At 35.2% G+C, this 57,671-nt stretch carries 46 protein-coding genes (2 of these 46 cut by a window edge); 26 read left to right on the top strand and 20 right to left on the bottom strand.

Annotation, left to right across the window (positions count from 1 at the left end; genetic code table 11):
- The 3 genes from mgtE to A8B35_RS14250 all read left to right on the top strand — a co-directional run.
- Window positions 1-496, top strand: partial view of a magnesium transporter gene (gene mgtE, locus A8B35_RS14240; RefSeq protein WP_075603228.1) — the final stretch only. Its footprint begins 869 nt before the window's first position; the window shows 496 of its 1,365 coding nt (coding positions 870-1,365); its start codon lies beyond the left edge, outside the window; the stop codon is at window positions 494-496.
- Window positions 497-724: 228 nt separating this feature from the next.
- Window positions 725-1,075, top strand: a complete 351-nt coding sequence (locus tag A8B35_RS14245) for an HNH endonuclease (protein ID WP_075603229.1) — start codon at window positions 725-727, stop codon at window positions 1,073-1,075.
- A gap of 254 nt (window positions 1,076-1,329) precedes the next feature.
- On the top strand, window positions 1,330-2,073 hold the full coding sequence (locus tag A8B35_RS14250) for a L,D-transpeptidase family protein (RefSeq protein WP_075603230.1): 744 nt from the start codon (window positions 1,330-1,332) through the stop codon (window positions 2,071-2,073).
- A gap of 324 nt (window positions 2,074-2,397) precedes the next feature.
- On the opposite strand, the gene A8B35_RS14255 is transcribed toward A8B35_RS14250, so the two are convergent.
- Window positions 2,398-4,767, bottom strand: a complete 2,370-nt coding sequence (locus tag A8B35_RS14255) for an ABC transporter permease (protein ID WP_075603231.1) — start codon at window positions 4,765-4,767, stop codon at window positions 2,398-2,400.
- A gap of 52 nt (window positions 4,768-4,819) precedes the next feature.
- Window positions 4,820-5,038, bottom strand: a complete 219-nt coding sequence (locus A8B35_RS14260) for an ATP-binding cassette domain-containing protein (protein ID WP_083634463.1) — start codon at window positions 5,036-5,038, stop codon at window positions 4,820-4,822.
- A gap of 1,267 nt (window positions 5,039-6,305) precedes the next feature.
- On the opposite strand from A8B35_RS14260, the gene A8B35_RS14265 reads away from it, so the two are divergent.
- The gene (locus A8B35_RS14265) at window positions 6,306-7,019 is read left to right on the top strand and encodes a DUF6261 family protein (RefSeq protein ID WP_075603232.1); all 714 of its coding nucleotides are present in this window, start codon (window positions 6,306-6,308) and stop codon (window positions 7,017-7,019) included.
- Between the two features lie 57 nt (window positions 7,020-7,076).
- Here A8B35_RS14265 and A8B35_RS14270 read toward each other — a convergent pair whose 3' ends face one another.
- Both A8B35_RS14270 and A8B35_RS23385 read right to left on the bottom strand, forming a co-directional pair.
- Entirely contained in the window at window positions 7,077-8,768 is a 1,692-nt protein-coding gene (locus tag A8B35_RS14270) for a Na/Pi cotransporter family protein (protein ID WP_075603233.1), read from the bottom strand.
- A gap of 323 nt (window positions 8,769-9,091) precedes the next feature.
- Complete coding sequence (locus tag A8B35_RS23385) at window positions 9,092-9,250, bottom strand: hypothetical protein (RefSeq protein WP_171973215.1); 159 nt, start codon at window positions 9,248-9,250, stop codon at window positions 9,092-9,094.
- Between the two features lie 77 nt (window positions 9,251-9,327).
- Between A8B35_RS23385 and A8B35_RS14275 the strand changes: the two genes are divergently transcribed.
- From A8B35_RS14275 to A8B35_RS14310, 8 genes are all read left to right on the top strand, one after another.
- A complete protein-coding gene (locus A8B35_RS14275) occupies window positions 9,328-9,927 on the top strand; it encodes an HD domain-containing protein (RefSeq protein ID WP_075603234.1) in 600 nt (199 codons plus the stop codon).
- Between the two features lie 5 nt (window positions 9,928-9,932).
- Window positions 9,933-10,265 carry a hypothetical protein gene (locus A8B35_RS14280; protein ID WP_075603235.1) on the top strand — a complete coding sequence of 111 codons (333 nt, stop codon included), beginning with the start codon at window positions 9,933-9,935 and terminating at the stop codon, window positions 10,263-10,265.
- Window position 10,266: 1 nt separating this feature from the next.
- The gene (locus A8B35_RS14285; protein ID WP_075603236.1) at window positions 10,267-11,175 is read left to right on the top strand and encodes an NAD(P)-dependent oxidoreductase; all 909 of its coding nucleotides are present in this window, start codon (window positions 10,267-10,269) and stop codon (window positions 11,173-11,175) included.
- Between the two features lie 126 nt (window positions 11,176-11,301).
- Window positions 11,302-12,168 (top strand): peptidylprolyl isomerase, encoded by an 867-nt coding sequence (locus A8B35_RS14290; RefSeq protein ID WP_075603237.1) that lies wholly within the window; start codon window positions 11,302-11,304, stop codon window positions 12,166-12,168.
- 3 nt (window positions 12,169-12,171) lie between these two features.
- A complete protein-coding gene (locus A8B35_RS14295) occupies window positions 12,172-12,978 on the top strand; it encodes a peptidylprolyl isomerase (protein WP_075603238.1) in 807 nt (268 codons plus the stop codon).
- Between the two features lie 6 nt (window positions 12,979-12,984).
- Window positions 12,985-14,292, top strand: a complete 1,308-nt coding sequence (locus tag A8B35_RS23035; RefSeq protein WP_245820792.1) for a peptidylprolyl isomerase — start codon at window positions 12,985-12,987, stop codon at window positions 14,290-14,292.
- 80 nt (window positions 14,293-14,372) lie between these two features.
- Window positions 14,373-15,392: a phenylalanine--tRNA ligase subunit alpha gene (pheS, locus tag A8B35_RS14305; RefSeq protein WP_075603239.1), complete on the top strand. Its 1,020-nt coding sequence runs from the start codon at window positions 14,373-14,375 to the stop codon at window positions 15,390-15,392.
- Between the two features lie 108 nt (window positions 15,393-15,500).
- Window positions 15,501-17,102, top strand: a complete 1,602-nt coding sequence (locus A8B35_RS14310) for a cation:proton antiporter family protein (RefSeq protein WP_075603240.1) — start codon at window positions 15,501-15,503, stop codon at window positions 17,100-17,102.
- A gap of 121 nt (window positions 17,103-17,223) precedes the next feature.
- Here the strand turns inward: A8B35_RS14310 and A8B35_RS14315 are convergent, their stop codons facing one another.
- Entirely contained in the window at window positions 17,224-17,637 is a 414-nt protein-coding gene (locus A8B35_RS14315; RefSeq protein WP_075603241.1) for an OsmC family protein, read from the bottom strand.
- A gap of 236 nt (window positions 17,638-17,873) precedes the next feature.
- Between A8B35_RS14315 and A8B35_RS14320 the strand changes: the two genes are divergently transcribed.
- The 4 genes from A8B35_RS14320 to A8B35_RS14340 all read left to right on the top strand — a co-directional run bounded on the left by A8B35_RS14320 (window position 17,874) and on the right by A8B35_RS14340 (window position 21,746).
- Entirely contained in the window at window positions 17,874-18,581 is a 708-nt protein-coding gene (locus tag A8B35_RS14320; protein ID WP_075603242.1) for a Crp/Fnr family transcriptional regulator, read from the top strand.
- Window positions 18,582-18,707: 126 nt separating this feature from the next.
- Window positions 18,708-19,964: a peptidase U32 family protein gene (locus A8B35_RS14325; protein WP_075603243.1), complete on the top strand. Its 1,257-nt coding sequence runs from the start codon at window positions 18,708-18,710 to the stop codon at window positions 19,962-19,964.
- Window positions 19,965-20,251: 287 nt separating this feature from the next.
- Window positions 20,252-21,046, top strand: a complete 795-nt coding sequence (locus A8B35_RS14335; RefSeq protein WP_075603245.1) for a DUF2797 domain-containing protein — start codon at window positions 20,252-20,254, stop codon at window positions 21,044-21,046.
- 37 nt (window positions 21,047-21,083) lie between these two features.
- Window positions 21,084-21,746: a potassium channel family protein gene (locus tag A8B35_RS14340; RefSeq protein ID WP_075603246.1), complete on the top strand. Its 663-nt coding sequence runs from the start codon at window positions 21,084-21,086 to the stop codon at window positions 21,744-21,746.
- Window positions 21,747-22,011: 265 nt separating this feature from the next.
- On the opposite strand, the gene A8B35_RS14345 is transcribed toward A8B35_RS14340, so the two are convergent.
- From A8B35_RS14345 to A8B35_RS14370, 6 genes are all read right to left on the bottom strand, one after another.
- A complete protein-coding gene (locus A8B35_RS14345) occupies window positions 22,012-23,262 on the bottom strand; it encodes a hypothetical protein (protein WP_075603247.1) in 1,251 nt (416 codons plus the stop codon).
- A 78-nt stretch (window positions 23,263-23,340) separates the two neighbouring features.
- A complete protein-coding gene (locus A8B35_RS14350) occupies window positions 23,341-24,081 on the bottom strand; it encodes a DUF6261 family protein (RefSeq protein WP_075603248.1) in 741 nt (246 codons plus the stop codon).
- A 710-nt stretch (window positions 24,082-24,791) separates the two neighbouring features.
- The gene (locus tag A8B35_RS14355) at window positions 24,792-28,211 is read right to left on the bottom strand and encodes an efflux RND transporter permease subunit (RefSeq protein ID WP_075603249.1); all 3,420 of its coding nucleotides are present in this window, start codon (window positions 28,209-28,211) and stop codon (window positions 24,792-24,794) included.
- Between the two features lie 23 nt (window positions 28,212-28,234).
- Window positions 28,235-29,362, bottom strand: coding sequence for an efflux RND transporter periplasmic adaptor subunit (locus A8B35_RS14360; RefSeq protein WP_171973216.1), 1,128 nt, complete (start codon window positions 29,360-29,362; stop codon window positions 28,235-28,237).
- A gap of 58 nt (window positions 29,363-29,420) precedes the next feature.
- Entirely contained in the window at window positions 29,421-30,833 is a 1,413-nt protein-coding gene (locus A8B35_RS14365; RefSeq protein ID WP_075603251.1) for a TolC family protein, read from the bottom strand.
- Window positions 30,834-30,881: 48 nt separating this feature from the next.
- Complete coding sequence (locus A8B35_RS14370; protein WP_075603252.1) at window positions 30,882-31,508, bottom strand: TetR/AcrR family transcriptional regulator; 627 nt, start codon at window positions 31,506-31,508, stop codon at window positions 30,882-30,884.
- A 141-nt stretch (window positions 31,509-31,649) separates the two neighbouring features.
- Between A8B35_RS14370 and A8B35_RS14375 the strand changes: the two genes are divergently transcribed.
- The 4 genes from A8B35_RS14375 (at window position 31,650) to A8B35_RS14390 (ending at window position 36,383) form a co-directional block, all read left to right on the top strand.
- Window positions 31,650-32,618, top strand: coding sequence for a hypothetical protein (locus A8B35_RS14375; protein WP_075603253.1), 969 nt, complete (start codon window positions 31,650-31,652; stop codon window positions 32,616-32,618).
- 595 nt (window positions 32,619-33,213) lie between these two features.
- Window positions 33,214-34,509, top strand: a complete 1,296-nt coding sequence (locus A8B35_RS14380) for an O-acetylhomoserine aminocarboxypropyltransferase/cysteine synthase family protein (protein WP_075603254.1) — start codon at window positions 33,214-33,216, stop codon at window positions 34,507-34,509.
- 62 nt (window positions 34,510-34,571) lie between these two features.
- Window positions 34,572-35,768, top strand: a complete 1,197-nt coding sequence (locus A8B35_RS14385) for a homoserine dehydrogenase (protein WP_075603430.1) — start codon at window positions 34,572-34,574, stop codon at window positions 35,766-35,768.
- 174 nt (window positions 35,769-35,942) lie between these two features.
- Window positions 35,943-36,383: a DUF4395 domain-containing protein gene (locus A8B35_RS14390; RefSeq protein ID WP_075603255.1), complete on the top strand. Its 441-nt coding sequence runs from the start codon at window positions 35,943-35,945 to the stop codon at window positions 36,381-36,383.
- Here the strand turns inward: A8B35_RS14390 and A8B35_RS14395 are convergent.
- A complete protein-coding gene (locus A8B35_RS14395) occupies window positions 36,380-37,240 on the bottom strand; it encodes a LytR/AlgR family response regulator transcription factor (protein ID WP_075603256.1) in 861 nt (286 codons plus the stop codon). The two genes, A8B35_RS14390 and A8B35_RS14395, sit on opposite strands and share 4 nt — an antisense overlap.
- Before the next feature lie 423 nt (window positions 37,241-37,663).
- Here A8B35_RS14395 and A8B35_RS14400 point away from each other — a divergent pair, with 423 nt between their 5' ends.
- On the top strand, window positions 37,664-40,165 hold the full coding sequence (locus A8B35_RS14400; RefSeq protein WP_075603257.1) for a mechanosensitive ion channel domain-containing protein: 2,502 nt from the start codon (window positions 37,664-37,666) through the stop codon (window positions 40,163-40,165).
- Here the strand turns inward: A8B35_RS14400 and A8B35_RS14405 are convergent, their stop codons facing one another.
- The 8 genes from A8B35_RS14405 to A8B35_RS14435 all read right to left on the bottom strand — a co-directional run bounded on the left by A8B35_RS14405 (window position 40,166) and on the right by A8B35_RS14435 (window position 49,358).
- Window positions 40,166-40,636, bottom strand: coding sequence for an aminoacyl-tRNA deacylase (locus tag A8B35_RS14405; protein WP_075603258.1), 471 nt, complete (start codon window positions 40,634-40,636; stop codon window positions 40,166-40,168).
- A 146-nt stretch (window positions 40,637-40,782) separates the two neighbouring features.
- On the bottom strand, window positions 40,783-42,114 hold the full coding sequence (locus A8B35_RS14410) for a glucose-6-phosphate isomerase (protein WP_075603259.1): 1,332 nt from the start codon (window positions 42,112-42,114) through the stop codon (window positions 40,783-40,785).
- 77 nt (window positions 42,115-42,191) lie between these two features.
- Window positions 42,192-43,187, bottom strand: a complete 996-nt coding sequence (locus A8B35_RS14415) for an NAD(P)H-dependent glycerol-3-phosphate dehydrogenase (protein WP_075603260.1) — start codon at window positions 43,185-43,187, stop codon at window positions 42,192-42,194.
- A gap of 92 nt (window positions 43,188-43,279) precedes the next feature.
- The gene (lysS, locus tag A8B35_RS14420) at window positions 43,280-45,007 is read right to left on the bottom strand and encodes a lysine--tRNA ligase (RefSeq protein WP_075603261.1); all 1,728 of its coding nucleotides are present in this window, start codon (window positions 45,005-45,007) and stop codon (window positions 43,280-43,282) included.
- Window positions 45,008-45,433: 426 nt separating this feature from the next.
- Entirely contained in the window at window positions 45,434-45,646 is a 213-nt protein-coding gene (locus A8B35_RS23200) for a hypothetical protein (protein WP_171973217.1), read from the bottom strand.
- Entirely contained in the window at window positions 45,579-45,785 is a 207-nt protein-coding gene (locus A8B35_RS23920; protein WP_075603262.1) for a hypothetical protein, read from the bottom strand. The genes A8B35_RS23200 and A8B35_RS23920 overlap by 68 nt, the downstream gene beginning before the upstream one ends.
- A 194-nt stretch (window positions 45,786-45,979) precedes the next feature.
- The gene (locus tag A8B35_RS14430; protein ID WP_075603263.1) at window positions 45,980-47,800 is read right to left on the bottom strand and encodes a T9SS type A sorting domain-containing protein; all 1,821 of its coding nucleotides are present in this window, start codon (window positions 47,798-47,800) and stop codon (window positions 45,980-45,982) included.
- Window positions 47,801-47,849: 49 nt separating this feature from the next.
- Window positions 47,850-49,358, bottom strand: coding sequence for a T9SS type A sorting domain-containing protein (locus A8B35_RS14435; protein ID WP_075603264.1), 1,509 nt, complete (start codon window positions 49,356-49,358; stop codon window positions 47,850-47,852).
- Window positions 49,359-50,148: 790 nt separating this feature from the next.
- Here A8B35_RS14435 and lipA point away from each other — a divergent pair.
- The 5 genes from lipA to A8B35_RS14460 form a co-directional block, all read left to right on the top strand.
- On the top strand, window positions 50,149-51,012 hold the full coding sequence (lipA, locus tag A8B35_RS14440; RefSeq protein ID WP_075603265.1) for a lipoyl synthase: 864 nt from the start codon (window positions 50,149-50,151) through the stop codon (window positions 51,010-51,012).
- A 2-nt stretch (window positions 51,013-51,014) separates the two neighbouring features.
- The gene (lipB, locus tag A8B35_RS14445) at window positions 51,015-51,716 is read left to right on the top strand and encodes a lipoyl(octanoyl) transferase LipB (protein ID WP_075603266.1); all 702 of its coding nucleotides are present in this window, start codon (window positions 51,015-51,017) and stop codon (window positions 51,714-51,716) included.
- A gap of 152 nt (window positions 51,717-51,868) precedes the next feature.
- Window positions 51,869-53,590 (top strand): single-stranded-DNA-specific exonuclease RecJ, encoded by a 1,722-nt coding sequence (recJ, locus tag A8B35_RS14450; RefSeq protein WP_075603267.1) that lies wholly within the window; start codon window positions 51,869-51,871, stop codon window positions 53,588-53,590.
- Between the two features lie 181 nt (window positions 53,591-53,771).
- The gene (locus A8B35_RS14455) at window positions 53,772-54,605 is read left to right on the top strand and encodes a hypothetical protein (protein ID WP_245820793.1); all 834 of its coding nucleotides are present in this window, start codon (window positions 53,772-53,774) and stop codon (window positions 54,603-54,605) included.
- 158 nt (window positions 54,606-54,763) lie between these two features.
- Window positions 54,764-57,671: the 5' portion of an ATP-binding cassette domain-containing protein gene (locus A8B35_RS14460; RefSeq protein ID WP_075603268.1), read on the top strand. The gene runs 212 nt beyond the window's last position; 2,908 of the gene's 3,120 nt are visible here — the first part of the coding sequence; it begins with the start codon at window positions 54,764-54,766; its stop codon lies off the right edge, out of view.

A 57,671-nucleotide genomic window follows, 5' to 3' on the forward strand; every position in this document is an offset into this window, starting at 1 on the left:
GTTATTAATTGGTATGTTTGGTGGTATATTAGGTTCGCGCGTTGTAGGTGGCTTCGTGGGCATTCTCGACGAACATCCACAGTTATCCTTCTTTATGGGATTAATTGCCGCAATGGGCGGAAACATAGGTATGCAATCATCAGCAATTATTGTACAATCCTTGGCAAGTGGTAACATGGGACTTGAAACTACCTGGGGCAAACTACTTAAAGAATTGGCCATTGCCTTTTTAAATGCCTCGGTATTAGCAGCCCTAATATTCACATATAATTATCTCATAGGAGCAAACATAGCACTTACTTACACTGTTTCAATTGCCATGTTCTCAGTAGTTATATTTGCCTCCTTATTCGGAACCTTTATTCCATTGGCCATGAACCGCATGAAAATTGATCCGGCCGTTGCCACAGGACCCTTTGTAACAACACTCAACGATATTATTGGCATGTTCCTATACCTTACCATAGGTACCCTATGTTTTTCAATATTTGGTTAATCTAATAATTTGGGCGTGCCCCTGTCGGGTCGGGCTTTACACTCATACTCCTCGCGCTAAAAAAGCGCTGTGGGGTAACCGTTTCAATCCCTCACGCTCCGCCCTTGAAGCTTACGGCGGGGTGTTCATAGTACTTGGTATGTTGGTTCTGTAAACTTTTCTAAATGCATCACAATAGTTTTATATTTGGAGTATAGAAGTGTTGACAACATAAAAACAACTAAAAATATGGCTAATAGGTGGGGAATACCAAAAGAAGTAGAAGAGTATGTTGTAAAAAGGGATTTGATATGTGTTTATTGTGGCGTTGATTTTTCTAAAAATCACGACTCAAGAAAGACAAAACCATCATGGGAACATATCGTTAATGATATTCGTATTTCAACCATAGATAATATTGCATTGTGTTGTATTTCATGTAATGCTAGTAAGGGTGCAAAGTTGCTTGTAGATTGGCTCGACGGAAAATATTGTAAAACAAAAGGTATAAATAAAGAGACGGTAGCGCAAGTGGTAAAAGATGCACTTAAGAAGCCGCCTACCCATGCTAGCCCCTCCCTCAGCGCAGCACCAAAGTAAAAATTTGCACGTTCGGCATAGCGTCTCGCTATGTCGTATGCCATAAGGCTTCTAGCCTTTGTTTTGTACAAAACTTATATTTTTGCATTTTTATTTAGTTGGCCAGAGGCCTGAGAAGAACAACGAAGCGAGACGCTTCGCTGAGCGGGGGGGGTGTTCATAGTATTTGGTATGTTGGTTCTGTAAATATTGTTTTTATATTTGGTTTAGAGTCGTATGCGCTATATATGATATAATAAGTTAGAAACCATTTTATGAATAAGTTAGTACTAATCTTAACAGCCTTACTTTTCTTGTCTTTGATGCCAGGAAAGTTTAAAGAAAATCAAAAGCGATATTCTAGGGTAAGAACTGCTTATGCAGAAAAGGAGGCTGGAGTAATTAAGCTTCTTACAGAAAAGTCAGTTGAAATAGAAAAGCTAGAGATTTATTTGCGAGCGTTTAAGTATGAGAAGGAGATAGAGTTATGGGCAAGAAATAAGGGAGAAAAGAAGTTTAAACTAATTAAGATCTATGATGTATGTAGAACTTCCGGGAGGCTTGGCCCTAAGCGTAAGGAAGGGGATTTTCAAATTCCAGAGGGTTTCTACCATATAGACGCATTTAATCCAGCCAGTTCATATTATCTTTCAATGCGAATTAATTATCCAAACAAATCAGATCGTATACTTGGTTATAAACAGAAATTAGGAGGTAATATTTGTATTCATGGAAATTGTGTAACTATAGGATGTTTGCCAATAACTGATAATGAAATAAAGGAATTGTATTTGTTTTGTATAGAAGCGAAAGATTGTGGCCAGAGTAACATTCCAGTTACAGTGTATCCAGCTAGACTGACAAATAATAATTATAAAAATTTAGTTGAGAAGTATAATTCTGAGAAAGATAAAGTAAATCTATGGACAGATCTAAAAGCGGCATATGACAAGTTTAGCGAATCAAAAAGTTTACCAACTGTGACTTTTTTACAGAGTGGGAGACATGAAATAAAATAAGAATGGTTTGTAAGCAATTGGAATAATCAACCATGCTAGCCCCGCTACCGCACGTGTCCCCACGTGTGGTAAATTATAGATAAGTAAACAATAAATGAGTCGTAATTATAAGTTCCATAATCCAGTAGGAGTATAATTTGTAAGCTTTACAGTAGTAGAGTGGTTAGACGTATTTACACGTAATGAGTATACTGCAAGGTTGATCGCAGTCAGGGAAGCGTAAACGTAAAAATCTAGTTTGTTTTCCCTTTGCATTACCATAAACCACATGAATAAGTTTCATTATACGCTTTAATGTCCATACATAGCCATATAAAAACGAAATCAATTATAATTAAATACTCGAGATAGGTTACTGTTAGCGGCTTTTAATACCTGGCCAAGAATAGTTGTCAGAACAATAAATGTGATACCTATTACAACCCAAACAAATAAGATATAAGGTATCAAAATATGATAAGAGTACTCTTGTAGCCATCTATTCATGCTAAGATAGGCTAAAGGAATAGCCAATATGCTAGCTTTGCCAATCTGTATAATATAAGCCTTGAAGAATATATATATAATATCTTTTATATCTGCCCCTACTGCCTTACGTATTGCAATTTCTTTACGACGATATTCTGTTGTTGTAATAGCTATCGCATACACACCACATAAAGTAATTAGTAACAATACTATAGTTAATAATACAAATATTATTAAGCCAGTTTGCTCTGAATAATTAAGTTGTTCATATAATGTTCTAACAGAAATTAGTTTTACTTGGGATAATGAATTATTATATTTGCTAAGGATAGTGTTCACTTGTTTTAATACATTATCCCTTTGGCCTGCAATAGTTCGGATATAGTAATTGTTTGATGGGTAGTTCGATGTTATAAATATGGTGGGATAAATACGCTTGCGAAGCGAAAGTGTATGAAAATCCTTTACAACACCAACTATTCTATATTCTTCCTTATTTCTTAAGGTCATCGATATTGTAGAGCCTACAGGTTCTTTAATTCCCATTAATTTTACGGCCTCTTCGTTAAGTACTATCGCATGCTGACTTGATTCATTTAACCATTTCCCCTGAAGCATATTCACTCTAAATGTTTCAGAGAATTGACTATCAACGGTGATAAAATTAAATGAATATTTTTCTGTTGGAGATTTTCCTTTCCATTCAACATCATCAATTAGGCTAAATGGATTAATATTATGCTGAGGGGTGAAATTTGCATCTGTGATATTCTTAATCTGCGGAATTGATCTTAACTCATTAAGAAGAGCTGTTCTTTCACTATTATTAATAAAGGGATCTAGGTTAGATAAATATAATATATCATCCTGATTAAATCCTAGATCTTTATTGTTGATAAAATGCATTTGCATCGAAACAACTAGTGTTGATACAATAAATACAATACTAATAGATAGTTGAATGTTAACAACCATATGTTGCATTTTTGATTGTCTAACTTTATTGATCTCGACTCCTTGTTTCACAGCCAACCTACTTAGCCGATAAGCTAAGAGGAATCCAATTATTACCATAAATAATAGCATGGTTATAATGCAAATGGAAAAGATCATAATTAATTTAGATAAATCAATAACAATACTTAGATGAGTTGAAAATATTGAGGAAGTTATAATTAAAAAGAAACAGCAAAACAGTACTGCTAACAGAACAGGTATAGTAAATTCTAGTATAATATGGTATATTATTTGTCTTTTTGATGCTCCGTGAATGTGGCGTAATCGAAAAGAATGAATACGCTGATAGTAAAAATGGAAGTACAAGTTTGTGAAATTAAAAATAGCACTAAGAACCAAAAGTGCCCCAGCTATTAGGATTAGGTAGATGAATTGTATTGTGAATGGTGCATCTTGAGTTAAATTGTGACGTATATCACAGATCGGCATCATTAATATATTAATGTTTTCATTTGCGTAGGATTGTGAGGGGAAGTTATATAGCTGTTCCTCCATGTCATGAATATCTGTGTTTGAGTGAAGCTTTACAAACATCTGTAAAAATGCATAGTCCCATATTTCATTGCCAGATTTCTCAACAAAAGATTTCTGAAGTGCTATTTGTTCATGCGATAAAATTGCCTCAAATGATATATTGGTATTTAAAGGAGGATTTTTTATTACAGCTGTGACTGTATAAGGAGAATCGTTTTCTAAAAGATGTGTTCCTTTTATTTGTTTTCCAATTGCATTTTCTACACTTCCAAATAGACGAATAGCTATTGCTTTAGTAATTACAATATTGTTATTTATTTGTAAAGGATTTTTAGTATCCCCACTAATAATAGTATTGGGAAATACGCTAAAGAAGGTACTATCTGTGATAAGTGTATTTAATTTCACATGTGGTATTTCTTTAGTACTAAAGCTATTTTGGTCCGTATAGAAAACAGTTGCATTCTCTATTGAAGCAAACCGTTCAGGTAACTTTTTAGCTAAAATTCCAGATGTTAGGTTGTTTATTTTACCACTTTGTTTATCTAGTGAATAGATCTGGTAAATATTCTCTGAATAGGGGTAAAAATCATCATAAGAAGTTTCATATTTAAGCCAATAAAGTGTTGGTATAAAACATGCAAGTGCCAATGCTAAACCCAAAATACTTATGAATGAGTGGGTTTTGTATTTCCATATATTTGATAGGCTATGTTTCAGTATAGAAGATGTCATAAAAGTACGTTTTATTAGTATATGATAAACGGATAATGGATTAAAGAAAAGTTTAATAACTCGCTACCTCTTTTCCATTAAAGTAGTATTTACCTTTTGAAAGATTATTTAGTAAACCAATAATGTTTAATAGTGTAGGTTTACCGCACCCCGTTGGACCCATAATGGCTGAGAATTCGCTTTCTTTAAGATATAAAGATGCGTTATTTAAAGCGGTTGTTTCAACATCTTCGGTATAGAATACTTTTGACAATTGTTCTGTTTTAATCATGGTAGATTATTTTTTAGAGTTTGCTCTTCTTCTAACAGGTATCATGCTTAAAATGTACCAAGATTGTAATATGCTGATAATGTACATGTAAGCGTTTTTTTATGTATTTTAATGTGTCTATTTATTTAACACATGGTGTAAAAATATTTGACATGACCAGATGTCAGGAACATTTTAACTGCAATTAGAAAAAATGAAATAGAAATATTTGACATTGACAATGTTCACTTTAATATAAATAGGCTCTGATTTTATATTGTATTACTAATGCCGCAGTTGATTGAATATTTACTTTTAATAATCAAATATAAATCACACTATATATTATAAAACACATCATATTGCTACTGAAATATAAAGAGCCCTATTAACCCCCCCCTACCGCATAAGTCCTCTCGTGTGGTAAATTATAGTAACCCATGCTAGCGCCCATTTAAAACCGTGCAATAAGCAAGCAGTAAAGTTTAGCCTTGCATAAGATGGTTTGTAACCCGGCTATTTAAAAGTTAAAACAATAGAGTATTGGCACCTTTCCATAAAGTATCCACAATACAAATCCTATTACTCTTATTGCATCATGGCAACAATGTAAAATTTCCCTTTAAACAACTTCAATAATAAACACCTATCAACAAGTGTATTAAACAAAAATTATTATATTAGATGTAGTAAAACTTTAACAAATCCCTTATGAAACGTATCCAAGGCCCAATGTCCAAACTAAGCCCTCAAAACCCAAAATCCATTGTTATATTCTGTAGCAATACCATCATCAAACAAAAAACATAGTTGTATAAACTATCCTGCACATTTTACTTATCACCATAGTACTTTATACGAATCGGATTATTGAATTTTAGGCTTATCCCATATGGGCGAAAGTCCAATGTATTGCCTGAAGCCATAATCTAAATAGATTATTGGCCAAATTCTCGCCGGAAGTGCTTTGCGTATATAGATTATAGGCAAAATTCTTTCCTGAAGTGCTTTGCGTATATACGATAATGCTAAAAGTTGTGCCGGAAGGCAATATCCCATATGGGCGAAGGCTATTTGCTTCGCCGGTAGCCATAATCTATATGGGATATGCCCAAAATAGTAGAAGGTTAAAATGTATTTAGGAGTTGGTTCATTATCAGTAATTTACGATATGAGGTTGTTTTTTATAAAATCATAGTTCTGTAACAAAGAGCCATTTTACCGATGCTATTACCCATTGAATGATAGAAATAATAATCCTCTTAATAAATAATCTAAATTAAAATTTATGGAAAAAATTCAGAAGATAAGAACAGATATTCGGGTTGCTGAACTAGCTGGTTTAGGTCAAATTTGCTTAGGCGAGTTTAGTGCAGAACTTATTGAAAGTGATGCCAATCTAGCTAATATAGTATCAAAGGCATCGCCTATAGTTGATGCGATAGTTGATGCCATGAATAAGGATGAGGTGTCCTTAAGTTTACAGGATAAAGACTCTGGTAGAGACAGTACCTATAAGTCTATTGTTTACCTAGTACGCGGTTATTTGCACCATCCTGATGCCAATGTAGCTGCGGCGGCCCAAAAGGTGGATGCCATTATTAAGAAATATGGTTTTGAGCTTATTGAGGTAGGTTATGTTCCGCAGTCGGCATTAATAAAGTCGTTTTTAGCGGATATGAATGCGGCTGAACTGAAGGCTGCAATAGATATATTAGTGGGTGTTGGTGCCTTGCTTATCACGCTAGATACGCAGGAAATGGAGTTTTTAGCCTTTCAGAAAGAGAATGCGACTCAACTAAACGCCAAGCTTGAGAGTGCCAATGCATCGGAGCTAAAGCAAGAATTAATAAAACTGTTGAACGGAAAGTTAATTGTTTATCTGCGTGGTATGCAAGCCATTCAGTTAGCAAATTACAAAGTACCCTGTGCAAATATTGCCAAGTACATTAACGATGCCAACGAAGTGGTGCGTCAGCGCCGATTAAGTAAAGTAGCTTAAAACTGTACAGAGAGGATTATTGAGCCAGTTCGTTTTTACGTACTGGCTTTCTTATTTCTACTTATTCATGTTGTTTAGTGCTTCAGATACATTAATGGCGTAATCACCAATTTTTTCACACTCCGTAATTAAATCGGTAAAAATTGTGCCAGCCTCATAGGTGTATTCTTTTTCATTCAAATACTGTAGGTGTTCCGTTTTAAGCTGGTAGTAGTACTGATTTATTTCCGTTTCAATCTTTTCAGCTTTCTCTATTCTTACTTTTTTCTCATCAATGCTCAAGTTATGCTGCATCACTAAAAGTGCTTCTTCAGCTTTGTGCAACATCTGATCTACACGTTCCATAATAAGAGGCGAGAAATGTATTTTATTCTTGTGCATTCGGTTAATGATGCGCGCTATATTAAAGCTGCTATCTCCAATACTTTCAAGGTCGCTTACTAATTTAAGCATTGAGCGGATGCGTTTTCGGCTTAATTCACTCAGTTTACCCTGCGATACTTTAGCTAAATAATTGGCAATTTCAACTTCAACATCATCACTAATCGATTCGTATTTGGCAATACTATTAAACAGTTTGCTATGTTTCTTTTCGTTCTCTTCAGCAAATAAGCGTCGGTTAAAGCCCAACATTTTATTGGTATGTTTTGCATAAAACTGAAGCTCTTTTTTAGCCTGCAATATCGATAGCTCCGAAGTAGAGAGCATTCCAGTGGTAATATATCTTAGCTTAAACTCCTCTCCTTCTTCACCCTTGTGCTGCACAATATCAATTACCAAGCGCGATACCAATGGCACAAAACCAATAAATAAAATAAGATTGATCAGGTTAAAGGTTGTATGAAAAAGTGCCAAGCTAAAAGGAATTAAAGCTTGCGGATTTTTAGTTTCAATGCGACTGTTATTGGCTATAATACCTTCAATAAACTCGGTGAACGGTGTAAATATGCAAAGCATCCATGCCACCCCAACTAAGTTAAATAATAAGTGAAATCGGGCTGTTCTTTTTGCCGATACATTGGCAATGGTTGCGGCAATATTTGGTGTAATGGTAGTTCCAATGTTTTCGCCTAATATCATGGCTGCACCCAACTCGTAGCTAATCCAACCCTGATTACACATTACAAAAGTAATGGCCATGGTAACACCCGATGACTGAATAATTACAGTAATAATACAGCCTATGAGTAAAAACACCAAAACAGAACCAAAACCTAAATTGGTATAATCTGATAAAAACTGAAGTATACTTGGGTTATCATTAATATCGGGTACCGAATTCTGAATAAAGCTTAAACTCACAAATAATATTGAGAACCCAATAATGGCTTCTCCCCATGAGCGATGACGAGGTCTTTTAGAAAAAACCAAAGGGAATCCTACCGCCATTAACGGCAAGGCATACTCGGCAAAATTAAACCTGAAGCCCACCAGCGAAATTAACCAACCCGTTACTGTGGTACCTACATTGGCACCCATAACCACTCCAATAGATTCAACCAGTGAAACCAAGCCAGCGTTTACAAAGCTTACTACCATTAAAACGGTAGCACTAGATGATTGAATGGTTGCTGAAACAACAAAACCCGTTAATACACCTAAAAAACGATTGGATGTCATTGCAGCAAAAATGCTTCGCATCTTTGATCCAGCTACTTTTTGAACTGCTTCACTCATCAACTTCATTCCGTAAAGGAATAAACCAATGGCTCCAATAAACTTCAGTAAATCTAATAAAGAATACTCCATGAGGGTTTCAATAGTGTTTTTAAAACTTATTCAATCGTATTGAAACACAAAAATAGAAACATTTTTTATCCTTAAGCTAGGCAATGTGTTAATATTCCTATTTTATTCTTTAAAAGCACCTAAAGCAATGATGCACGATTAAATTAAAGCAATTAGAAAGCTTTCTGAATGCGAATTATTATTCTACTACAGTGTTGAATATACGGAAGTATCGTTGGCTTAAAAAGAGGAGTGCTATTATGTGGCGAAGAAGAAAGTCAGCAGAGTTTGGAGTGCTTGGAAAGAACTAACTTATTCGAGGCTTGTTTGTTGTGCTTGTGATGTTAGTTTTTGCCTATTAGCAAATCAGTAGCGAGTGGATGCATCGATCGGGTAATATCTGACCACATAATCGCAACATACAATTCATCCATAGAAAAAATGGGATGCCATTGTAATTCCGGACTTAATGAGTCTTCTAGTATTTTTGCTAAGCTATCCATCTCAATCAAATTTAGTTTCAATTTGTATTTCACAGAGTTATAATCAATATTTGTGCCAAAGGATAAATATTTTGAGCATGGAAGATTCAACATCAGTTCGTTTAATGAAGCAACTACAATTTATTGCTGAAATTGATAAGGTAAAGCAAATAATTAGGCAAACATTATTATTAGATAAAAGCAGGCAAGAGAATGATGCTGAGCACTCTTGGCATATGGCTATGGCCGTATTTATTTTACATGAACATGCCAATGAAACGGACATTGATTTAGTGAAGTCAGTTAAGATGGCATTGATACACGATATTGTTGAGATTGATGCTGGCGATGTTTTTGCTTATGATACCGCCGGGCATCACAATAAGTTTGAAAACGAATTAAAAGCTTCGGAACGTATTTTTGGCTTATTGCCCGATGATCAGGCTGCAGAATACAAACAATTATGGCTCGAGTTTGAGAAAGGTGAAACAAACGAGGCTAAATTTGTAGGTGCAATTGATAAGTTTATGCCTATTTATCACAATTATTTAACCGAAGGACAACAATGGCATAAGCATGGTGTTACTTCTGAAATGGTTCTTAAAAGAAATCAACCCTTGCAGCAAGGGTCAGATATATTATGGGCCAGGGTAAATGAATTTATTGAAGAGTGTAAAGAAAAAGGAATTTTAGAATAAAAATCATGAGCGATAAAAGTAACGAGTGGGAAGAACTTCTTATAAAAGTAAGTAAGCGTTTTAATGTATTGGCCGATTTTGATTTTCTGCTATTTATAATTGGTATTCAGGAGCGTGGACAAGGGTTTCAGAAATATGAGAAGCAAGACAAAATGGACATGATTAATTTGGCGCGCTGTGTACTTTTTGAACAATGTGGTTATTACAAACAAAAAGGTGTTGACGAAGAAGGTTGGCCTGAGTTTGAGGTATTGAAAAAGGTAGAAGATATTGCTCCATCAGAAAGAGAGGCAATGTTAAAAAAGGCTATGATCGCTTATTTAAACGATAAATTATAAGATGTTTAATAAAATTGTAGTAGTTGATAAGGCAGGTCTTCACCAATGGGCAATAGAAGAGCTGCAGGAACTAAGCGTAAATCCGATTGTACAGTTTGAGGATGATCCGAGTAAGGATGAAATCACTTTAGAGAGAATTAAAGATGCCGACTGCGTTTTTGTATCGTGGCGAACACCCATTAGAGAAAATGTACTTAAACAGTGTAGCAACATCAAGTATATTGGGATGTGTTGTAGCCTATACGATAGCAAATCGGCCAATGTTGATGTGGATTATGCCAATCAGAATAACATTGTAGTTAAGGGAATTCGAGATTATGGCGATGAGGGCGTTATTGAATTTATAATATCAGAAACCATCCAACTCATTAAAGGTCTTGGTAAAAACATGTGGCGTAATGAGCCTGTGGAATTAACACGTCGTAAAATTGGCATTATCGGAATGGGCACAACCGGCCTCATGCTTGCCAATCGCTTTGCTGCCTTTGGCGCTGAGATATTCTATTATTCGCGCCGAAGAAATAGGGAAGCTGATAGCTTAGGTTATCAATTTCTGCCTTTAAACGAGTTACTGCATACAGCGGAGATTGTATCTACCCATCTTCCTAAAAAAACATCTCTTATGGGAGAGCAAGAGTTTAAGCACTTTGGGAATGGAAAGATTTTAATAAACACATCATTAGGTTTAACTTTTGACAAGAATGCTTTTGAACAGTGGATTGAGAAAGAAGGTAATTTTGCTATTTTTGACGGCGAAGGAATAAAGCCGCATGCCAATTCTTTCTTTAAATATGATAATATTATTGCATCAAGCTTAACAACCGGATTCACTAAGGAAGCCAAAGTACGTTTAATGCAAAAGGTACTTGAAAATGTAAAAGAGTTTGCTGCCGAACTGATCATTAATTAACGATATAAAACGAACATGCAAATTTGATTATCCCAATTGACACACAGTGGGATGATCAAATTTATTTGTGAGCCTGCCTAACGGAAGACAGGTTCCATATGGCAAATGAAAATAAATTATAAACACATGAAAAAATTACTTTCCATCCTTTTATTTATTACAGCCGTTTCTTTAATGGGTTGTGCTGAAAAAGGTAATGAGCCAATTGTGCTGATAAAAACTAAATTTGGTAACATGAAGGTGCGCCTTTTTAATGATACCCCAGCACACCGCGATAATTTTTTAAAGTTGGTAGATGAGGGAATTATTGATAGCACACTTTTTCATAGAGTTATTGATGGATTTATGATTCAAGGTGGAGATCCTGATTCAAAAAATGCAAAACAAGGAGCCCCTCTTGGGAAAGGTGGTCCGGGTTATACCATTCCTGCGGAGATTGATTATCCAAAGCATTTTCATAAAAAGGGCGCCTTGTCGGCAGCACGACAAGGAGATAGAGTAAATCCAGAGAAACGTTCTTCAGGTTCGCAGTTTTACATTGTGCAAGGAGAAATTATTGAAGATGATGAGTTGGTACAAATTGAAAATAGAGGAAAAGACCAACAACGCAGAAAAATATTTAACGAGTTGTTAGAACAATATAACGATAGTTTAGATGCTTTACAGCGTGCAAACAAGCAGGCTGAGGTAATGCAATTGCAGCAAAAAATTATGGCTGAGGTAAATGTTATTTACGAGCAACAAACTCCTTATGAAATGCCAAGCGAAGTGAAGGAAGCTTATAAAACCATTGGTGGTACGCCTCGTTTAGACGACAGTTATACTGTATTTGGCCAGCTTATTGATGATAAAACGCTATTTGAAAAGGTACAATCTCTGTTTGGTAAGAAATTCGGTTTCGAAGTATTGGATGCTATTGCCGCTCAAGAATGCGATGGTCGCGATAGGCCAATAGAAGATATTCAAATGCGCGTAAAAGTTTTAAAAAGATAGTTTATGCAGTCCTCTTATCTCAAGGTATTTCTTCTTTGTGCTTCATTATTTATTATTTCAAAGCTTGAGGCACAAAGTAAGTCCGTTGTAATTTCAACCAATATGGGCGAAATTAAAATTATGCTTTACGACGATACGCCTAAGCATCGCAATAGCTTTATTCAGCTTGCTAAAGAGGGGCACTACGATGGAACTTTATTCTACAGAGTAGTTAAAAACTTTGTGATTCAAGGCGGTTCTTCCGACTCTAAAAATGCGCCCGCCGGGAAACACATTGGATATGGAAGTTCTAAATTAACCATTGATTCAGAGTTTCAAGAAAATAGAATACATAAAAAAGGAGCCATTTGTGCACCACGTCAGCCTGAAGATATTAACCATTTTAAGATGTCGGATATCAGTCAGTTTTACATTGTGCAAGGAAAAGTATACAGCAATGAGGAGTTAGATTTATTGGAGAAGGCAACCAATAATCCAATCAAAATTGCACTCAAGAAAAAGTACTATCTACCTGTTAAAGATTCCTTGGCAGTTCTTAAAAAGACCGACCCAAAAGCCTTTAATGCGCTATTGCGCGATGTGAAAGAGAAAATTGCTTTTGATTACGCTGTTTCCAACAAGCTAGAATTTACCGATGAGCAACGAAAAATTTATACAAGCATAGGTGGTTTACCTGAGTTGGATGGTGATTATACGGTTTTTGGTGAGGTAGTTTCGGGTATGTCTGTCATCAATAAAATTGCGGCTCTTAAAGTGGATAAAAATAACAGACCTTTGCAGGATGTTAAATTGGTAATTCTCACAAATTAAATGCTGATGCGAAATCTCCTTGTTATAATTATCCTTCTCCTTTGTGGATTGTCATCGTGTAAACAATCTTCAAATAACTCAAGTACCATATCAAAAGACGAGAGAAGTATTCCGAAGGGTTCCTTCCAAAAGAATATAAAAGGAGTAGTTGAGGTAGAAACCTACGATCATTATGGGAGACTGCTGAAGCAAGGATATGGTTTTTATATAAGCTCAAAAACTTTGGTTACCAATCTTAGTCTAGTAAAAGGGAGTTTTAATGTAAAGGTTGCCATATCCGGATCTGATGAGTTGGTTCCTGTGGCGGGATATTTAGCTTATGATATCAATGCTGATTTGGTCATTTTAAAAACACATACCGAGAATCTTCGCTATCTAAAATTAAATAAGGCTATTAAAGATATACCCGATAGTATAAAAGGTTTATACCGACAAAATAAAAAGATTTATGCTCCGAAGCTTGCTATAAAAGAGCGTGTGGTAACGGATTCATTAAGCTATCTAAATCTCGATAGGGCTCTAAAAGATGGCATACCTGCATTTACCTACTTACACCATGTTGTTGGTATAACGCAGTACATTAAATCAAAAGAGGGTGATTATTCACGCTTAATTCCGATATCTGAGATTCTAAAATTGCAGAAAAAACAGGCGAAGCAACCAACCTCGGTTTACGAATTACGAGCTAAAACCAATAAAATATATCCATCCTATAAAAAGATTAAAGGTTTCAATATAGAAACTACCATGGGTAATATTGGTATTAAACTATATAACGAAACGCCTATTTTCAGAGATAACTTTATAAAATTAGTTTCCGATAATTTTTACGATAGTCTATTAATACATCGAGTATTAAAGAATTTTTTAATTCAAACGGGAGCTGCAGATAGTAAATATGCTAGTAAGGATGATTTAGTTGGTTGGCAAGGTCCGGGATATAATTTGCCTACTAAAATTGCTAAAACCCGATTTCATAAAAGGGGTGCCATAGCGGCTTCAAAGATGCCTGAAGAGCGCAATAAACATAACCGAAGCGATGGTTCGCAGTTTTATATAATAGGCGGTAGAACCTTTACGGATGATGAACTGAACGATATTGAAAAAGAAAAGGGTTTTAAGTTTTCATCGGAGCAAAGGCATATTTATAAAACACAAGGAGGCGCTCCTTATTTAGATGGCGATTATGTGGTTTTTGCCGAGGTAAGCACGGGTATGCATGTGGTTGATAAAATTGCCGCAGTTGAGACTGATGCGGTGGATAGACCTTATAATGATATTAGAATAAAAACCATTCATATAGTACTTCAATAATCATGAATCAATTATGGATTGTTAATTGATAATTAATGATTAAATTTGCAGCTCAAATTCACGAATAAAATTCAGCAATAATGCTCGATAAGATAAAAGCGCTACAAGACGAAATAAAGAAAATCACGGTTCAGTCTGCTGACGAAGCAGAACACCTTAGAATTAAATACCTAAGTAAAAAAGGGAAGATTTCTGAATTGGTTAACGAATTCAGAACAATTCCGAATGAACAAAAACGTGAAGTAGGTCAGGTATTAAATAAAATGAAGGCTGAAGCTACTGACTTTATAAATAACCTTAAAGCTGAATTTGCCAACACAAAAACTGATGAGAAAAGTGAAGATTTTACGCTTCCTGGATCATTAATGAAGTTAGGTAGTCGTCACCCATTGTCGATTGTTCGTAACGAGATTGTTGATATTTTCGCACGCTTAGGGTTTAATGTTGCTGAAGGTCCTGAAATTGAAGATGATTTTCATGTATTTACCGCATTAAATTTTCCAGAGGAGCATCCTGCACGTGATATGCAAGATACTTTCTTCATTGAAAAAGATCCGGATGTACTATTGCGTACGCATACTTCATCGGTTCAGGTTCGTGTAATGGAGAAGCAACGTCCGCCAATCCGTAGCATCTTCCCAGGTCGTGTATTTCGTAACGAAGCTATTTCAGCTCGTGCACACTGTATCTTTCACCAAGTGGAAGGTTTATACATTGATGAGAATGTATCCTTTGCTGATTTAAAGCAGACCTTATTATATTTTGCCAAAGAAATGTTTGGTGAAAAAACTGAGATTCGTTTACGTCCATCTTATTTCCCGTTTACGGAGCCATCTGCAGAGATGGATATTTCATGTACACTTTGTGGTGGCAAAGGATGTAATGTATGTAAATACACTGGTTGGGTAGAAATTTTAGGTTGTGGTATGGTAGATCCGCATGTACTTGAATACTCAAATATTGATAGTGAAAAGTATACAGGTTTTGCCTTTGGTATGGGTATTGAGCGTATTACAATGCTAAAATATCAAATTAAAGATATTCGTTTATTCTTTGAGAATGACGTTAGGTTTGTAGAGCAGTTTAAATCTGCTTTATAAATCAATTATAAGCGTATTAGTAAGCCGGTAACATGTATTTGTTGTCGGCTTTTTTATTGGATACAGTTAAGCGCTGTTGTATATTTGACATAACAATAAATAAAAAGTATGGCATTAGATTCAATTTGGTTAGGTATTGCGTTTGCGTTAGGTTATGTTTTTAAAAGAATAAACCTCCCCCCTATGCTTGGTTTCTTGTTATCAGGTTTTGTATTAAACGCTACCAATGCTGAGCATAGTGAGTTGCTAGAGGGTATTGCCGATATTGGGGTTTTGTTATTGCTTTATACCATTGGATTAAAAATAAATATAAAAACGCTAGCTGAGAAAGCCATTTTCGGAGGAACATTGCTTTCTACAAGCATATCGGTAGTGGTAAGTTTTGGTTTTATTTGGCTTATATCCCTGGTAGGGTTACCATTGTTTACCGATCTTACTTTAGCTCAAATTTCAATTATTGCATTTGCCCTAAGTTTCTCAAGTACTGTATTTGTAATTAAAATATTAGAGGAACGTGGTAACCTAAACTCCTCTGAAGGGAAAGCGGCGGTAGGCATATTGGTGATTCAAGATATATTGGCCGTTCTGTTTATTACCATTGCTTCTAAAAAGGTTCCTTCGCCTTATGCATTATTGCTCTTGTTACTGCCATTTCTGCGTCCTTTATTATTGCGTATACTAAAAAAGAGTGGGCATGGTGAAATGCTTACATTGTTTGGTTTTTTAATGGCTCTTGTTGGGGCTGAGCTATTTGAATTAGTCGGCTTAAAGCCTGATCTGGGAGCGCTTATATTTGGGATAATTATCTCCAATAATGAAAAATCAAATGAGTTAGCGAAGAATTTGCTCCACTTCAAAGATTTCTTCCTAATTGCATTTTTCTTAGGAATTGGTTTTAACGGAATACCAACTATTGATACTGTAGTGGCAGCAGTAATAATTAGTGTATTGTTGTGGGCCAAACCTTTAATATATCATTTCTCATTTACACGGTTTTCATTTCCATCTCACTCCTCATTTTTTGCATCCGTAAGTTTAACCAACTATTCTGAGTTTGCTTTAATTGTAGCAGCATTTGCCACTAAAGCGGGTTTAATAACTAGTGATTGGGTTCTGGTTATTGCATTAATAATTAGTATCTCTTTTATCGTATCCTCGTTATTAAATGGAAGGGCACACTTGCTATTCGAAAAGTATAAAGAGCATATCAATAAGTGGGGATCGTCGAAGGAAGAAAATGAAGAGATCATTCGTGTGGATATTTCAAAACGTGAGGTGTTAATTATTGGGATGGGAACCGTTGGTACCAATATTTACGACCAACTAAATAAAGTATACCCCAACAAAATTGTGGGTCTTGATTCTGATCCAAAAAGAATTCATCTACATGAAAAATCCGTTAGAAATGTGGCCCTGCATGATGCAACTGATATTAAGTTTTGGGATTCAATACCACCCAATCAGATCCATACAGTTGTTTTGGCTTTACCCGATTTCCAAAATAATATATTCGCCATCAAACGATTGATTAGTTTAGACAGATCCATTGATATATATGCAACCGCACGTTACTCTGATGAGGTTGAAATGCTAAGAGACGCCGGGGCACAGCATGTATTTACATTGTTTGAAGAGGTGGGTAAAGGTATGGCTAACGAAATTCTTCGAAAATCTAACAATACGCTAGAATTTGAAATAGGAGCCAATTAACTTCTCATTAGTGTGTTAGAGATATAGTCAGAAGTCAGTAGTGGGCATGCACAATTTTCTATTAGTAATAATAAGTAGAATATTCTGCCCTTCAGACTCCTCACTCCTGACTGAAAATTGCTTAATTTACTTTAATCTTGAAATGAACAGGAATGGCCAATTGGTATAGAGCCGAGACCCCACAATATTGTTCTTCCGATAATTTTACTGCACGTTCTAACTTTGCCATTGGTAAGTCCTCACCTATAAAATGATAAATTACTGTCATCTCTTTGTAGTATTTAGGATCTTCATCTGTTAACTCACCTTCTACGGATATGGTTAAATCATCGAACTTAACGCGCATTTTTTTAAGCATCGATGTAATATCCATACCAGTACAACCTGCCAAAGCCAAAAGCATTAAAGGCTTAGGTCTGTGGCCTGAATTATCACCACCATGTTCTTCCCCTGCATCTATCCTAATTGAATGACCACCAACGTTTGATTCGAAGGCCATATTCTCAATCCATTTTAAATCTACTGTTGTTTTCATAGTTATTATGTATTGTTTTAGTTAATTTCACACCAAGTGCATGAAACAGATTTAAGATAATATTGCGGTTTAATAAATAATTCTGTTACAGAATATGACAAAAGCTAGACTATATTATCTTTATTTATATCTTTGTCACTTTAAAAGTGATTATTTTTAATTCGAAATAGCATTATAGTCTAATTTTGAATAATTTATAAACAATCCATTTCGGATATTAACAATAAGAGCAGGGAATGAAGAATGTTCAAAGTGTTCCTTACAATGAGCCTATAAGCATACAAGAGTTCGAAATTTTTAAAGGACTTACTGAATCACAAATTGAAAGTGTGAGTCAGAGTATGGTTGCAACTCTTCATAAAAGAGGCGGAACAATTTACCATGAGGGAAGTAGAATTAACGGTACCTTTTTAGTTGTTCAGGGAATTCTAAAGATATTTAAGACGGGGTTTGACGGTAAAGAACAAATTATCCGTTTTGCTAAGAAAGGAGATCTTATAGGATACCGATCTGTTATCAGTGATGAATTAGCTTGTAGTACTTCAAAGGTGATACAAGATGTTGTTTTAATATACTTGCCAGGCGAAGTTCTGGAGAACTTATTAAACGACAATGCTAAATTCTCAATGACTTTAATGAAGCTTACTTGTAAAGAGTTAGCCGAATCGAATAAGTTTTTAACTGATATTGCACAAAAAACAGTAAGAGAGCGATTAGCTGAAGTATTACTATTGTTAATGGATACTTTTGAATTGGATGATGAGAATACCTTACAAATTTCGTTAACTCGCGAAGAGTTGGCAAATATGGTGGGTACAGCAACTGAGTCAGTTATCCGACTTTTATCAGAGTTTAAATCTGATAAGCTGATTGAACTGAATGGAAGGAAAATTAAACTTTTAAACATACCTAAACTTATTAAGATTGGTAATGTTTACGTATAGTAGAAGATTAAAAAATTAAATATAAATAGGGTTTTCTTTTAAAGGAGACCCTTTTTTTATGTCATTTAGAATTTAAATAGCTAGTTAATAGCTAATTTTGTGGCATATAAAAAGCGATAACATATAATGAAGAGGGAAGATTTTGAAATAATGGCACCTGTAGGATCGTACGAATCTTTACAAGCAGCCATTCAGGGGGGAGCAAATTCAGTATATTTTGGAATTGAAGGCTTAAATATGCGCTCGCGCTCCTCAAATAATTTTACAGTTGACGATTTGCGCGAGATTGCTAAAATTGCGCATGCTGAGAATGTAAAAACCTACCTTACTGTTAATACGGTTCTTTATGATCAAGATTTAGACTTGATGCGCAAGATTATTCTTGCCGCGAAAGAAGCCAATTTATCTGCAATTATTGCATCTGATGTATCTGCTATTTCCTTTGCCAGAGAAATTGATATTGAAGTACACCTTAGTACGCAGCTTAATATTTCTAATGTTGAGGCATTGAAGTTTTATGCTCAATTTGCCGATGTTGTTGTATTGGCTCGTGAATTAAATATGGACCAGGTGGCGCATATTTACAGAGAAATTCAGGTGCAGCAAATAAAAGGCCCTAATGGCGAATTGGTTCGCATAGAAATGTTTAGTCATGGTGCTTTATGTATGGCTGTATCAGGGAAATGTTATTTAAGCTTACACAATACCGATTCCTCGGCCAATAGAGGGGCATGCTTACAAAGTTGCCGTAGAAGCTATATTGTAACCGACAAAGAAACGGGTCAGGAACTTGAGGTGGATAACGAATATATTATGTCGCCAAAGGATCTTAAAACCATTCACTTTTTAAATAAGATGGTTGACTCGGGTGTGCGTGTATTTAAAATTGAAGGTAGAGCCAGAGGTCCTGAGTATGTACATACTGTTTGCAATGCCTATAACGAAGCCCTTGATGCTATTTTAGAAGGAACTTTCACACAAGATAAAATTGACGCCTGGGATAACGAACTTAAAACAGTTTTCAATAGAGGTTTTTGGGATGGTTATTACCTGGGACAAAAGCTTGGCGAATGGAGTCATAATTATGGCAATAGAGCTACTAAGCGAAAAATGATCATTGGAAAGGGAACCAACTACTTCCCAAAAATTAATGTAGCTGAGTTTTTAATGGAGAGCCAAGAGCTTGAAGTTGGCGACGATATATTAATTACCGGGCCTACCACTGGCGTGATAAAAATGAAGGTTGAAGAGATTAGAGTTGACCTAAAACCTGTTCAGAAAACGGTTAAAGGCGAACGCTTTTCAATAGTGGTACCAGAAAAGGTGCGACGTTCGGATAAGTTGTATAAATTAGTAGATGCGCACGCAGGATTAAATCAATAATATTATAATTGGAAGCTTGCGCTGAGCGCCATGGGAAATGGCCTCTTTACAAAAAGCTTTTGTTTTGGTTAAAGCTTTAGTAAAACCAAGAAGTTGAGAGCTTCGCTCGAAAATCACTTGGCTGCACTTAAGCTTTAAATAAATAAAAAAGTTATTTGTAAAGCAGCCTTGATTTTGCTTACTTTCTTTCATCAAGGAAAGAAAAGTAAGTAGGGCCTACCTGCCGGTAGGCAGGTTTGGGTTGAAGACCCAATGTGTAATATTATTTACGACAACATTATTAGAATATGTTATATAAAGGAAACTTAGAAAAGATGATCTCTGAAAATAATTCAGAGGTCGTATACACGCTCCCAGTAGGTGATGATAGAATTGATCTTAACCCATTTATTGGTAAAAATATTCAACTTACTTTTTTAGATCAGATAAACTGCGTTGCCTGCGGTAAGAAAACCAATAAATCGTTTTCGCAGGGCTTTTGTTACAATTGCTTTCAAAGCTCGCCTATGGCAAGTGAGTGTATATTACGACCAGATCAGTGCAAAGCACACTTAGGCGTTTCGCGCGATATGGAATGGAGTAAAACACATTGTTTGCAGCCACATATTGTATACTTGGCAGTATCGTCTAACTTAAAAGTAGGTATCACTCGTCAATCGCAAATTCCAACACGTTGGATTGATCAAGGTGCGAGTGCAGCCATTATATTGGCAACCGTTCCTAACAGACATATTGCTGGTACCATAGAAAAGTATTTGATGCATTATTACAGCGATAAAACCAGTTGGCAAGCTATGCTAAAAGGTACATCGGCCGAAGTTGATTTAGTGGCTGAAAAGAAAGTTGCCGCAAGTAAATTACCTGTTGAATTACAACAATATATTCAGAAAGAGGATTTATTAACTCAAATTAATTTTCCGGTAAGTGCTTATCCCGATAAGGTAAAGAGTGATAGTTTTGATAAATCTAAAACCGTATCAGGCGTATTAAAAGGGATTAAAGGTCAGTATTTGATTTTTGAGGACAATACGGTACTTAATGTTAGAAAGCACCGAGGATATTTAGTTGAAGTTAGTTTGTAAGTTAAGCCTACACTTAATCAATATAATTCTATCAATTATGAAGAAAGTAATTAAAAAGTTTATCAACAATCAGCTATTGGGAAATACCATCCTGTTTGTGATTATTTTGTGTTTAATCATTTCTTCTCAGTTATTCTCGAACTATCCAATGGGGCAAAGCATTAACAGAGTTATATTTAATGTATTAATTGTTACCAGTTTATTATCTATCAAGCAAGGCTTTAATAAGCTTTTTACTTTTGCGTTAATTACGGTTATTAGTATAGAAGTAATCAGTTATATCATACATATACCTTATCTGGAGTTTATTTCAGAAGGGCTAAAAATATTATTCTTCGCCAATATTGTTTATTTATTATTTAGGCAAGTGGCCAGTAGTAAACGTGTTGATAACAGGGTTATTTTAGAGGCCATTAATGTTTATTTATTATTTGCCATAATAGGGAGCTTGTTTGCTACTATTATTTATTTGGGTAATAATAACGCATTTCTGTTTAATACCATTGATAACCCTAATTACTCCGATTTCTTTTATTTTGCCACAATAACTGTTACCACAATTGGTTATGGCGATATTACGCCAGTTACCAACTCGGCGCAGTTGTTAACTATGATATTAGGCTTGGGCGGACAGTTATATATTACGCTTGTTTTGGCTATGTTAGTGGGTAAATATTTGAGTGCACCATCGAAAAAATAAGGACATAAAAAAAGGGATTTCAACCGTTGTTGAATCCCTTTTCTTTAACCTAAACCCTAATCTATGAAAAAAAACTTCTTATGTCTGTTTTGTGCGGATTTCTAAAAAATTGGAATGCCTTAGAGACATTCCAATTTATAACCTAAACCCTAACCTAATCTATGAAAAACTCTCTTGCTCTTCGTATAGGAATACTGCAAAGCATGTGCCAAAAATATCTTACAATGTGTTTTTAGATTTTGTTAACATATGAAACTGCTTTATGCTATACTGCACAACTTGCTAGCATTTGTTTAAACTCTTGTTTTTGAACTTGGTCAGCGTTGCTTCCTCTACTAATATATTCGCTTAAACCATCGAGGTTGGCTAGTTGTAGGGTTTCTACATCAAAGGCTTTGTTTTTTAATTCGGATAGTTCGCCCAGGCCTGCTTCATTAAATAGTTCTAGTAACTGTGGATATTGGTTTTCGGGCATATTAACAAAGGTGCTGAGTCGGTCAATTTTCCAGTAACTAATATCGTGTTTTCCCAAACCACTAATTTGCTTTAATTTATCACCTTCAGGTGTTGAGTTGTGGGTAATAAACAAAAATGTTTTGCATATCAGTTTATCCTCAATAACATCCATTACCATGTAACCCACTTTTACAGTGTGTAGTTTAAAGGGTAGCAACAAATATTGCTTATAGCCTAATATCGATTTAATTTTTACCGTGTTTTCCCATAAAGCATAATGTAGCGCTTCAGTGTTGAGTAGGTTCAGTCGCTCTTTTAATCGCCGTAAGGCATGTGCTTGAATGTGCAAGCTTAATGAATCATGTTTTGTTTGATGGGTAGTTGGCAGTAAGGTATTGCAAACCTTTATCCACCTGTAACCAATTGTGAAATCGGGCGAGCCTAATTGAAATATAGGACGATAGTTACCATTTATAGCAACGTAGCTTTTTTGGGCATTTACCCCTGCCAGTTCGGTTACCACATCTAGTACAGGGTTATCTTTTACAATAGCTGCAATTCTAACTTTTATACTAATATATTTCTCAGTTGGATTACTCAATTGCAGCGTAACACAGGTAAGTAATAATGCATATTGCGAGTAAAATTGGGTAAATAACTTACCCTGTAATTCTTTAAAGGTCTGTATCTCTGGGTTGTTTCTATCTCCAGTTTCGCGTGCAATTACTTTTTGCATACCAAGGCCGTAGCTATACATTAATACAATATCGTAAACTGTTGCGTTGTGCCCTTTAATATCAAGTTTTTCCTGAAGCAGCTTATGCCTTATGTTCTGTTGTATCTTTTTTAGTTCTGTTTTTGATAGTAATTTGTTGCATGTTTCAGCAGGTAATATATTGGGTACCATATCGAACATATAGTGTAACTCGTTTGATTTAAACTTAGCAAAACTATCGCCTAATTTATTTTTTTTTAAACAAGTGTATAATCGGGTTTGATATCGTTTATAGGCGTTGGGGCCGTTGTATGTTGTAGTTTTCTTTTTTCTTTTTCGTGCCATGGTAAAAAAGGATCAAAGGTTTTTTGGTATAATAAAGGGCACCAACTCATTAGAGTTAACGCCCATTAGTAGTGTAATTTAGTTTGATACCTCTTCTGCCTTGCGGGTTGCTTTGGCTTTTAGTAGTGCATCTTGCTCAATAATATATTTGTTGATGCCTTTTAGGGTATTGTAACAAGCTTCGTCTTTATTTAGGTTGGATAAACCCTCTAAAACATTAAGCCACATTACAAAATCGCCCTGAATGGCTTTGCGTAAATCGCGTACCTTGGGGCTTTGCTTATTGCCATTTTTGGTACGTTCAATGTTGTAGTTTTTAAAGGCTCCGGCTGAGCCTTCGAGCCTGTTGACATCGGCAGTAAGCTCTAGGGTTTCAAAGTGGGCTTTATTTTCAGGTGTTGCCCAAGCTGCAATAACCCTATCGAGCTGTGCAGTTTGTGCATCAAGCGAAAGCCTATCTAAATTAATATCGAAAGTATCGAATACACTAAGCAGAGTAATAGCCGCATTTTTTTTTGCTGCATCGCGATTAATCGCATTACTTTGAAGCATCACCTTTAGGTAGGCATAATCGTCATCGCGCTGCGCATCGAGCTCACTCCTATCAGAGTAATTTACTTCTTTACTCAATACACCATTAAGTGTGGTCATGTTTTCTATGATGGGTGCCAGTGCTACTGGTATTACATGCTCGGGTGCAAAATTTTGCTGCTGAGCCACTTTTATACTATCTGAGATAAGAATATAAAAGCTGTCGTTTGTTAAAGCTGGATAGTTTACTGATTCTCTGTGGATTTTTGTAAATTCAGTTGTTGACATAATTCAAGTTGAGTTTATTTATGATTATTGATTTATTGTTTAAGCAAATAGCATAAAGCCTCGTAGATGGCTTGCTTAAAAATTAGACTATCTGCTACAAAGTTGATTATGGCTTGCTATTTTTCAGCAAGGCGTATTTTAAAGTAAAAGTATGTTGCTTAAAATAAGCATGGTTAATATTGGCTTGTTTGTTCCTTGCTTATAAATAAAATGTATATAAACAGCCCGGGATACACGATTTAAACTTTAAGCAAGCTATAATCAGCTTCGGGTGGCTAAATAATATTTTTAAGTAAACACTTTTTCTAATTAAAATACGGTTTTGGAATGGAGGGATAAGTTGCTATTAGGGTAATAGCTATCCCTTAATGGGTCGTTGGCTTAACCAACAAATGGCACGTTTAAAAACAAAACCAAGGTTGTGAAATAAGATTTTATAAATACTTGTGGATAGAATCATTTAGGCTTGGTACTGGCTTGTTTGTTTAATTTTACTATTATCTAAAATATTGATTTTGATTAATATATCCAATAGTTTGGGAGGATTAGTTATAAACAATAGCGTATAACACAGCTGTGGCATATGCTACAAATACAGTGTTTTTATGGCTTACTAAGGCTCTAATGTTTATTGCAGAGAATCGGTTTTACACCATAAAAAAAGGCCGTTTCAATTAAGAAACGGCCTTGTTATATAGCGATGTAATAACTTACATATCTGCCTCTGTTTTGGGCTTGGCTACTTTGTTTCGAACTTTAACAGCTACTAAAAACATAACCGGTGACATAATTAAGGTTAACACCGTTGAGGTGGTTAAACCAAATATTACGGTCCATGCCATTGGCGACCAGAAATCGGCATTATCGCCACCAAAATAGACGTGCGGATTTAACTCAGAAAGTAAACCAGAAAAATCGAAGTTGAAACCCGTTGCCAAAGGAACAAGTCCTAATACTGTGGTTATTGCAGTTAACAATACAGGGCGCAAACGTGTTTTACCACCTTGTACAATACACTCAACTTCATCGGCAATAGGTAGGCGCTCAAATTCTTTTAAGCCCAATTCTTTTTTACGATCCTTTCTTAGAATATCAATGTAATCGATGAGTACAATACCATTATTTACAACAATACCTGCAAGGGATACAATCCCTACCCCTGTCATCAGAATCACAAAGTCCATCTGAAAGGTTCCCAATCCAAAAAATACACCAATGGTACTTAAAAGCACGGTACCCAATATTATAAATGGCTTAACAGCAGAGTTAAATTGCGTAATTAATATCATGGCAATTAAAGCAACCGCAAGTAGCAGTGCACCCACCAAGAAATCAGAAGTTTCTTTCTGACTCTCTTGCTCTCCGGTCATTTTCCATTTATAACCAACAGGCATTTCGTACGATTTTAAAATTTCGCGGATACGCTCATTAATGGTATTGGCATTAAAACCTTCGTTGATGTTTGAGTAAATAGTAATTACCCTATTGTTATCGATACGATTAATTTTTTCGTAGGTAGTGCTGTATTTATAATCGGCAACCGACGAAATAGGCAAGAAATAAGGTGTACCATTTTGCTCAATTCTCATTTTAAGATTCAATAAGTGACTGGTACTATTTCTGTACTTCTCATCTAAACGAACCATAATATCAAATTCGTCTTCGTTCTCCTTATACTTATCCACATTGCTACCATAAACGGCAGTTCTAATGGTACCTGCAATCATTTGAGTTGATAAACCTACCCTACGTGCCTTTTCACGGTCAATTTCAAGCAGCATCTCTGGCTTATTCGGATTCAGATCAATCTGAAGCTTTTCGATACCCGGGATTTTATCATCGTTAATCACACGAATCATATCCTCAGTAGTAGTTAATAGCTCTTGAAATTTGTCTCCTGAAACCTCAATGTTAATGGGTTTACCCACCGGAGGTCCCTCATCTTCTTTCTCAATAAATATTTTAACGCCTAAATAGCCCTGAAATGCATCGGTTAATTCGCGCATTATTTCGGTGGTACTAATACCAAGTCTGTCTTCGTAATCAACAAAAGTAATGGTAGTTAATGCTTTGTTTGGCGATCGATCTGCTTCAAACATACCACCTTTACCCTTACCAATGGTTAAACCTACCGATTTAATGATTGGCTCGTATTTACCTATTACCTCGTACATCTTGTTTTCAACGTCTACCATAATGGATTCGGTAACATCTAAATCGGTTCCCAAAGGTAACTCGGCAGTAATGTAAATGGTTTTAGGCTGACTGCTAGGGAAAAATATGGTATTTGTACCCGCAGCACCATAAAACATGATAGAAAATATGAATAGTAAAACAGAAGATACAAGAAGTATTACCGATGTTTTTTTACCCAAAGCTTTACGTAAACTGTTTTCGTACATGCTTTCCATTTTAGGAATTCCTTTTCCTTGAAACCAAACGGCAAATGGTTTAATGGCAAATACATTGATGGTAGTTATTAGTAGAGGGATGATAAATATATTACCCCAAAGCATGCTTCCACCTATATAAAACAATACTCCAATAGCACCAAGAATTCCCACAATGATGAAGGTTCTTTTGCGGTTTTTCTTTTCAGTGATGTCTTCAATTTTCATGAATTGTGCAGCAAACACAGGGTTTAATACCAAGGCTACAAATAGCGACGATGCCAATACAATAATAAGCGTAATAGGCATATAACTCATAAAGTCGCCCACAATACCCGGCCACATTAGCAATGGTAAAAAGGCTGCTAAAGTAGTTGCTGTTGATGATATAATAGGAATTGCAATTTCGCTGGTACCTCTTTTAATGGCTTCTAACTTTGAGAATCCTTCCTCGTGTAAACGATAAGAGTTTTCAACCACCACAATGGCATTATCAACCAACATACCAAGGGCCAATAATAAACCAAATAAGATCATGGTATTAATGGTGTATCCCATGGCCGAAAGCACATAAAATGAGATAAACATTGACATAGGTATAGCCAAACCTGAGAAGATAGCATTGCGGATACCCATAAAGATGTAAAGCACCAAAATAACCAATAGCATTCCCATTAGGATACTATTTTCGAGATTACTAATCTGCGATTTTATACTGGTTGATTGGTCATCGGTAATTACAATATTTAAATCTTGCGGAAGCTGACGGGCTTCTTGTTTCTCTCTAATAATACGGTAAATATCATCGGTAGCATCCAATAAGTTTTCGCCACTTCGTTTTACAATAGAAAGCGTTACCACTGGTTTACGATCCAATACCGAGATAGAAGATTTCTCTTCGAATCCATCAACCACTTCGGCCACATCTTTAATGTATCTGATATTTCCATCTTTGGCACTCACAATGGTATTGCGAATTTGCTCCATCGATTTATAATCAGCCTGCGTTGTAATAGATCTGCGCGTACCATCTACCTTAAGCTCTCCGGCTCCAAGGGTGATGTTCTCCGCCAATAGGGCTTGCTCCACATCGTAGAAAGTCAAATCCATTGATTCCAATAAAAACGGATCAACATTAATTTGAATTTCACGCTCATCAACCCCTACTATATCTGCTTCTCTAATGGATCTTAAGGCTTCAAAATCGTCCTGTAAATCCTCCGCAAATTTCTTCAGTTCGTAAATAGAGTAATCTCCCGAAAGGTTAATATTTAAGATAGGGAATTCTGAAAAGTCGATATCATCAACGGTAGGTTCCTTTTCTAAATTATCAGGTAATTCTGATTTCGCTTTATCAACGTTATCCTTAACATCCTGTAAAGCTTGTTTTACTTCAACATCGGTTTCAAACTCAACAATAATTAAACTGTAATCCTGAAACGATGCCGATGACATTTTCTTTACGCCATTTAAACCCTTTAGCTCCTTTTCGATAGGGCGCGTAATAAGGTTTTCCATGTCGGAAGGACTATTACCGGGGTGAACGGTATTCACCATTATGTACGGTATCACTACCTCTGGAAATAACTCACGTTCCATTCCTCTATACGAACTAATACCTGCAACAAGCAGAAAGAAAGTTAGTATGTAAATGGTGTTTTTATTATTAAGCGCAGCAAGGGTTGGCTTAAACTTCCGATAGCCTTTGTTTTCTGTGCCTAGTTCTTTTTCTTGACTCATTATTTATTATTTGAAAAGGTGAGTTACGATTTTACTATAGCTATCTCGGTTCCGTTTACAATTTGATCGTAACCAACCGTAATAATTTGATCTCCGCTTTTTAAACCTTCTGAGATAATGGTTTTATTATCAGAATTAAAAATTGAAGTTACATATTGCTTTTTCGCGATGCTTTTACCATTTGATTCTGTGGCAACAAAAATAAATTCGCCTTCAAAATCTTGCTTCACTAAAATAGATGGTACAATAATTAAATCGTCAGCAGAAAAAACTCTCAACTTAACTGATGTTAATAGGTTGGGCTTAATTTCGTGCGATTTATTATCCAGGTTAATTCTAACTCTAAAAGTTCGCGAGATATCATTAATTACAGTTGATGAACGGTAAATTTTTGCATCCACTGTTTTCTTTATCGATGGAAAATAGATTTCAGTAGCATCTCCTTTGTTGATGGTTCCTAAAAACTTTTCGCCAACTTCAGTATTAACGTATACTTTGTCAATATTTACCACGCGTGCAAAAGGCAAGCTTGGACCCGCAATTTCGCCTTTACGTTGAAATACTTCATCCACTACCCCATTAATCTGACTTTTAACACTCATCATATCTTTTTGAGCATTAAGCGATCTTAAGTTTTGTTCTAATGATTCTTTGTTCGATTTAGCTTGCAGGTATTCCATCTCTGAACCAATATTCTGATTCCATAACCTCTCCTGACGCTCAAAAGTAGTAATGGCTAAATTAAGGTTCACTTTGGCTTGCTCAATTTGCGTATCCAAAGCATCATTATTAAGATAGGCCAATGTTTGTCCCTTACGTACATTATCACCTTCTTCCACTAAAATCTCAGTAATTTTTCCAGCTCCTTCAGGACTGATGATTGTATTTTCATCGGCCTTAACCTTACCTGTTACCTCTATATAGTGATTGTAAGTTTCAGGAGTAATTACCTTAGTAGCCACATTAACGGCGCCTTCTTTGCTTCCTGATTCTTCTTCAATCTCTTTCTCAAGTTTTGTAATTTGTTTTTTTAACTCAGTGAAATCAGCTTTTAATTCAGCTAACTCACTTATTTTCTCTTTTGTTTCACTACCCGAACATGCAGCAAGCGAAATTGCTATAAATCCGATTAATATATTACGTGTTTTCATATGCTTAAAATTTATCGTGGTAACCAACATCAGTGTATTGGTAAGAGTTATTAATAGTTTATAATTGGTTTGTTGCTTGTTGATATGCTAAATAATTATTGTAGTACTCTACAGCTGTTTGCCTATAATTAATATGGGCTTGTACCAGTTTGTTTTCGGTTTGCGTAAGCTCTAAACTGTTTAGCAATCCGTTCTGAAACTTAATTAATGATTTTTGGTAGATGCGTAAGGCAATCTCACGCGCATCGCGACTATTTATGTATTGCATTCTGGAATTAACCAGGTTGTTTTTTGAAATATAGTAACCGCTTTTCAGGTTTTGCTCTAACTGCAGTCTATCGTTATTCAGTTTCGATAATTCAAGCTTCTCTTGTTTTAATTGAGCAGCTCGTGTACCGCCCGATAGAATTGGAATAGATAGCGTTAAGCCAATGGCCGACCCTGAAGTTGGTATTAAATCGTTTAGCTCATAACCTAAGTAATACAAATCGTAATTGTAAAACGCATTCAGCTTAGGCATAAATAAAGCTTTCTGGTTTTTAATAATAAGGTTCTGAATATCCACTTGTGTATTCATAGTTTGATAATCGATATGCGTAGCATAATCAAACGAATTACCCGGCTCAAGAGGTATGGGAGATAAAAGATCCTCCATTGTACTTGAAATCTTAAGCGGCTTATCAATATCAAATCCCATGGCATACTTTAAAACTACCTCGGTTACATGTAACTGTCGTTGAGCTTCAAGAAACAGTTGATTTGATTCGTTAACCAAAAGTCTGATTTGGTCCACATCAATATCCTCTCTAAATCCATTTTCATAAAGAGCCTTGGTATCCTTAAGGGTTTTTTCGTTCGTTTCTAAATTTAATTTAAAATCGATTACGTTTTTTTGAGCAACAGTAACTAAGAAGTAGGCTTCTGAAATTGCTTTTCTTACTTCAATATCCGTTTTGTCTTTTGTGTTTTCAGATAATTGCACATAAACCTTACTAGCCTTTAATCCAACAAAAAAGGAACCGTCAAAAAGTAGTTGATCTATTCTACCACCAATCATGCTAGAGTAGTCGGTACCAAAAGTGATTTTCTGAATCATTTCCTCACCAGAGTCAGGATCTGTTATGGCAAGTACATTTTCTTGTAAAGCAAGGTTTTTAGAAAAATTACCATTTACATTAACCTGCGGTAAACCTGTTCCTAATACTTCTCTTACCTTTTTCTCTGCTTTGGTAATTTCAATATTGGCATTCATGCTTTGGTAACCAAACTCTGTTGCATAAGCCAATGCCTGATCTAATGAGAACTCCATGGTATCTGATGGTACCCCCAATGTATCTATGGCTAACGCTAAGGAGTCAACTGCGGTGTTAGTGCTATCAACAGCCGACTGCGATTGACTATAAGCTGTTTGTATTATCAATAAAAAAGCAATTGCCAAAGGGATGCTTTTCTTAAAAAATTGTTCTTTCATATATGTATTAGTTTTTTACGTTTCAATTTTGGATGGGATGAATAAAAATTAGTTATCGTTAAGTTTACTTTTCTGCATCAGTTTGTTTAATACTTGCCTTCCTTTCTCAGAACATAGGCCATTCAAGTGGTATAGAAAATATTGTTTATAAAAGTGACGTGATGCTAGGTCTTGGTCGCTAATCTCATTTATGTCTGGATGGAAATAAGCAGCAGTTACTGTGATAGTATGTTTGGCAATGTAAACAGGGTCAATATCTTCTCTAAAAAGTCCTTGTTCAATTCCGTCTTCAATAAACTTATGTGTTGATTCGAAAAGGAGTTCTCTTTTGAACAATCCAAAACTCAAAAATAGATCTGGATAAAACTTTTTAAGATCGTAAATAAATGTGGGCTTTATTTTCAGGTAAGTTTCAATGTATCTATTTTGATGCTCAATCTCTTTTTCAATAACATTTAAAGTAGAATCGTTAAATTCTTTAGTGGTAGATTGCATATAGCCCTTTAATGCCTCTATGGATTGCGTAACTATATCTGTCTTATCCTTATATAATTGGTAAAGCTTTTTTTTAGAAATGCCTAGTTCAGCAGCAATGTCATCCATACTGATACTCTTGATGCCAAATTCGAGAAATTTGCTCAATATTTTCTCAATGTGCTTCTTGTTTTCATTCATGCCGCAAATTTATACCAAAGATTTGACAATGGAAACTATTTTTACGTTAAAAGTTTCTTAAGTTTCAACTTCAATTAGTATAACATTTTCAAGTCATTATCGTTAAACGTGGTATGTTATTCTAGTTTAGCTTGTTCTTAGATGTTTAGAAGTGTTCTTGTAATTTTCATTTTAGTCGTTGGTGTCCCTTGCAGTGCACAGTTCCTAGGTAAACTGAATAAGGGTACTTCAAAGAGAGAGATTAGAAAACGACAGGAAGAAGCGGACAAAAAAAGTTCCTATAATAAGTTTAATAAATTACAGCCAATGGGTAAAAAGGCCACATTGGTGCGTAACGATTTTCTTTGGAGTTACTCAACTGCTAATGTTGTTCCTGATAAAGGAGGAGATATTTCGCTTCTATTTCCCAGTAGGATCTCTTTAGGAAGAAGTGATGAAATTGGAGGATCAATCGGTACCATGTTATTTGTGCCAAACTTGTATTACAAAAAACGATGGCATAATAACAAGTTTATGATAGCTAGTAAGCATCAATTGTATTCTTACACTCCATTGTTATATTTATTCGATCGGACTAATTCAAATGCTATACAAAATGCTAATAGTATACCTAACACTATCGCACTAAAGAACGAGCTTATTTTTAGTATGCCCTTTTTAAAGGAGATTAATTGTGGAGCTACGAAAGAACCTTATTTAATAATAAGTGCAGCTATTGCTATTGACTTTGGTATTAGAGTTAATCAAGCCGATTCAATTAGCTTGGATAATAAGTTTCTTACACCGCGCAGTGGTGCAGTTGTGGGCAACAATATATTTGGTACTGTTCGACTACAAGCCGATTACATGATATATAATAACTTGTTTCTATCTGCAGGAATAAGAGGTATCCTATCAGACAATACCTATTCAAATGCAATAGAGCATAATGCACATGTGAAATACTCACTTTCACCCAAGGTATCAGTGAGCGCAGGATACTGGCTCACACTTAATACCGGTGGTGGAACTCCGATACTCCCAATTATTGATATATCTTATCATTTTGGTTTACGAGAAGGAAGAAGTAAAGGCTTATTTAGTAAGAAAGGTTACAATACTCTTAAATAAACCTTAATAATTCGGGTTAAAAATAGACTAGTTACTATTTAATGATCATTAGTATTGTAACTGCTACTACAAACGCTTGTAAAATTAAAAAACGTACTGGTACGTCAATGTCTTTTAATGTAGATGCTACTTGTAATTTAATCTGTCTCATGGCTTTTTAGTTTTGTGTTCTATTAGTAGATGATGCAACTTTTAAATAGTTGCGTCATAACTGAATAAAAATTTCAATAAAAAAAATAATGAGTTAAATATAGTTTTGATGTTAACTGTGAGTTAACAAAATACATGCCATTATTGTCGGAATTATTGTAATGTATAAAGCAGTTATTTTTTTTATTCTCTTTATTTTTCTCTTTATTTGTTTGAAAGAAATTTTTAGTGATTAAACAAATTCACATATCACCATTCTTATTAGTGCGTAAACTTCGTTTTACACACTCCATTCATTCTACATTTATTTGTGGTATGATGCGTTGTATGATGATGTCACGTTAGTGATGCAGCGCGTTATATACTAAACAAATTGCCATATAATGCGTTCGCCATTATAAACGTTAAGCTTATAATTAATAGTAACCATTAAATATAATTGACCATGGCAGATTTAAAGTTTGAAACATTACAATTACATGCAGGACATGAGGTTGACTCTGATACAAATTCCAGAGCTGTTCCTATTTATCAAACCTCATCTTATATATTTAACGATTCAGAACACGCTGCAAATCTGTTTGGATTAAAAGAGTTTGGAAATATTTACACCCGTATTATGAACCCCACTACGGATGTATTTGAAAAGCGTATTGCAGCCCTTGAAGGTGGTGTTGCTGCCGTAGCTGTTGGATCAGGTCAAGCGGCTCAGTTTATAGCAATGAATAATATTGTTGAGGCAGGAGATAATTTTATTTCATCAGCTTCATTATATGGAGGTACTTACAATCAGTTTAAGGTACAGTTTAAGCGCTTGGGCGTAAATGTAAAATTTGTAGTGAGTGATGATCCTGCTGATTACGAAGCTCAGATTGATGAAAAAACAAAAGCAATTTACGTTGAAACTATTGGTAATCCTAAATTTGATATACCTGAGTTCGAAGAGTTAGGGGCCATTGCATCCAAGCATGGTATACCTTTAATTGTAGATAATACTTTTGGAGCAGGTGGTTATGTTTTTCGTCCTTTAGAGCATGGTGCTAACGTTGTTGTTGAGTCGGCCACTAAGTGGATTGGTGGACATGGAACTTCAGTTGGTGGAGTTATAGTTGATGGAGGTAATTTTGATTGGGGTAATGGTAAATTCCCATCGCTTTCAGAGCCTAGTGAAGGATATCATGGTTTGGTATTTTCTGATGTTTTTGGTGTAAACGGACCATTTGGTAATATTGCGTTTGCCATAAGATGTAGAGTAGAAGGTTTGCGCGACTTCGGACCAGCGCTTAGCCCATTTAATTCTTTTCAATTAATTCAAGGTTTAGAAACGCTTTCTCTTCGTTTAGATAGAACAGTTGAAAATGCCTTGAAAGTTGCCAAGTGGCTTGAGGCTCATGATGAGGTTGAGTATGTCAACTATCCTGGCCTAGAGAGTAGTCCTTATCATGATAGAGCTAAAAAATATTTGAAGAGAGGATTTGGAGGCGTAATGACTTTTAAAGTAAAAGGAGAAGCTTCGCGTGGAGATAAGTTTATTAATAGTCTCGAGTTGGTAAGTCATTTGGCTAATATTGGTGATGCAAAAACATTAATTATTCACCCAAGCTCTACTACGCATGAACAATTATCATTAGATGAGCAAAAAGCAACAGGTGTTGAGCCAGGTTTATTGCGTTTATCTGTAGGAATTGAGCATATAGATGATATTATTGCAGACCTAAGTGTAGGTTTTGCAAAATCATAGTTTTTAAATATTAATGGCTTCTTGTAATGGTTACAGGAAGCCATCTTTTTATCCAGATTAGAATGAACAAGAAATTAAAAATAGGATTATTTGGCTTTGGAGTAGTAGGTCAAGGTTTATACGATGTTCTAAAAAAGAGCCCTGCACTCAACGTAGAAATCGTATCTATATGCGTTAAAAATAAGAAAGAACGTTCACTACCTGAAGAGTTATTCTGTTATAGCCCAGAAGATATTTTATCGAATAAGGATATTAATCTAGTAGTAGAGTTAATATCTGATGCCGATGAGGCTTACCCAATAGTAAAGCGCTCTTTAGAGTTGGGTAAAAATGTTGTTTCAGCCAATAAGAAAATGATTGCTGAAAATTTTGCCGAGTTAATTCAACTGCAAAAAGATCATAACGTTTCATTATTATATGAAGCTTCTGCTTGCGGAAGTATTCCTGTTATTCGAAACCTTGAAGAATATTACGATAATGATTTATTATTATCTGTAACAGGTATACTTAACGGTTCATCTAATTATATTCTTACCAAAATATTTGATCACAACAAACCTTATAACGAAGCATTAAAAGAAGCTCAAGATCTTGGTTTCGCCGAGGCTGACCCAACTTTTGATGTAGATGGTTTTGATGCCTTATTTAAGTTGGTTATTCTAACTGCACATAGCTTTGGTACAATTGTAAATCCTGAGGGTGTATTAAACTATGGAATTTCTAATATATCTGATTTCGATATTAATTACGCCAAAGAAAAAGGCTTTAAGATCAAACTTGTAGGGCAGGTAGAACGACTTGAAAATAATAAACTATCTCTTTTTGTTTTACCTCGTTTGGTGAATCGAGATAAATACATCTACAATGTTGAGGATGAGTTTAACGGCGTTGTTGTAAAAGGATTGGCTTACGATAAACAATTCATGTTTGGCAAGGGAGCAGGTGGTCACCCTACTGGATCGGCGGTTCTTTCAGATATCACTGCCTTAGCTCACGATTATCGTTATGAGTATAAGAAGATGAACTACTATACCAATCTTGATTACGATAAAAGTGGAAGTATTGAAATTTATTTACGTTATAAAAATGAGTCTGATCTGTCAAAGTTTGATTTCGCAAGTATAACGGAATCCTATTCAGGACCTCTTTATAACTATAAAGTTGGGTTGATTTCTATTGAAAAACTCCTTCAGTTGAAGAACGATCTGCGTTACATGGATATTTTCATAGCGGTTACAGGAAAGACTTTAAGTTATTAATAATTTAAATATCCTTTATTAGAGCCAGAACGGATTGCTCCTAGTGATTTATTCTGGCTTTATTATGTTCTGTGCATCTTATCCTACCAAACATACTCTAATAGTAGGATATAATAAGCTTTTTTAAGAAACAATTGCTTATTATAAATAGTTTATATATAAAACTTATATGATATGAACCAATTGATATGTCCAATTTCCGCAGATAAAGTATATGATGCAATTCCACGAATAGTTGCATTATCAGTAGTTGTATTACTTGTTGTATTCGCCATTAAGCCAACTATTCTTGTGCCATTATTTCTTTTGGTAGATTTTGTTTTGCGATCGTTTGAAAAAGGTGAGTATAGTTTATTGACAATTGTAGCAACTAAAATTAGTTCGTTTACTAATATAAAGGGAGTGCAAATAAATAAAGCACCAAAGGTATTTGCTGCTCGTTTGGGGTTAATATTCTCATTATTAATCTTCGTAACTTATCTACTTGGATTTGCTCAACTAAGTTTTGCCTTAGCGCTAGTACTAGGATTCTGTGCAGGCCTTGAATTGGTATTTAATTTCTGTTTAGGATGTTATATTTATACTTATCTAATTTTACCTTTCAATAAGAATTAGTTCTTTTTAAAAAGTTCAAATACATGATCCATGTAGGTTTTCGATACGGGTACTTCAACAATTGGGTCGGTTTCCATTTCAAGTATTAGACCTCCTTTTTCGCGCCTAATTATTTTAACCTTATCAAAGTTAACCATGTACGATCTGTGACATCGTTTCAAGGGGAAATCTATAAACTCCTTTTCTATGTTCTTTATGGTATTTCTAAGTAGATGGCGCGAAATACCTTTAGGACTTACATAAAATATTGTTACATAATTATCGGTAGCTTTTATATACAATAAATCCTGTAGTTTCAGACTTATTCTCATGGTTCCTTTTTCATCCTTAAAAAGAACCATAGAGTTACTATCAATACTATTTATCTCTTCATCTTGTTCGGTAAGTATCTTCAACTTATGAATTTTATCTACATACGAAAAGTACAGCCACATTACTGCATATGGAAGCAAAAGAACTAAAGTGGTATTTTGAAAGGATACATTAAATACCTCTAGAAATGATCTATCGTCATCGGTTATAAAGAATGCTTCGTAAAAGGTGTAGAATAACGACATACTCATTACCTCAGCAGCTATTATTAGAGCAAAGCCAAGCATAGTAGTCCTTATCTCTCTTTTATTATACTGGTATAATAAAACGCGCGATACAACAACCACAAGAACACCCGTAAGAATAATTAAGCTAGAATAAAAAAAGAGTTCTTGGGATTTCAGGTTTAAGCCAAACCAATTCTTCACATCAAATGGTGAGTAAAGGTTTATAAAGAGTAGGGCAAAACCAGCCGTAAAAAGAACAAGGTTTGTAATGTTCTTTTTTAGGATAAAATATGTAGGTATTTTATTGTTTAAATTCATTTAGTACGAAAGTAGGTATAAATTTTTAAGGATAGATTTATTTATTGATAAATATGATGTTAATATTGTGAATTTCAATTAGTGAATTTTCATCCCACATATAGGAATTTCACCCCACATTTCAGTATTTAAGCCCCACTCATGGTCTGCTATACCTTTTTGTTGCACAGAATCATTTTGTTTAGTTTGTTTGTATCGCAATTAGATTTTAAGAAGTCTTATTGCTGTTTTTAAAAGCAATTATTAAATATTAATGATGCTTTATGAGAATGATTAAAATAAAAAAATAGCTACTATTTTTTTACCTTTTCGATTTTGCTAGTACAAAAAAAGCTGTTACCAAAACGTTGGAACAGCTTTTTTTGATTTATATTGTTACTTTTCTTTATCTTGTTCTAAGCTCCTAGTTAAATCTTTATTATTATGAAATTGTACACCTTATCTCTACTAAATTTAATTTTTCTCTTATCTCCATTAACAGGTTTATACGTATCATCTCAAAATAGCACTCAACCAGATTCAGCAAAGGTTGAGTTAAAATCGTATGCTGTTGAAGAAATTGGAAATGAAACAGAATCTATATTCAATTTGATTCGAAAAACAGACGGAGACTTAAAACCATCTCTTAATATACTTGAGGAAGATTCAATAATATACGATCTAATAAATAGTGTAAGTGAGTTAAAGCAAAGTCTAAATATCGATTCACTCGATAATTTAAATTATAAGGACGCTGAGCATTATTCAATACAGGTTGCCGACTATAAGAAGCAATTAGATGTTTTTAAACAATCACTCATATCATCATCTATTAATATGGGAGATTTTGTTACTGAGCTTCAAGTATTGCTAAAAAGATGGGCTTTAACCAAGGAGTTAGCCTTAGAAGAAGAACGGCCAGAAAAGCTGATTACCCAGATAGAGAATAATATTAAGCTATTAAAAAAGCAAGACAAGAAAATTAATGATGTTCAGAACCAAACACTCGATTTGCAATCAGATATAACAGGAAGTATTATTTATCTAGATGAATTAGAAACGGGTCTTGTAGAGGTACAGAGCCTTTTGAAAGGAAATATTTTCGCATTGGATAGTCCCCCTTTATGGAAGACTATTAGCTTTAAAACCGATACTACCGAGGTAAAATCATCTAAGTTCAAACTTGTTGTCGCGGATAATGTGAGAACAATTAAAGATGATTTGAATGATAATATCATAGGAATATCCGTATTCTTATTTTTTCTGTTGATTATTTTCTTTGCATTACTGTACTTAAGAACCATACTATTAAAGGAAGGATTAAAAGAATACGATCAATACGTATCCTTATGCCTAATATTATTAAAACATCCATTGGCTTTAGCCTTAATGATAGCTTTGCTTTTTGCAGAAACTATTATTAGTAATATGCCCATTAGTATGTTGTTGATTTTGGGAATTTTATACACCATTCCAATGGCATTTACGATTCCGAATATTATTACGGAAGTACCTAAGAATTTCTTCTATATATTCTTTGCTTATATGGGTAGTGTTTTGTGTGGTATTGTAACAGCTGATTTAGTTCTGTTCAATCAATTAATACTTGTATTTCAGTGCACCTTGGGTGTTTTTATGGTTTTCTGGATATTTAAAAAGTACCGAAGCTTAGATAAAGAATATAGCGATGTTAAGCAAAAATTCTACAAGTTCTTATTTGGCTTTTCTGCGTTTGGCTTTACTCTTTCTTTTATCCTATCTGTAATAGGTAATACTGGTTTCTCTAGCTTATTGGTTGAAGGCTATTTTAAGTTAATTTTTGGTGCAGTACTAATATCCGCAACCGCGAAAGTATTTATCAATTTAATTGGTGTTTTAGTGAAGTTCGGACCAAGGTTCCGTTCCAACATATTCACCGAATATCCGTCATTAGTTATGGGTAAGGTTAAAAAATACCTAAGTGTATTTGCTTTCTTTTATTGGGTATATTTTTCGCTGGTTAGTTTTAATATATATTCGGATGTTTATGCTTGGCTAGAAGGTGTTTTAACTGCTACAACTAAATTAGGCACCATGAGCCTATCGTTAGGAAGTTTACTCTCATTTTTTATCACATTAATGGTCGCGCTATCGCTATCTAAATTTATTCGATTCTTATTAAATGATGAGGTTTTTACTCACTTTAAAATGCCTAGAGGTGTACCTGGTGCAGTATCAATGATAATTAGGTTGTTTATAATTAGTGTAGGATTCTTAATGGCTTTTGCAGCAGCCGAGATAGATATAAGTAACATTACTATTATATTTGGTGCCCTTGGTGTTGGTATTGGTTTTGGACTTCAGAATATTTTCAACAATTTGGTTTCGGGTTTAATTTTAGCCTTTGAGCGACCTATTCAGGTAGGAGATACCATTCAGTTGGATAACTTGAATTTAATGGGTGAAGTTAAAGATATTGGCATAAGAGCTAGTACTGTTCGTACATTTGACGGAGCAGAGGTGATTGTACCCAATGGCAATTTGATATCTAATGAGATGGTTAATTGGACTCTCTCCGATGCCACGCGTAGGCAGAAGATAATGATTGGTGTTGCTTATGGTTCAGATTTAAATAAGGTGATGCAAATACTTAATGACGTTTTGCATAATGAAATTTTTGATGGCGTTTTGAAGGTTCCACAGCCAAGGGTTCTTTTTGAAGGCTATGGTGAGAGCTCGATTGATTTTAAGATGCTATTTTGGACCCATTTTGATAATGGTTTGGGTACGGTTAGTGATGTTGGTGTTGCCATTTATGATGCCTTAGATAAAGAAGGAATTGTTATTCCTTTCCCTCAAAGGGATCTACATATAATCACAACTCCTGAAAATTTAAATGCAAATATCAAGACAGAAGTGCCTGATGGAAAAAATCTGCCTCCTATTCAAGAGGCAGATGCAGAGTAATTAAGCTGTTTTTAATGCAATTTCGAGTATGGTTGGTTTTACAAGGGCTTCAAAGTCCTTGTATTTCATCTGTATTAGCAGATCATGAGCGCATGCATTAAACGCTACAAAAACTTCGGTAGTTAATGATTTGGCAACATATACAGGCATATCGTATAAATTACCGAATGGTGGCATGGCCCCAACCTCACAGTTGCCAAAAGAATCTTTAAATTCAGATTCGCTTGCTAGTCTAATGTTTTCACTTTTTGTTTCAATTCTTAACTGTTCTAAATTAACATGCATATCACCCGGTAAAACCACCATGGTTAGTTTACTGTCCATTTTTACAATTACAGTTTTGGCAATTTCATGGCCGGTTAAGTGGACGTCGGCAGCGGTTCTTTGCGCAGTGTGAGTTGTGTGGTGCACAATTTTGTTAAACGAGATATCGTTTTCACGTAGGTATTCTTCAATCTTTGTAAGTGGCATAGCTTATCCCTCCATTTAATGATTAAACTGTATATAATTTAATGAGTTTATCTTACAATGTAAAGGAAGCTTATAAACAACTTTAAATTAAAAATCCTCATACACATAGTGTATGAGGATTCAATAATATTGAAAGCTACGTTTAATTATAAACGTGCTTTTATAGCTTTAGTATCTTCCTCGTGACCTGGTTTTTCTAATAAAGCAAACATGTTCTTTTTGTATGCTTCAACACCTGGCTGATCAAAAGGATTCACCTCTAATAAGTATCCGCTAATACCACACGCTATTTCAAAGAAATAAATCATCTGACCTAAATAGTAAGCGTTTAACTCAGGTAATTCAACTTTAATGTTAGGAACATCACCATCTACGTGAGCGATTAATGTACCTAGCTCAGCCATTTTATTTACCTCGTCAACACGTTTCCCGGCTAAGAAGTTTAATCCATCAAGATTAGCTTCGTCAGTTGGTACGTTAACCGTTCTGTTAGGTGTTTTAATGGTTACAATAGTTTCAAAGATGTTACGCACACCTTCTTGAATCCACTGTCCCATTGAGTGAAGATCTGTAGAGAAATCAACAGCAGCTGGGAAAATTCCTTTGCCATCTTTTCCTTCACTCTCACCATATAATTGTTTCCACCACTCAGCAACAAAATGAAGCTTTGGTTGGTAGTTAACTAATATCTCAGTTCCTTTTCCGTTACGGTAAAGTTCGTTTCTAACAGCAGCGTAAGTTGCAGCAGCACTGTTTTCCTTTTCGTCGGCAACAATTTTTTCCATATCCTGAGCTCCTTTTACCAAAGCACGGATATCAACACCTGCAATTGCGATTGGTAATAATCCAACAGGAGTTAATACAGAGAAACGTCCACCAACATCGTCAGGAATAACATAGGTTTTATAACCTTCTTGATCAGCTAAAGTACGTAATGCACCTTTTGAACCATCAGTAACAGCAACAATACGCTCTTTTACTTCTTTAGGAGAGTATTTGCTTACCAATAAATTTCTTAATAAACGGAATGCTAAAGCAGGCTCAGTTGTTGTACCCGATTTAGAAATTGATACTAAAGCAAATGATTTATCTTTTAATAAATCTAAAAGCTCTGCAGTATAATCTTCACCAATATTCTGACCAGCATAAACAACTACTGGAGTTTTACGATCAGTAATTAAATGGTCGAAAGAATTAGAAAGTGCATCAATTACAGCTCTAGCACCTAGGTAGCTACCTCCAATACCAATAACAACTACAATATCAGCTTTGTCTTGTAGCTTTTTTGCAGTAGCTTCAATATCGGCTAATTGTGCATCGTTAATGCTTGATGGAAGATTTACCCAACCTAAAAAGTCGTTTCCTTTTCCTGTTTTTTCGTATAAAGCTTTTAGGTGAGAAGCCATTTCACTTTTATACCCATTCACTACCTCTTGTGATACAGAGGTTTTCGAGATATCAATTCTTAAGTTTTCCATTTTAAATTGATTTTATAAAATATGGATTATTAATATTTTATTATAGATTATTCTTAAAAATAGGAACTGTAAGGTAATTACCTTAAGTGTTCCGTTAGTAAACGTATTTCAATTGAAGGAGAAATACGTTCGTAAATTATATTATAAACGGCATCGGTAATAGGCATATTTACCTTGTACTTATCGTTTATTTCTTTGATACTTTTTACAGCATAGTAACCTTCGGCAACCATTAACATCTCCATTTGAGCGTATTTAACCGAGTAGCCCTTCCCTATCATGGTACCAAACATACGGTTTCTACTAAATTGCGAGTATCCCGTTACCAAAAGGTCGCCAAGGTAGGCTGAGCTTTTAATATCGCGTGTAATAGGATGCACGGTATCTACAAAACGTTTGATCTCTTGTATGCCGTTCGACATTAATACGGCCTGAAAATTATCGCCATATCCCATTCCATGGCAGATACCAGAAGCAACTGCCATAATGTTTTTAAGTACGGCAGAAAACTCAGTTCCATAAATATCATCGGAAACAGAAGTGTTGATATAGGCACAGTTTAGAAGGTTACCAAACTCGCGTCCGTTTTTAACATCCTGGCAAGCAATAGTAATATATGATAAGCGCTCAAGTGCAACCTCTTCAGCATGACATGGACCTGATATAACCGCAATTTGATCGAGTGGTACATTATAAACTTCGTTCATATATGTACCTACAATCATATTTTCATCCGGCACTAAACCTTTAACAGCAGATACAATAATTTTATCTTTCAGTGAGATAGATAAATCTTGTAATAAACTTTTTAGAAATGCTGATGGAATAGCTAGAATTAGCACTTCGCTCTCTTCAACAATATGGTTAATGTCGGAGAAGAAGTTAATGTTATCCGTATTGAAATCAACACTAGTTAAATAATTAGGATTGTGCCCGTACTTTCTAAACAATTTAATGTGTTTAGGATTGCGAAAATGCCAGTTCAATGTATCCACATTGTTCATCAGCATTTTAGCAATGGCTGTTGCCCAGCTACCACTTCCTATTATTCCTACTCTTGATGTTTGATCCATATAGTTTTGTTGTCCACTAATTTTTGAGTGGTTTACAAATATAAAACCATAGCACTTAATATACTATGGTTTTATTGTATAAATATTATGTATTAAGCCAACCAACTCTTCACATCGTCTTGCGATGGGTTTTTATAGCCTAATTTGTTCTTCTTATTATAACCACAAACTTCTTGATGCAATTTAGTAGGTTTTAACTCCTTAACTTCAGCAACTTTTTTGTAGCCCAATTTAATGATAATTTCTGCCCACTCTTTAGGTACACCAATTTCTTCGTATTTCTCAACGCCATCAGCTTCCACCTTTTTCTCTGGCTTCATTTGTGGGAAGAATAATACTTCTTGAATAGATTGGTTGTTGGTCATGAACATAGTTAAACGGTCAATACCAATTCCCATTCCTGATGTTGGAGGCATACCATATTCTAAGGCGCGCACAAAATCCGTATCGATAAACATAGCTTCGTCATCTCCCTTTTCGCTTAGTTTGAGCTGATCTTGGAAACGGCCCAATTGATCGATAGGGTCATTAAGCTCGGTATATGCATTAGCTAACTCTTTACCGTTAACCATAAGCTCAAAACGCTCTGTTAACTCTGGATTATCGCGGTGCTTTTTACAAAGTGGCGACATCTCAACAGGGTAATCAGTAATAAAAGTTGGCTGAATGTAGTTTCCTTCACATTTCTCACCAAAAATTTCATCAATTAATTTTCCTTTACCCATTGAATCATCTACTTCGATGTTCAATTGTTTACAAACGTCTTTTAATTCAGCCTCGCCCATACCTGCAATATCAATTCCGGTATGTTCTTTAATGGCATCAATCATGGTAACACGTTTGAACGGGCGTTTAAAATCAATTTCTTTATCACCCATCTGAACTTTAGTTTGTCCGTGTAATGCTATGGCAACACGCTCAAGCATTTCTTCGGTAAAGTTCATCATCCACTTATAATCTTTATAAGCAACGTAAATTTCCATTACGGTAAACTCAGGATTGTGTGTTCTGTCCATTCCTTCGTTACGGAAATCTTTAGCAAACTCGTATACACCATCAAATCCACCAACAATTAAGCGCTTTAAATAAAGCTCGTTGGCAATTCTTAAGTATAATGGAATATTTAAAGCATTGTGATGTGTCTCAAACGGACGAGCACTTGCTCCACCTGGTATTGATTGTAATATTGGTGTCTCAACCTCAAGGTAACCTTTCTCGTTAAAGAAGTCACGCATGGTGTTGATAATCTTTGTTCTTTTTAAGAAAGTATCTTTTACCTGATCGTTTACAATTAAATCAACGTAACGCTGACGGTATCTTTGCTCAGGATCAGTAAAGGCATCGTATTGCTTGCCATCTTTCTCTTTTACAATTGGAAGTGGCTTTAAGGACTTGGTAAGTACCTTAAATTCTTTTACGTGAATAGATGTTTCTCCTAATTGAGTTTTAAATACATGACCCGTAACACCAATGATATCGCCAATATCTAAAAGTTTTTTAAATACGGTGTTATACATGGTTTTATCATCACCTTCGCAAATATCATCGCGACGGAAATAGATTTGTATTCTTCCTTGTTGATCCTTAAGCTCAGCGAAAGAAGCACTACCCATAATACGGCGGCTCATCAATCGTCCTGCAAGTGTAACGGATTTTAATTCCTCCGCCTCTTCATTCTCTTCGAACTGTTTTATGATGTCCTGAGAGTAGTGGGTTGTTTTAAATTCCTCAGCAGGGAAGGCGTTTATTCCTAACTTGTTAAGTTCCTCAAGACTTTTACGTCTGATTTGTTCTTGTTCGCTTAATTCAACAGTACTCATTCCTATATTTTCAATATAAATTTGTGAAACATCTATGCCTTTGATGCATAGAAACTTCTATCTGATAAAATTAAAACCTATTTATCAGAAGAGAAAATCGGTGCAAAGATAATCAATAAGCTTTAATAATGAAGTTATTATAGTAATCGTGATATTTAAAATGTGAGCTTTTAATGTATATTAAGCTTTTGGGGGTGAATTAATATACTCATTTACAATTATAAACTAAGTATTAAGGTTTAATGAAACTTGAATTTTTATAAGTAAAAATGATTGATACACTCTTAAATAATTAGGAAATATATGACAGCTATATTGTTTTGCGAATGAGTAATTGAACTGGTAGTATGGCCTTGTATAGAAACATAAAGAGGAATCCGTTAATGACTCCTCTTCTGATTAGGGTACTTCGCAAGAAGTTCTTTTTTAAAGTGCATTGGCAAACTTAAACTTTAGCCAATCAGATATGCCTGTTCCTGTGCATTGCATATTGGCTCGCACGTGTTTATTATTATTTCCTTTCAAAACAAAGGTATCGTTGCCATAATCAACCATGGTGAATTTTTCCGACTTACCAATTTTTGGACTTACACAAGTCATGGCTTTTTTTTCCATTTTCTGAGCTAAGGTATTTTCCATTACTTCCTTTAAAAGCAACTAGGCCATCTTTAAGCTCAATTATTTCGAACACTTCAGTTTTGTTGGTTTGCGTTTTATTACAAGTTAGTGCCTTATCATTTTCAGAACTTACATATTTTAGGTTTCCCAAATTTTGCATGGAAATTAAGCTGCCAAGGGGTTCTGGTTTTTAATGATGAGGGAGATTTTTATTGAAAGAAGTGGTTGGAGGCCGTATTTATTACGGTTTGTAACTTGAATTTACCAGCAAGTGATTTAGTTAATGGTTTAAGCATAAAAAAAGGGAACCGTATTCCTGGTTCCCTTATGATTATTCTGTTTAGCTGAAATATTCTATTTAATGATTACCCTTTCTACATAGGTTTCATCTTGCGTTTTTATTTTTACCAGATAAATACCCGATAATTCACTTGTATTTATTTCTGCACTTGTACCGTTAAATTGTATTGTTTTTACCATTTTCCCCTGAAGGTCGAATATAGATGCGGTAGCCACTGCATCAATGCTGCTGAGCTTCACATATAGTACATTACTTGCCGGGTTAGGATATATTCTTAATTTATTCTCCTTTGATTTACTGACACTCGTTGCATTCTTCAGTTCACTTGTTACTTTAAACTGTTGCCAGTTAGACGCTCCGGTGCTAGTACATAGCATATTGTCGCGCACGTATAAATCGTTATTTCCTTTTAATGCATACACATTATTACCATAATCAACCATTGTGAATTTTTCCCATGCGCCTATTGAGGTGCGTGTGCACGTTAATTCTTTAGTGCCGTTTTCTGAGCTCACATATTTTCCATTACTCCCTTTAAGAGCTACCAATCCTGAACCAATATCAACAATTTCGAATTTCTCGGAAGTACCAACTGTGGTGGTATTACAAGTTAACTTATTAATATCGGCTGAACTCATGTATTTAAAGCTTCCTTGGTTTTGAAATGAAGATAAGCTACCTGTTGATACAGATGTAACATTAAAATTGCTTGATTCATAATCTAAATTAGAACTAAAATCACCTCCAACTGGGCGAATGGCCACACCTAATTGGTATCCATTTGCCACAGCCCAAGCGCTTGCCTGATCAATGGTTAAAGTTGCAGTGCCTGAACCAGAGCTTACTGTTTTTCTGGTGTTGGTAAGCCAAGTGCCTGTTGGTCCGTTTACAATGGCCAGAAGTTCATTTTGTGCTGCCGATGTATACGAAATTGAAACATCAAATGTCGAACCACTCATAACAGAACTAGGAGCAGCAAAAATTGTAACTGAGTTATTCTGTGCAGGTGCATCTTCAAGCTTCCAGGTTCTTGTCCAATCGTAATAAGTTGTTCTTTCCGACCAGGTACCTGTCATTCCGCCATCCGCAGGAACTGGGTTCCAGTCATACGTTTCTGTAACCATTCTAATATACATTGGTAAATTAAAATCTGCGGTTGGGTTTATGGTGTACACATAATTGCCATCGAGGAAAAACTGAATTTCGGATTTGCTTTTCCACCAGGCAGCATAAATATGATAGTCTTTGTAAGCCTCCTCACCTATTGATGCCTTGTTGCCTGCAGAGCCCGTTGGAGTAGTTTCGCACGAGGTATTTCTACTGTGCGTATTTGAGCCCATTTCACTTAACTTAGCAGTTGAACTACCATTGGTAACCTGACCAACCACCTCGTTAATATCTAGTTCAATGGTTCTTTGATCGCATCCTTCTCCTTCGTTGCGCACATTTATCAACCAAAATGTCGATGACATAAATGTTTTGTTGGCCTTCATGCGTGTTTCGAAATAATAGCCTACTTGAGCAGCATTGGTTGAGGTGACTAAGCCGCATCCATGTGTCCACGTTTTACCATCAATTACCTGTGGTGTAGAAAATTTAGAGTTTGTAATTCTTAGGTTTCCATCTGCCACAGTAATGGACTCTTGTGTAAACAAGCCCGGTTCACGTCCCATCCATGTAGTTACAGATGTGGCCCATTTGGAGGTATTGATAGATGTTCCATCAAATTCGTCGGAAAGGTTATCGACTTTTACCCACTGTTTACCACTTGGTTTAGGGTCGTGTCCTGAATTAAAGCTTGGTTGCGCATACATTTGTATGCTACAGATTAAAATTACAATTGCTTGTAATAGGCGAAGATTGATCTTTGTCATAATTGTTTTTTTAATAAGGAATAGGTTAACCATCCCCCTTTGAAGTTAATTATTGAATGATTACTCTTTTAACTAAGGTTTTGCTTTTTGTTTCTATCTTAATAATATAAATGCCCGATAGGTCGCTAGTATTTATTGAAGTTTGGCCACCATTAAAAATGGAGGTATTTATACTCTTACCGTTAATATCTATAATTGAAACTAAGGCTGATTCCTCAGTATTATTAAGCTTTATGTTTAATATATCATTAGCAGGGTTCGGGTATACTTTAATCCCACTTTCGTTGGTTGTATTAATACTCGTCGCATTTTTTAGTCCACTTGTTACTTTAAACTGTTGCCAGTTAGAAACTCCGTTGCTAGTGCATAGCATATTGTTGCGCACATATAAATTATTATTACCCTTTAGAGCATATACATTATTGCCATAATCAACCATGGTAAATTTTTCCCATGCGCCTATTGAGGTGCCTGTACACGTTAATTCTTTGGTGCCGTTTTCTGAGCTCACATATTTTCCATTACTACCTTTAAGAGCTACTAAGCCTGAACCAATATCAATAATTTCGAATTTTTCGGTAGAACCCGCAATGCTTTTGTTGCAAGCTAGTTTATTAATATTTGATGAACTCATGTATTTAAAGCTTCCTTGGTTTTGAAAGGACGTTAAGTTACCCGACGATGCATCTTCTAGTTTCCAAACACGAACCCAATCATAAAATGTTGTTCTTTCGGTCCATGTTCCTGAAGCTACCTTTCCTCCACCCGATGGTACTGGATTCCAATCATAGGTTTCAATGGCCATTTGGATCCACATGTTAACATTAAATGGTGTACTTGGTGTAATGGAATATTGATAAACGCCATCTAGGTAGAAATGTGCTTTATTTGCAGATTCAAACCAACATCCGTAAACAAAATAACGAGAATGATTTTTCTCCTTTAATGAAGTACTCCCTTGTTTCTGATTTGGTGTTGGTACACACGAGGTTGTACGGTGAATCATGTTGGAATGGTAAACATGATCCCAATTTTTGGCCCAACTGTCGGTTAACGAATTAGTAACACCTACGCATTCTTGTATATCTAACTCGTGTTTTGTGTTACAGTTCTTATTTTGCGACATTAACCAGAATGTCGATGACATTTCTGTGGCATTAGCTTTCATACGACATTCGTAGTACATTCCATTCTTCCCTGGGCTTATCGAGCGTACAATAGCACCTTCATATAAGAATGTTTTACCATTTATAATTTTTTTCTGGGGTAACTTAGAAACTGTAACCCTCATATTTCCACCAGATACAGAAACAGCACTGGCATCAAATAAACCTGGTGCACGACCTATCCATGTCCAACCATTTTTTAAAGGTTCTTTTTGCCATTTAGAAGTATTAAATGCGTTATTAAACTCATCAGACAGATTACTTACTTTCACCCATTGTTTACCACTTGGTTTGGGGTCCTGTCCGGAATTAAAAGTGGGTTGTGCATACAATTGTATGCTGCAGATTAATATTACAATTACTTGTAATAGGCGTAGATTGATTTTTTTCATAATTCATTTTATTAGTTAATACTTGAATTTTAAGTGTAAGCTAAATTAAAAATGAAATATTAGATTACGAAGTGGGTTTTATAGAGTATTGCGGTGGTTTATGTCCTTAAGTGGCTGATATGTTGAAGGTATGCCTTTGGTGGGATAGCATCCTCAAGGATATGCTAGTAGTGTAAAGTTATTACCATTTAACCTAGGTTAATTTTACTAGAAAAGACATTGATTAACAAAATAAAAATATTTTTTTCAGATTAAATAATAAACCAGATAGCCCTCCGGTAGTTTAGCTGCTGGTAACCCTTCTAAAAATTTCCTGTTGCTTTAACCGGAGGGCCCTGTTGTTATAAAACATTGTAAAAATACATTTTTTATTTCGAACTCATTTTTCATAAAAGAAAGTGCTGTAAGCCCTGAAAGGACTAGGACAATACTGAAATATTGGCAGCCAAAGTGAAATAGTATCAAACCCGATGAAAGGACGGCTTCTCACATTGAAAGGACAAAAAATATATTGATAAGAATGCTCCACCATAGTGAAATATCGCCCAATATTTTGATAAGTTTGGGATACCACAATGAAATATTGGTGAAAATTCTGAAAACGATACCCCTTATACTGAATAGTATTCTTCGATACCCTAACCAAAAAATGAACCATCCTCACCATTTTCTGTTCTTACTCACAAGCATTACGTAAAAGCTAATATATTTCATAGCTCAATTACTGTCAATTGTTTAACATTGCATTGTGATTTACTACTGAATATGTAGTTATTATAAAAAGAGAAACATGAAAGTAAGAACTAAAAAGCCAGATTGGCTCAAGATACAATTACCCAATACCGCTGATTATAAATGGATGAATCAAACCATCCGCGATAATAAATTACATACCATCTGTACAAATGGTAAGTGCCCTAATGCAGCAGAATGTTGGAGTGCAGGTACAGCTACTTTTATGATTTTAGGAGATATCTGTACCCGAGCCTGCAAATTTTGTAACGTTAAAACAGGCAAACCTTTGGCCGTTGATCTTAAGGAGCCCATAAGAATTGCACGCTCCATAGAAATTATGAAGTTGAAGCATGCGGTAATCACTTCTGTTGATAGAGACGATCTTGAGGATGGTGGTGCGCAAATATGGGCAGAGACCATTACCAAGGTGAAAGAAAAAAATCCGAATACAACACAAGAAGTCTTGATTCCTGATTTTAATGGATTAAAGCATCTGATACAACAAGTAATTGATGCCAAGCCCGAGGTAATATCTCATAACCTCGAAACCGTTCGTCGTATTACGCCTATTATCAGAACACGTGCCAAGTACGATTTAAGTTTAGATGTATTAAAATATATAGCCGATGCTGGTGTGGTTGCCAAAACAGGTATTATGGTGGGTATTGGCGAAACCGAAGAGGAAGTATTGCAAACCATGCAAGATGCTTACAATTCGGGCGTAAAAGTATTTACTATTGGTCAGTACCTACAACCATCAAAAGAGCACTTAGAGGTTGAAACGTACGTTACGCCTGAAACCTTTGCCAAATACAAAGAAGCTGGTTTAAAAATGGGATTCAAATATGTAGAGAGTGGCCCAATGGTTCGATCATCATACCACGCCGAAAAACATATTAATGCTTTAAAAGAAGAATAGTTATGGGTGCAACAATATTTGAAGATTTACAGCAAACGGAATACAAAAAGGCTTGGGAATACCAAGAAAGTATCTTTGATGAGATTATTGGTATCAAACTTCACAATCGCGAAAACCAGAACGATTTAAAAGACATCACCAATCGATTGTTGTTTGTTGAGCATCCTAACGTCTATACCCTTGGTAAAAGTGGAGCTATTAACAATCTGCTTATTAACAACGATTTCCTTAAAAAAATAAATGCCAGCTATTATAAAAGTAACCGTGGAGGCGATATCACTTATCACGGTCCCGGTCAAATTGTAGGCTATCCAATTTTCGATTTGGAGCTGATGGGTTTAACAGTTAAGTCATATATCCATAAACTAGAGCAAGCCATTATTAACTGCTTGGCCGATTACGGAATTGTTGGAGATCGTTTAGATGGCGCAACCGGTGTTTGGCTCGATAAGGATGTTCCGGGCAAGGCGCGTAAAATATCAGCCATCGGTGTAAAGGCGAGCAGATATGTGAGTATGCATGGGTTTGCCTTAAATGTAAATACCGATTTAAGCTACTTTAATCACATTAATCCGTGCGGATTTGTAGATAAGGGAGTTACTTCAATGGAAAAAGAATTAGGCGGCAAACAAGATTTTGAAAAAGTAAAGACTGATTTATTAAATCATTTAGTAAAAGTATTTGAATTAAATCTAAATAATTAATTTTCACTCTAAAGTACTGATTGCATTTGTTTTAGTTTTTAAAACAAATTGATTTCTTGTGTTTTATAACAGCAAGCTTATTTAAGATGGTTTTGATTATCCATTTTTTTTAGGAAATTTACACCTCGCAAAAAAGGTCGGATTTAAAAAGCATGGATAAACGTTGGAGTATTAAAGAAAAAGGAGAAGAGGATAAGATAGCTCATTTATCGGAAGTGTTAAATATAGACGCCTGTCTATCAAACTTATTGGTGCAAAGGGGTATCGAAACATTTGAAGAGGCTCGCTCTTTTTTTCGTCCAAGTTTAGATCACTTGCACGATCCTTTCCTAATGAAGGATATGGATAAGGCTGTGGATAGGCTAAATCTGGCTATCCAGAATAACGAAAAAGTATATATATATGGCGATTATGATGTTGATGGTACAACCTCGGTTGCATTGGTTTACTCCTTTTTGTCGAAATATATTAATAATATAGATTTCTATATCCCAAATCGTTACGAGGAAGGTTATGGGGTTTCCATAAAAGGTATCGATCATTTTGCAGAGCAAGGTTCAACCCTTGTTATAGCGCTTGATTGTGGTGTAAAAGCAGGTGAAAAAATTGATTATGCCAAAGAAAAAGGAATTGATTTTATTATTTGCGACCACCATACTCCAGGAGATACGTTACCAAATGCAGTAGCCTGCTTAGATCCCAAAAGAAAAGATTGCGAGTATCCCGATAAAAACCTATCAGGATGCGGAGTAGGCTTTAAATTCCTACAAGCTTACTGTCAGTTTAATAATATTGCTCCCGATTCATTATATAATTACCTCGATTTGTTAGTGGTAAGTATCGCTTCTGATATTGTACCCATAAGTGGAGAAAATAGAGTTTTAGCACACTTTGGATTAAATAAACTCAATACAAATCCATGTGTGGGATTAAAGCATATAATTAAAATAGCCGGCATGCAAGGTCGCGAGTTTACCATTAGCGATATTGTATTTAAAATAGGGCCACGTATTAATGCGGCTGGTAGAATTGATAGCGGTAACGATGCGGTTCGTTTATTAATTTGTGAGGACGATCAGTTTGCCTCAGAAATGAGTATCGATATTGATAAATGCAACGATACCCGCAAAGGGCTAGATAGAGATATTACCCAGCAAGCCTTGGATGCAATAAGTAATAATCCTGAATTAAAGGATAGAAAAAGCACTGTTCTATTTGAGCCCGAATGGCACAAGGGGGTTATTGGCATAGTAGCTTCTCGTTTAACAGAGTCGTATTATCGCCCAACCATTATCATGACAGAAAGTAAAGGTTTTGCCACAGGTTCTGCGCGTTCAGTTGATGGTTTCGATTTATACAAGGCCATAGATTCGTGTAGCGATTTGCTCGAAAATTTTGGGGGACACATGTATGCCGCAGGTTTAACCATGAAGATTGAAAACATTCCTGCTTTTCAGGAGCGTTTTGAGCAATATGTAATTGATCATATCACCGAAGATCAGCAAATACCACAGATTGAGGTGGACGAGTACATCGATTTGAGTAATATCAATGAGAAGTTTTACCGTATTTTAAAACAATTCAGACCCTTCGGACCTGAAAATTTAAAACCTGTGTTTGTATCGCATCGTGTATTCGATTATGGCACAAGTAAAACCGTAGGTAAAGATTCAAGTCACCTTAAGGTTGAGCTTATCGAAGAGAAATCGGGATGTATAAAGCAAGGAATTGCCTTTTCGATGGGAGATAAACTAGAGAAGCTACAAACGGGCAACCCCTTTGATGTATGTTTTACAATTGAAGAAAACGTATATAATGGTCGTTCTACCCTGCAAATGATGGTTAAGGATATGAAATTTCCTTACGAGGATTAAATTTCGATTAAAAATAAGTTCGATAAATCATTTTATTTCTGAAATAAATTATATTTGTAGCAATTGAAATAAAGTAAACATTTTCAATTATTTCAACTCAGACTAAATACGTTGGATTATATGCCGTTATATACTGAGTGAGTATGTATATAATTCAAAGAAAAAAGTAAATAAATATCATATGAAAAACATGAAAACAATAAGTAGAAATAGTCTTGCATCTTTACTGATGGCTGGCTTAGTAGTTTTAGCTGCATGTAATTCAGGAAAGAGTAAGAAAAATAATGCTACTCAAATTGAAAAACAAGAAGTAGAGACTAAGGTTAGAGAGTTTGTTTATCCTCTACCTACATCATACGAGATTGTTGAAATGCTAAATAAAATTGAAGCAGCATATATCTTCGGATTGGCAAACGATCCAACTAAAGCCGGAACGTATTTTACTGAGCGTTCATTAGCAATTAACCTGGGTGTTTTTGGTGGCGATTTAAGTTATGCAAGTACTTACAACCAAAAACAAGAGACTTTAGATTATATCGATGCTTCAAGAAAAATGTTGGAAGGTTTAAATTTATCCAATGCTGTAGATAAAGACTTACCAAGCAGAATTGAAAATAATCAAGAAAATAAAGAAGTTTTAGTTGACCTGATCACAAACTCTTTTTATGATACTTACAACTATTTGTTAAAGAACGAAAGAGAGCCTGTTTCTGCACAAGTAATGGCAGGTGCCTGGGTTGAAGGTTTATATATTGCTACTCATATTTCAGAGGAAACTTTAAATAGCCTTGAAATGGTAAGTGTTGTGTTAAAACAAAAAGAGCCATTAGATAAGTTATTTGAAATTTTAAACCGTTTTAAAGATGAGGCTGATATTGTTAAAACCATTGAAGATTTAACGCCTTTAGCTGAAATTTATGCTTCAATAGCTTCTGATGCAATTACACAAGAACAAATGAGAGATATTGCAAAGCAAGTAATGATTGTTAGAAATAACTTTGTTAGCGCTGAATAGATTATTCTCAGAAATACAATATTGTAAAAGGTGGTCTCTCATGATCACCTTTTTTTGTTATAGTTGATTTAAGTAAATCCTGCTATATTTACCCTACACAAAACCATATCAATAATTTATAGTTATTATATTGATATAATCCGCAATTACCATTAGTTATGAGTGAAACGCTATTAGATGCTTTAATGAAGTTATTTGCCTTGCTTACAAATGCAAGGAAGGAAAGTAGCCTTGAAAGTGCACGTAAACTAGTTAGACAACAACTGCTTGAAACATTCAATCAGGAGTATGCTGATGTTTATTTGCAACGCTTTAATTTTTATTTGCAATCGTTTCATAAAAACGCGTATAGCGATAACAGAGAAGAGGTAGAAAAACAATCTAACGATAACTTTGATCAGATTGATAGAATCTGTGAAGAACTCAATAAGGAACTCGAAAAAGAAACCAAGCTTCGATTATTTGTTCAGCTCTTTGAATTTATCAGAAAAGAGGAAAAAATTAGTGAAATAGGGGAATCTATTTTAGATCGATTTGCGAAAGGAATGTTGATTGATCAACACGACTTTGAACTATTAAAAACTTTTATACTTGTAGGTCCACTAAAAGTAAAGGATAGAGAAAGTGTTTTGGTGATCTCTGGCGATAAAGAAGCGCCATTAAAAGGATTTAAACATATTTATAACGATCGTCAACAGGTTTATGTGTGGGTTTTATATTTGGCTTCAACACATACTTTTGTTTTCAGATATACCGGAGATCGAAACCTGTATTTAAACGGGCATAAAGTTGAGCAAAACAATTCTTATATATTCTCAGTAGGTTCAGTAATACGGACTTCGCGTATGGAGCCTGTTTACTACGGAAAGGTTGCGGAGCTTTTTGTAGAGCGAGAAGATAAGGCACGTATCTTATTTAGAGTGCGTGATGTGGAATATAAGTTTAATGATTCTCAAGTAGGTGTTCAAAAGTTTAGCTTCACAGGTAGGTCTAATCAACTTATTGGTATAATGGGCGGTAGTGGGGCCGGAAAATCTACGCTACTTAATGTTCTGAATGGAAACTATAAACCTTCGCAAGGAACCATAAGTATCAATGGACTAGATATTCATACCCACAGCGAAGATTTAAAAGGGGTAATTGGTTATGTTCCTCAAGAGGATCTCTTAATAGAAGAACTAACCGTTTTTGAAAATCTATATTGCAATGCACTGCTTTGTTTCAGTGATACACCCAAGGATGAGGTGGTTGAAATTGTAGAACGAGCTATAATTGATTTTGATTTGGTTGAGGCACGCGACTTAGTAGTGGGTAGCCCAACTAATAAAGTGTTGAGTGGTGGCCAGCGTAAGCGACTAAATATCGCATTAGAGTTGATACGAGAGCCTTCTATCCTATTTGTTGATGAGCCTACTTCTGGTTTATCTTCAATGGATTCTGAGAAGGTTATGGTACTACTAAAACGCCAAGCCTTAAAAGGTAAATTGGTTATTATTAATATACACCAACCTTCTTCCGATTTATATAAGCTAATTGATAAACTTTTAATTATTGATAGAGGAGGTTACATTATTTATAATGGTAATGTAATGGATGCTATTGTATATTTTAAAAAGCAGGCTAATTACGTTAACTCCGATGAAAGTGATTGTCAACTTTGTGGTAATGTGCAGGTTGAGCAACCTTTGCGGATTATCGAGGCTCGAATGGTCGATCCCAATGGTAGAACTATTAGAGAGCGAAAAATTAAGCCTGTTGAATGGTATAAAAGATATAAGCAAAATATTGAAAATACCTTTGCGTGGCGAAATGATAAGGTTGAAGATGAGAAAGAGGAACTTCCGAAAAACCTTTATAATATCCCGGGCCGATTAAAGCAGTTCTTAATTTATACCTATCGCGATGGTTTATCTAAATTTAAAGATAAACAATATGTGCTCATCAACTTGCTCGAGGCACCTATTTTGGCAGTAATGATTGGTTACTTCACTAAGTTTATTAGTGGTACAACAGCTAATCCTGATCAATATGTATTTAGCCAAAATACCAATATTCCATCATACCTTTTTATGGCGGTTATTGTGGCTCTATTTTTAGGGCTAAACTTGAGTGCCGAGGAAATTATAAAAGATAAGAAACTCTTACAGCGTGAGAAGTTTCTGAATTTAAGTAGATCAAGTTATTTGAATAGTAAAATCCTGGTTCAGTTTGGCATATCTGCCCTTCAAACTTTTTTGTTGGTGGTTATTGGTAATTATATACTAGAGGTTCAAGGACTTAATTTTAGCTATTGGTTAATACTTTTTTCCACAGCCTGCTTTGCCAATATTTTAGGCTTAAATATCAGTAGCGGACTAAAATCTGTTGTTGCCATTTATATTCTCATTCCTTTAATATTAGTGCCACAATTGTTATTCAGTGGTGTAATAGTGGATTATAGCAAATTACATACAGCCATCTCACATAATACCTATGTGCCGCGCATTGGCGATATGATGGCATCCCGATGGTCGTATGAAGCACTGGCAGTAAACCAGTATAAAAATAATGCCTACGAACGAGAGTTCTTCAACGAGGAAGTGATTATTAGTGAATCATCTTATTACATAGGGATGTTGATTCCTCGAATCAAGCAGCATAACTTGTTAAGTGAGCGTCAATGGGAAGATGGTAAGGCAGAAGATGCTTTAGCCAATAGAATCATTATTGACAATGCATTATTGGATATGAAAGCCCTAGTGGATCAAGATACTAAAGAAAGCATTGAATCTTTACTTAAGATGAACCACAAATTATCCGAGTCGTTATTTACCAAAACAGAGTCTGTTTTAGATGAGGTAAAAAAGGCTTATCAAGAGGTTTATAAACAGGCTAAGAAAGATAAGGACGACAAGTACCATTTAATGGTGGATAACTTGGGCTCGAATAAAGCATTTAACCAATTCAAACATGCTTATTATAATGAGAAGTTAGCCGATTTTTTATTGGATAAAAGTAATATGCAAAAAGTTAAACTAGGCGATGAGAGGTATATTCCCCTTATGGATCCTATTTTAAGAGAGTCGA

Source organism: Saccharicrinis aurantiacus (genome assembly GCF_001660705.2).
GTDB lineage: Bacteria > Bacteroidota > Bacteroidia > Bacteroidales > Marinilabiliaceae > Saccharicrinis > Saccharicrinis aurantiacus.

What these genes read in the sequence shown, in the direction of transcription:
- A8B35_RS14430 (WP_075603263.1), bottom strand. Translation starts at nt 47,800, where the DNA reads ATGACAAAGATCAATCTTCGCCTATTACAAGCAATTGTAATTTTAATC.
- A8B35_RS14455 (WP_245820793.1), top strand. Translation starts at nt 53,772, where the DNA reads ATGAAAAACATGAAAACAATAAGTAGAAATAGTCTTGCATCTTTACTG.
- A8B35_RS14325 (WP_075603243.1), top strand. Translation starts at nt 18,708, where the DNA reads ATGAAGAGGGAAGATTTTGAAATAATGGCACCTGTAGGATCGTACGAA.
- A8B35_RS14415 (WP_075603260.1), bottom strand. Translation starts at nt 43,187, where the DNA reads ATGGATCAAACATCAAGAGTAGGAATAATAGGAAGTGGTAGCTGGGCA.
- A8B35_RS14360 (WP_171973216.1), bottom strand. Translation starts at nt 29,362, where the DNA reads ATGAAAACACGTAATATATTAATCGGATTTATAGCAATTTCGCTTGCT.
- A8B35_RS14265 (WP_075603232.1), top strand. Translation starts at nt 6,306, where the DNA reads ATGGAAAAAATTCAGAAGATAAGAACAGATATTCGGGTTGCTGAACTA.
- A8B35_RS14400 (WP_075603257.1), top strand. Translation starts at nt 37,664, where the DNA reads ATGAAATTGTACACCTTATCTCTACTAAATTTAATTTTTCTCTTATCT.
- A8B35_RS14295 (WP_075603238.1), top strand. Translation starts at nt 12,172, where the DNA reads ATGCAGTCCTCTTATCTCAAGGTATTTCTTCTTTGTGCTTCATTATTT.
- lysS (WP_075603261.1), bottom strand. Translation starts at nt 45,007, where the DNA reads ATGAGTACTGTTGAATTAAGCGAACAAGAACAAATCAGACGTAAAAGT.
- A8B35_RS14350 (WP_075603248.1), bottom strand. Translation starts at nt 24,081, where the DNA reads ATGTCAACAACTGAATTTACAAAAATCCACAGAGAATCAGTAAACTAT.
- A8B35_RS14315 (WP_075603241.1), bottom strand. Translation starts at nt 17,637, where the DNA reads ATGAAAACAACAGTAGATTTAAAATGGATTGAGAATATGGCCTTCGAA.
- A8B35_RS23385 (WP_171973215.1), bottom strand. Translation starts at nt 9,250, where the DNA reads ATGGATAGCTTAGCAAAAATACTAGAAGACTCATTAAGTCCGGAATTA.
- A8B35_RS23920 (WP_075603262.1), bottom strand. Translation starts at nt 45,785, where the DNA reads ATGCAAAATTTGGGAAACCTAAAATATGTAAGTTCTGAAAATGATAAG.
- lipA (WP_075603265.1), top strand. Translation starts at nt 50,149, where the DNA reads ATGAAAGTAAGAACTAAAAAGCCAGATTGGCTCAAGATACAATTACCC.
- A8B35_RS14340 (WP_075603246.1), top strand. Translation starts at nt 21,084, where the DNA reads ATGAAGAAAGTAATTAAAAAGTTTATCAACAATCAGCTATTGGGAAAT.
- A8B35_RS23035 (WP_245820792.1), top strand. Translation starts at nt 12,985, where the DNA reads ATGCGAAATCTCCTTGTTATAATTATCCTTCTCCTTTGTGGATTGTCA.
- A8B35_RS14395 (WP_075603256.1), bottom strand. Translation starts at nt 37,240, where the DNA reads ATGAATTTAAACAATAAAATACCTACATATTTTATCCTAAAAAAGAAC.
- pheS (WP_075603239.1), top strand. Translation starts at nt 14,373, where the DNA reads ATGCTCGATAAGATAAAAGCGCTACAAGACGAAATAAAGAAAATCACG.
- A8B35_RS14280 (WP_075603235.1), top strand. Translation starts at nt 9,933, where the DNA reads ATGAGCGATAAAAGTAACGAGTGGGAAGAACTTCTTATAAAAGTAAGT.
- A8B35_RS14275 (WP_075603234.1), top strand. Translation starts at nt 9,328, where the DNA reads ATGGAAGATTCAACATCAGTTCGTTTAATGAAGCAACTACAATTTATT.
- A8B35_RS14385 (WP_075603430.1), top strand. Translation starts at nt 34,572, where the DNA reads ATGAACAAGAAATTAAAAATAGGATTATTTGGCTTTGGAGTAGTAGGT.
- A8B35_RS14250 (WP_075603230.1), top strand. Translation starts at nt 1,330, where the DNA reads ATGAATAAGTTAGTACTAATCTTAACAGCCTTACTTTTCTTGTCTTTG.
- A8B35_RS14390 (WP_075603255.1), top strand. Translation starts at nt 35,943, where the DNA reads ATGAACCAATTGATATGTCCAATTTCCGCAGATAAAGTATATGATGCA.
- A8B35_RS14375 (WP_075603253.1), top strand. Translation starts at nt 31,650, where the DNA reads ATGTTTAGAAGTGTTCTTGTAATTTTCATTTTAGTCGTTGGTGTCCCT.
- lipB (WP_075603266.1), top strand. Translation starts at nt 51,015, where the DNA reads ATGGGTGCAACAATATTTGAAGATTTACAGCAAACGGAATACAAAAAG.
- A8B35_RS14310 (WP_075603240.1), top strand. Translation starts at nt 15,501, where the DNA reads ATGGCATTAGATTCAATTTGGTTAGGTATTGCGTTTGCGTTAGGTTAT.
- recJ (WP_075603267.1), top strand. Translation starts at nt 51,869, where the DNA reads ATGGATAAACGTTGGAGTATTAAAGAAAAAGGAGAAGAGGATAAGATA.
- A8B35_RS14410 (WP_075603259.1), bottom strand. Translation starts at nt 42,114, where the DNA reads ATGGAAAACTTAAGAATTGATATCTCGAAAACCTCTGTATCACAAGAG.
- A8B35_RS14355 (WP_075603249.1), bottom strand. Translation starts at nt 28,211, where the DNA reads ATGAGTCAAGAAAAAGAACTAGGCACAGAAAACAAAGGCTATCGGAAG.
- A8B35_RS14380 (WP_075603254.1), top strand. Translation starts at nt 33,214, where the DNA reads ATGGCAGATTTAAAGTTTGAAACATTACAATTACATGCAGGACATGAG.
- A8B35_RS14290 (WP_075603237.1), top strand. Translation starts at nt 11,302, where the DNA reads ATGAAAAAATTACTTTCCATCCTTTTATTTATTACAGCCGTTTCTTTA.
- A8B35_RS14365 (WP_075603251.1), bottom strand. Translation starts at nt 30,833, where the DNA reads ATGAAAGAACAATTTTTTAAGAAAAGCATCCCTTTGGCAATTGCTTTT.
- A8B35_RS14245 (WP_075603229.1), top strand. Translation starts at nt 725, where the DNA reads ATGGCTAATAGGTGGGGAATACCAAAAGAAGTAGAAGAGTATGTTGTA.
- A8B35_RS14335 (WP_075603245.1), top strand. Translation starts at nt 20,252, where the DNA reads ATGTTATATAAAGGAAACTTAGAAAAGATGATCTCTGAAAATAATTCA.
- A8B35_RS14260 (WP_083634463.1), bottom strand. Translation starts at nt 5,038, where the DNA reads ATGATTAAAACAGAACAATTGTCAAAAGTATTCTATACCGAAGATGTT.
- A8B35_RS14270 (WP_075603233.1), bottom strand. Translation starts at nt 8,768, where the DNA reads ATGGAGTATTCTTTATTAGATTTACTGAAGTTTATTGGAGCCATTGGT.
- A8B35_RS14255 (WP_075603231.1), bottom strand. Translation starts at nt 4,767, where the DNA reads ATGACATCTTCTATACTGAAACATAGCCTATCAAATATATGGAAATAC.
- A8B35_RS14285 (WP_075603236.1), top strand. Translation starts at nt 10,267, where the DNA reads ATGTTTAATAAAATTGTAGTAGTTGATAAGGCAGGTCTTCACCAATGG.
- A8B35_RS14320 (WP_075603242.1), top strand. Translation starts at nt 17,874, where the DNA reads ATGAAGAATGTTCAAAGTGTTCCTTACAATGAGCCTATAAGCATACAA.
- A8B35_RS23200 (WP_171973217.1), bottom strand. Translation starts at nt 45,646, where the DNA reads ATGGAAAATACCTTAGCTCAGAAAATGGAAAAAAAAGCCATGACTTGT.
- A8B35_RS14405 (WP_075603258.1), bottom strand. Translation starts at nt 40,636, where the DNA reads ATGCCACTTACAAAGATTGAAGAATACCTACGTGAAAACGATATCTCG.
- A8B35_RS14345 (WP_075603247.1), bottom strand. Translation starts at nt 23,262, where the DNA reads ATGGCACGAAAAAGAAAAAAGAAAACTACAACATACAACGGCCCCAAC.
- A8B35_RS14370 (WP_075603252.1), bottom strand. Translation starts at nt 31,508, where the DNA reads ATGAATGAAAACAAGAAGCACATTGAGAAAATATTGAGCAAATTTCTC.
- A8B35_RS14435 (WP_075603264.1), bottom strand. Translation starts at nt 49,358, where the DNA reads ATGAAAAAAATCAATCTACGCCTATTACAAGTAATTGTAATATTAATC.